This window comes from Moraxella sp. CTOTU47618 (assembly GCF_032017425.1).
GTDB lineage: Bacteria > Pseudomonadota > Gammaproteobacteria > Pseudomonadales > Moraxellaceae > Faucicola > Faucicola tetraodonis.
This window is the reverse complement of record NZ_DALZPW010000007.1, coordinates 47,418-105,088: the sequence shown is the minus strand read 5'-3', so window position 1 is coordinate 105,088 and position 57,671 is coordinate 47,418. Positions and strand designations below refer to the sequence as shown.

Annotated in this window: 52 protein-coding genes and 1 pseudogene (1 of these 53 only partly in view); 33 read left to right on the top strand and 20 right to left on the bottom strand. The window is 44.4% G+C overall.

All coding sequences use genetic code 11. The features are described from left to right. The 3 genes from RTS09_RS07245 to RTS09_RS07235 form a co-directional block, all read right to left on the bottom strand. Positions 1 to 1,409, bottom strand: the 5' portion of a protein-coding gene (locus tag RTS09_RS07245; protein ID WP_312535602.1) for an efflux transporter outer membrane subunit. Its footprint begins 184 nt before the window's first position; only the first 1,409 of its 1,593 coding nucleotides appear in the window; its start codon is at positions 1,407 to 1,409; the stop codon falls past the left edge of the window. 76 nt (positions 1,410 to 1,485) lie between these two features. Beyond that, positions 1,486 to 4,758: an efflux RND transporter permease subunit gene (locus RTS09_RS07240; RefSeq protein WP_312535600.1), complete on the bottom strand. Its 3,273-nt coding sequence runs from the start codon at positions 4,756 to 4,758 to the stop codon at positions 1,486 to 1,488. Positions 4,759 to 4,772: 14 nt separating this feature from the next. Next, positions 4,773 to 6,155, bottom strand: a complete 1,383-nt coding sequence (locus RTS09_RS07235; RefSeq protein ID WP_312535598.1) for an efflux RND transporter periplasmic adaptor subunit — start codon at positions 6,153 to 6,155, stop codon at positions 4,773 to 4,775. A gap of 288 nt (positions 6,156 to 6,443) precedes the next feature. Between RTS09_RS07235 and RTS09_RS07230 the strand changes: the two genes are divergently transcribed. Further along, complete coding sequence (locus RTS09_RS07230) at positions 6,444 to 7,022, top strand: TetR/AcrR family transcriptional regulator (RefSeq protein WP_312535595.1); 579 nt, start codon at positions 6,444 to 6,446, stop codon at positions 7,020 to 7,022. Between the two features lie 14 nt (positions 7,023 to 7,036). Here RTS09_RS07230 and RTS09_RS07225 read toward each other — a convergent pair whose 3' ends face one another. Both RTS09_RS07225 and RTS09_RS07220 read right to left on the bottom strand, forming a co-directional pair. Beyond that, positions 7,037 to 7,969, bottom strand: coding sequence for an alpha/beta fold hydrolase (locus tag RTS09_RS07225; protein ID WP_312535593.1), 933 nt, complete (start codon positions 7,967 to 7,969; stop codon positions 7,037 to 7,039). A 105-nt stretch (positions 7,970 to 8,074) separates the two neighbouring features. Further along, on the bottom strand, positions 8,075 to 8,995 hold the full coding sequence (locus RTS09_RS07220) for a polyprenyl synthetase family protein (RefSeq protein WP_312535701.1): 921 nt from the start codon (positions 8,993 to 8,995) through the stop codon (positions 8,075 to 8,077). A 440-nt stretch (positions 8,996 to 9,435) separates the two neighbouring features. On the opposite strand from RTS09_RS07220, the gene rplU reads away from it, so the two are divergent. The 17 genes from rplU (at position 9,436) to RTS09_RS07135 (ending at position 28,436) form a co-directional block, all read left to right on the top strand. Continuing rightward, complete coding sequence (gene rplU / locus RTS09_RS07215) at positions 9,436 to 9,747, top strand: 50S ribosomal protein L21 (RefSeq protein WP_065252357.1); 312 nt, start codon at positions 9,436 to 9,438, stop codon at positions 9,745 to 9,747. Between the two features lie 40 nt (positions 9,748 to 9,787). Continuing rightward, complete coding sequence (rpmA, locus tag RTS09_RS07210; protein ID WP_036591251.1) at positions 9,788 to 10,051, top strand: 50S ribosomal protein L27; 264 nt, start codon at positions 9,788 to 9,790, stop codon at positions 10,049 to 10,051. 374 nt (positions 10,052 to 10,425) lie between these two features. Then, complete coding sequence (lolA, locus tag RTS09_RS07205; RefSeq protein ID WP_312535590.1) at positions 10,426 to 11,115, top strand: outer membrane lipoprotein periplasmic chaperone LolA; 690 nt, start codon at positions 10,426 to 10,428, stop codon at positions 11,113 to 11,115. 528 nt (positions 11,116 to 11,643) lie between these two features. Continuing rightward, complete coding sequence (gene ndhC / locus RTS09_RS07200) at positions 11,644 to 12,177, top strand: NADH-quinone oxidoreductase subunit A (RefSeq protein WP_257619564.1); 534 nt, start codon at positions 11,644 to 11,646, stop codon at positions 12,175 to 12,177. A 93-nt stretch (positions 12,178 to 12,270) separates the two neighbouring features. Beyond that, complete coding sequence (locus tag RTS09_RS07195; RefSeq protein WP_312535588.1) at positions 12,271 to 12,933, top strand: NuoB/complex I 20 kDa subunit family protein; 663 nt, start codon at positions 12,271 to 12,273, stop codon at positions 12,931 to 12,933. A 162-nt stretch (positions 12,934 to 13,095) separates the two neighbouring features. Further along, positions 13,096 to 14,880, top strand: a complete 1,785-nt coding sequence (nuoC, locus tag RTS09_RS07190; RefSeq protein WP_219330943.1) for an NADH-quinone oxidoreductase subunit C/D — start codon at positions 13,096 to 13,098, stop codon at positions 14,878 to 14,880. Positions 14,881 to 14,893: 13 nt separating this feature from the next. Then, a complete protein-coding gene (nuoE, locus tag RTS09_RS07185; RefSeq protein WP_138019186.1) occupies positions 14,894 to 15,403 on the top strand; it encodes an NADH-quinone oxidoreductase subunit NuoE in 510 nt (169 codons plus the stop codon). After that, complete coding sequence (nuoF, locus tag RTS09_RS07180) at positions 15,400 to 16,872, top strand: NADH-quinone oxidoreductase subunit NuoF (RefSeq protein ID WP_138019187.1); 1,473 nt, start codon at positions 15,400 to 15,402, stop codon at positions 16,870 to 16,872. The genes nuoE and nuoF overlap by 4 nt, the downstream gene beginning before the upstream one ends. Positions 16,873 to 16,881: 9 nt before the next feature. Beyond that, complete coding sequence (nuoG, locus tag RTS09_RS07175; RefSeq protein ID WP_312535576.1) at positions 16,882 to 19,878, top strand: NADH-quinone oxidoreductase subunit NuoG; 2,997 nt, start codon at positions 16,882 to 16,884, stop codon at positions 19,876 to 19,878. Further along, on the top strand, positions 19,878 to 20,933 hold the full coding sequence (nuoH, locus tag RTS09_RS07170; RefSeq protein ID WP_007115473.1) for an NADH-quinone oxidoreductase subunit NuoH: 1,056 nt from the start codon (positions 19,878 to 19,880) through the stop codon (positions 20,931 to 20,933). Before nuoG ends, nuoH begins: the two co-directional genes overlap by 1 nt. Positions 20,934 to 20,948: 15 nt before the next feature. Next, positions 20,949 to 21,500: an NADH-quinone oxidoreductase subunit NuoI gene (nuoI, locus tag RTS09_RS07165; protein WP_007115474.1), complete on the top strand. Its 552-nt coding sequence runs from the start codon at positions 20,949 to 20,951 to the stop codon at positions 21,498 to 21,500. Then, positions 21,497 to 22,141 carry an NADH-quinone oxidoreductase subunit J gene (gene nuoJ / locus RTS09_RS07160; RefSeq protein ID WP_309575643.1) on the top strand — a complete coding sequence of 215 codons (645 nt, stop codon included), beginning with the start codon at positions 21,497 to 21,499 and terminating at the stop codon, positions 22,139 to 22,141. Before nuoI ends, nuoJ begins: the two co-directional genes overlap by 4 nt. Then, positions 22,141 to 22,464, top strand: coding sequence for an NADH-quinone oxidoreductase subunit NuoK (nuoK, locus tag RTS09_RS07155; protein WP_007115476.1), 324 nt, complete (start codon positions 22,141 to 22,143; stop codon positions 22,462 to 22,464). Before nuoJ ends, nuoK begins: the two co-directional genes overlap by 1 nt. 7 nt (positions 22,465 to 22,471) lie before the next feature. Further along, positions 22,472 to 24,373 (top strand): NADH-quinone oxidoreductase subunit L, encoded by a 1,902-nt coding sequence (nuoL, locus tag RTS09_RS07150; RefSeq protein ID WP_312535573.1) that lies wholly within the window; start codon positions 22,472 to 22,474, stop codon positions 24,371 to 24,373. 5 nt (positions 24,374 to 24,378) lie between these two features. Then, positions 24,379 to 25,965, top strand: coding sequence for an NADH-quinone oxidoreductase subunit M (gene nuoM, locus RTS09_RS07145; protein WP_007115478.1), 1,587 nt, complete (start codon positions 24,379 to 24,381; stop codon positions 25,963 to 25,965). Beyond that, on the top strand, positions 25,966 to 27,486 hold the full coding sequence (locus RTS09_RS07140; protein WP_312535570.1) for an NADH-quinone oxidoreductase subunit N: 1,521 nt from the start codon (positions 25,966 to 25,968) through the stop codon (positions 27,484 to 27,486). Positions 27,487 to 27,581: 95 nt separating this feature from the next. After that, a complete protein-coding gene (locus tag RTS09_RS07135; RefSeq protein WP_312535567.1) occupies positions 27,582 to 28,436 on the top strand; it encodes a ferredoxin--NADP reductase in 855 nt (284 codons plus the stop codon). Positions 28,437 to 28,524: 88 nt separating this feature from the next. Here RTS09_RS07135 and RTS09_RS07130 read toward each other — a convergent pair whose 3' ends face one another. Next, entirely contained in the window at positions 28,525 to 29,241 is a 717-nt protein-coding gene (locus RTS09_RS07130) for a hypothetical protein (protein WP_007115481.1), read from the bottom strand. A gap of 345 nt (positions 29,242 to 29,586) precedes the next feature. Here RTS09_RS07130 and RTS09_RS07125 point away from each other — a divergent pair, with 345 nt between their 5' ends. From RTS09_RS07125 to RTS09_RS07110, 4 genes are all read left to right on the top strand, one after another. After that, positions 29,587 to 30,456 (top strand): energy transducer TonB, encoded by an 870-nt coding sequence (locus tag RTS09_RS07125; protein ID WP_312535565.1) that lies wholly within the window; start codon positions 29,587 to 29,589, stop codon positions 30,454 to 30,456. 30 nt (positions 30,457 to 30,486) lie between these two features. After that, the gene (locus RTS09_RS07120) at positions 30,487 to 31,191 is read left to right on the top strand and encodes an HAD family hydrolase (RefSeq protein WP_219333719.1); all 705 of its coding nucleotides are present in this window, start codon (positions 30,487 to 30,489) and stop codon (positions 31,189 to 31,191) included. A gap of 101 nt (positions 31,192 to 31,292) precedes the next feature. Continuing rightward, positions 31,293 to 32,388, top strand: a protein-coding gene (gene prfB, locus RTS09_RS07115; protein ID WP_312535560.1) for a peptide chain release factor 2 whose coding sequence is annotated in 2 segments (ribosomal slippage) — positions 31,293 to 31,364 and positions 31,366 to 32,388 — 1,095 coding nt in all. Because the reading frame shifts where the segments join, the coding sequence is not laid out codon by codon here. Positions 32,389 to 32,494: 106 nt separating this feature from the next. Then, a complete protein-coding gene (locus RTS09_RS07110) occupies positions 32,495 to 33,031 on the top strand; it encodes a gamma carbonic anhydrase family protein (RefSeq protein ID WP_312535558.1) in 537 nt (178 codons plus the stop codon). 96 nt (positions 33,032 to 33,127) lie between these two features. On the opposite strand, the gene RTS09_RS07105 is transcribed toward RTS09_RS07110, so the two are convergent. From RTS09_RS07105 to asd, 3 genes are all read right to left on the bottom strand, one after another. Then, on the bottom strand, positions 33,128 to 34,657 hold the full coding sequence (locus RTS09_RS07105; RefSeq protein WP_312535556.1) for a hypothetical protein: 1,530 nt from the start codon (positions 34,655 to 34,657) through the stop codon (positions 33,128 to 33,130). Between the two features lie 157 nt (positions 34,658 to 34,814). Continuing rightward, positions 34,815 to 36,293 (bottom strand): type IV pilus assembly protein FimV, encoded by a 1,479-nt coding sequence (locus RTS09_RS07100; RefSeq protein ID WP_312535554.1) that lies wholly within the window; start codon positions 36,291 to 36,293, stop codon positions 34,815 to 34,817. A gap of 441 nt (positions 36,294 to 36,734) precedes the next feature. After that, positions 36,735 to 37,877, bottom strand: coding sequence for an aspartate-semialdehyde dehydrogenase (gene asd / locus RTS09_RS07095; protein WP_312535552.1), 1,143 nt, complete (start codon positions 37,875 to 37,877; stop codon positions 36,735 to 36,737). 331 nt (positions 37,878 to 38,208) lie between these two features. Between asd and RTS09_RS07090 the strand changes: the two genes are divergently transcribed. The 5 genes from RTS09_RS07090 (at position 38,209) to RTS09_RS07070 (ending at position 42,272) form a co-directional block, all read left to right on the top strand. Beyond that, positions 38,209 to 39,339: an endonuclease/exonuclease/phosphatase family protein gene (locus RTS09_RS07090; protein WP_312535549.1), complete on the top strand. Its 1,131-nt coding sequence runs from the start codon at positions 38,209 to 38,211 to the stop codon at positions 39,337 to 39,339. A 498-nt stretch (positions 39,340 to 39,837) separates the two neighbouring features. Then, on the top strand, positions 39,838 to 40,590 hold the full coding sequence (gene rpe, locus RTS09_RS07085) for a ribulose-phosphate 3-epimerase (RefSeq protein ID WP_198510511.1): 753 nt from the start codon (positions 39,838 to 39,840) through the stop codon (positions 40,588 to 40,590). 35 nt (positions 40,591 to 40,625) lie between these two features. Then, the gene (locus RTS09_RS07080) at positions 40,626 to 40,934 is read left to right on the top strand and encodes a hypothetical protein (protein ID WP_099807756.1); all 309 of its coding nucleotides are present in this window, start codon (positions 40,626 to 40,628) and stop codon (positions 40,932 to 40,934) included. Between the two features lie 109 nt (positions 40,935 to 41,043). Next, complete coding sequence (locus RTS09_RS07075) at positions 41,044 to 41,364, top strand: hypothetical protein (protein WP_007115494.1); 321 nt, start codon at positions 41,044 to 41,046, stop codon at positions 41,362 to 41,364. 185 nt (positions 41,365 to 41,549) lie between these two features. After that, positions 41,550 to 42,272, top strand: a complete 723-nt coding sequence (locus tag RTS09_RS07070) for a hypothetical protein (protein WP_312535543.1) — start codon at positions 41,550 to 41,552, stop codon at positions 42,270 to 42,272. Positions 42,273 to 42,368: 96 nt separating this feature from the next. On the opposite strand, the gene rluB is transcribed toward RTS09_RS07070, so the two are convergent. Continuing rightward, the gene (gene rluB / locus RTS09_RS07065; protein WP_036591148.1) at positions 42,369 to 43,232 is read right to left on the bottom strand and encodes a 23S rRNA pseudouridine(2605) synthase RluB; all 864 of its coding nucleotides are present in this window, start codon (positions 43,230 to 43,232) and stop codon (positions 42,369 to 42,371) included. A gap of 234 nt (positions 43,233 to 43,466) precedes the next feature. On the opposite strand from rluB, the gene RTS09_RS07060 reads away from it, so the two are divergent. Genes RTS09_RS07060 through RTS09_RS07055 form a run of 3 tightly spaced genes read left to right on the top strand, consistent with a single transcriptional unit; the run spans position 43,467 to position 44,942 of the window. Continuing rightward, positions 43,467 to 43,703, top strand: coding sequence for a hypothetical protein (locus RTS09_RS07060; RefSeq protein ID WP_286172988.1), 237 nt, complete (start codon positions 43,467 to 43,469; stop codon positions 43,701 to 43,703). Then, positions 43,663 to 43,785 (top strand): DUF805 domain-containing protein, encoded by a 123-nt coding sequence (locus RTS09_RS10550; RefSeq protein WP_242047221.1) that lies wholly within the window; start codon positions 43,663 to 43,665, stop codon positions 43,783 to 43,785. Before RTS09_RS07060 ends, RTS09_RS10550 begins: the two co-directional genes overlap by 41 nt. A 50-nt stretch (positions 43,786 to 43,835) precedes the next feature. Next, positions 43,836 to 44,942 (top strand): RNA-guided endonuclease InsQ/TnpB family protein, encoded by a 1,107-nt coding sequence (locus RTS09_RS07055; RefSeq protein ID WP_312535539.1) that lies wholly within the window; start codon positions 43,836 to 43,838, stop codon positions 44,940 to 44,942. Between the two features lie 13 nt (positions 44,943 to 44,955). Here the strand turns inward: RTS09_RS07055 and scpB are convergent, their stop codons facing one another. The 6 genes from scpB to RTS09_RS07025 all read right to left on the bottom strand — a co-directional run bounded on the left by scpB (position 44,956) and on the right by RTS09_RS07025 (position 49,750). Beyond that, on the bottom strand, positions 44,956 to 45,501 hold the full coding sequence (gene scpB, locus RTS09_RS07050; RefSeq protein ID WP_312535537.1) for an SMC-Scp complex subunit ScpB: 546 nt from the start codon (positions 45,499 to 45,501) through the stop codon (positions 44,956 to 44,958). Next, complete coding sequence (locus RTS09_RS07045) at positions 45,498 to 46,286, bottom strand: segregation and condensation protein A (RefSeq protein WP_312535535.1); 789 nt, start codon at positions 46,284 to 46,286, stop codon at positions 45,498 to 45,500. Before RTS09_RS07045 ends, scpB begins: the two co-directional genes overlap by 4 nt. Further along, the gene (locus RTS09_RS07040) at positions 46,283 to 46,909 is read right to left on the bottom strand and encodes a nuclease-related domain-containing protein (protein WP_312535533.1); all 627 of its coding nucleotides are present in this window, start codon (positions 46,907 to 46,909) and stop codon (positions 46,283 to 46,285) included. The genes RTS09_RS07045 and RTS09_RS07040 overlap by 4 nt, the downstream gene beginning before the upstream one ends. Positions 46,910 to 46,916: 7 nt before the next feature. After that, a complete protein-coding gene (locus RTS09_RS07035; RefSeq protein WP_312535530.1) occupies positions 46,917 to 47,531 on the bottom strand; it encodes an O-methyltransferase in 615 nt (204 codons plus the stop codon). A 10-nt stretch (positions 47,532 to 47,541) separates the two neighbouring features. Continuing rightward, positions 47,542 to 48,633, bottom strand: coding sequence for a tryptophan--tRNA ligase (gene trpS, locus RTS09_RS07030; RefSeq protein ID WP_095355729.1), 1,092 nt, complete (start codon positions 48,631 to 48,633; stop codon positions 47,542 to 47,544). Positions 48,634 to 48,760: 127 nt separating this feature from the next. Continuing rightward, positions 48,761 to 49,750: an LpxL/LpxP family acyltransferase gene (locus RTS09_RS07025; RefSeq protein WP_312535693.1), complete on the bottom strand. Its 990-nt coding sequence runs from the start codon at positions 49,748 to 49,750 to the stop codon at positions 48,761 to 48,763. Positions 49,751 to 50,257: 507 nt separating this feature from the next. On the opposite strand from RTS09_RS07025, the gene RTS09_RS07020 reads away from it, so the two are divergent. The 3 genes and pseudogenes from RTS09_RS07020 to RTS09_RS07010 all read left to right on the top strand — a co-directional run. Beyond that, positions 50,258 to 52,348, top strand: a complete 2,091-nt coding sequence (locus tag RTS09_RS07020) for a carbon starvation CstA family protein (protein WP_409418381.1) — start codon at positions 50,258 to 50,260, stop codon at positions 52,346 to 52,348. An 86-nt stretch (positions 52,349 to 52,434) separates the two neighbouring features. After that, a complete protein-coding gene (locus RTS09_RS07015; protein WP_007115971.1) occupies positions 52,435 to 52,719 on the top strand; it encodes a YbdD/YjiX family protein in 285 nt (94 codons plus the stop codon). Positions 52,720 to 52,807: 88 nt separating this feature from the next. Continuing rightward, positions 52,808 to 52,894: pseudogene (locus tag RTS09_RS07010) on the top strand (hypothetical protein); the annotation flags it as partial. A gap of 124 nt (positions 52,895 to 53,018) precedes the next feature. Here RTS09_RS07010 and RTS09_RS07005 read toward each other — a convergent pair. From RTS09_RS07005 to RTS09_RS06990, 4 genes are all read right to left on the bottom strand, one after another. Continuing rightward, a complete protein-coding gene (locus RTS09_RS07005; protein WP_095355714.1) occupies positions 53,019 to 53,546 on the bottom strand; it encodes an O-acetyl-ADP-ribose deacetylase in 528 nt (175 codons plus the stop codon). Positions 53,547 to 53,608: 62 nt separating this feature from the next. Continuing rightward, positions 53,609 to 55,477, bottom strand: coding sequence for a monovalent cation:proton antiporter-2 (CPA2) family protein (locus tag RTS09_RS07000; RefSeq protein ID WP_312535524.1), 1,869 nt, complete (start codon positions 55,475 to 55,477; stop codon positions 53,609 to 53,611). 18 nt (positions 55,478 to 55,495) lie between these two features. Next, the gene (locus RTS09_RS06995) at positions 55,496 to 56,251 is read right to left on the bottom strand and encodes a hypothetical protein (protein ID WP_144917340.1); all 756 of its coding nucleotides are present in this window, start codon (positions 56,249 to 56,251) and stop codon (positions 55,496 to 55,498) included. A gap of 291 nt (positions 56,252 to 56,542) precedes the next feature. Next, positions 56,543 to 57,671: cation diffusion facilitator family transporter (locus tag RTS09_RS06990; RefSeq protein WP_312535522.1), on the bottom strand; the 1,129-nt coding region annotated here is incomplete at its 5' end.

The window sequence follows — 57,671 nt, the reverse complement described above, 5'->3', positions numbered from 1 at the left end:
CCTAAAACTTGGTATAGCTGAATTTGACTGAGCAATTGCGACTGCTTGGTATTTAGAATACTTTGTTGGCTGCTATAAATCGAACGCTGTGCATCTAATACGCCCAAATAATTGTCTAAACCTGCTTTGAAGCGCGCTTGAACAATTTGATAGTATTTTTGGTTGGCAGCAAGCGACTGGTTGTACGCGGTCAACTGCTGATTTAACGTTGCGCGATTGGCAAATACGTCATTGACTTCTTTAAAAGCGGTTTGAATCGCTTTTTCATAAGTATTTAGCGCTTGTTGTTGCTCGATTTCACTCACTTGGTAATTGGCTTTACGTAGACCTGCATCAAAAATCGGCAAGCTCACACTCGGTCCAAAACCCCAGCTAAATGCGCCTGTTTTAAACAAATCGCCTAAGCTTGAACTGGCCGCACCCACATTGCCCGATAGGCTAATCGTTGGATAAAACGCAGCGCGCGCGGCGTTAATATTTGCGCCCGCAGCTTTTAAGTTATATTCCGCTTGACGCAAATCAGGACGATACAATAATAAATCACTGGGTAAGCCCGTGCCAAAAATACGATTATTGGTGATGCTACTAATGCCCGCTGCGGGTAGTAGGCTATTATCCACAGGGGCGCCTACTAGATAGCGCAGGGCATTTTGGTTGGTCAACAAATTGGTTTGTGCTTGGGCGATAGACACTTTGGCGGCTTCAACCGCCGCTTGGGCTTGTACGCTAGTTAGCTGTGAATCAAGACCTGCTTTAAAACGCAGCTGGTTAATGCGAAGTGAATCTTGGCGCGTGGCTAAGGTTTGTTTGGCAAGTTGCAGTTGTGCCAGATTATAGCTGTATGCCACATAGCTTTGCGCAATGTTACTAATCAAGCTAATTTGCGCGGCATCTTTGGCAGCAGTGGTGGCAAGATAATTTTGTAAAGCGGCATCTTTGAGGCTCGCAATACGTCCCCAAAAGTCAAACTCGTAACTTGACATTGCCAGACCGACATTGTAAGTACTACTAGGATTCGCATCTCTTGAATTTGTTGCACCGTAAGAATATGAGCCAGAACTATTGATAGTAGGCACATCGGCGATGTCTTGAATTTGATACTGCGCGCGGGCTTTTTGAATCGCCAAAATCGTGGCACTGATGTCTTTGTTGTTGTCTAACCCCAATTGAATCAGTTGTTTTAGCTTGGCATCGCTATAAAAATCCTGCCAACGCTGAGCCGCGATACTCGGCTGACTGGTGCCGCTGACGGTCTGACTGTCATAGGTTTCATAAGGCTGATTAATTGCGATATGCGGCTGCGCCACGACAGGCTCAGTTTTGGCTTTTGGAATGGTTTGACAAGCGCTGAGCGATAGTAGGGTGGCTACTATAGCGGTCAGGGGTACTAGGCGAAAGGTAGAATCCATATAACTTACCTGTATCAACATAATGTGTTTGTTATTGTAAAAGATTAAATGGGTAAAATGTTTACCCATTTATGTCTTATTGATGGTTTGATGGTGAACCGCCATCAGGCTTATAGAGGCTCACCTGTGTTGGCTGAGTGACAGCGACAGGTTCAGCGGCATTAGGTGAGTAAGGTGATACGGGCTGTAAGTCACCAACGTTGCCGTCATTGCCATCATTGGGGTGGTGCGGTTTGTTACCTTTAATCAGTGAGCGTACCCACACATAGAATATTGGGATAAAGAACACCCCTAGGATAGTTGCACTGACCACGCCGCCTAACACACTTGTACCAATCGCATTTTGGCTACCTGAGCCTGCGCCTGTTGCCAAGAATAAGGGTACCACGCCAATACCAAACGCCAATGATGTCATGATAATCGGACGTAAGCGTTGGCGAGCAGCGACCGTAACCGAGTCATATAGATTATGTCCCAAATCTTGTCGTTCTTTGGCAAATTCAATAATCAAAATCGCATTTTTGGCTGATAAACCCACAACGGTCAGCAGACCCACTTGCAAATAAATATCGTTTGAAAGCCCACGTAAACCCGTAAATAGCACAGCACCTAATACCCCAAGTGGCACAACAAGTAGCACTGCAAAGGGAATGGACCAGCTTTCATACAGTGCAGCTAAACATAAGAACACCACGAAAATCGAAATGGCGTACAGCATGGGTGCTTGGGCGCCAGATTTTTTCTCTTCTAAGGATAAACCTGTCCATTCGTAACTGATGCCTTTTGGCAGTTTGGCAATCATTTGCTCCATTGCTGCCATCGCTTGACCGGTACTCAGTCCTGGCGCTGCGTTACCTTGCAAGTTCATTGATGACAAACTGTTGTAACGCGTAAGGGTCGGCGAGCCATACTGCCATTCACCGGTGGCAAATGAGCTAAACGGAACCATCTGATTGTCACTGTTACGTACATACCATTTGTTGATGTCCTCTGGGGTGGTACGGCTCTCAGCTTCACCTTGCATATAGACTTTTTTGATACGACCACGATCCATAAAGTCATTGACGTAGCTACTACCCCAAGCGGTACTAAGAACACTATTAACCAGGCTCGGTGCGACACCCATAGCCGCAGCAGCATCATAATTGACGTTGACTTTATATTGGGGCGAATCTTCTTGTCCATTTGGACGCACGCCACTGACTTGTTTATTTTGCGCCGCCATGCCTAGTAGCATGTTACGGGCTTGCAGCAAGCCTTCATGACCTAAGTTGCCGGAGTCTTGTAGCTGCAGATCAAAACCCGTTGCCGTACCCAAACCTTGAATAGCAGGCGGTGAAATGGCATATACTTGGGCTTCATTGACTTGGGTCATAAAATAACCCATGGCACGTTTGGCAATCGATTGCGCGGTATTTTCTTTACCAGGGCGCTCATCCCAATCTTTTAAGCGCACAAATGCCAATCCCATGTTTTGCCCTTGACCGGCAAAACTAAAGCCATTGACCATAAATACAGACTGCACAAGGTCTTTTTCTTGGGTTTTATAATAGGCGTTGACCTTTTCCATAACCGCTTGCGTTTGATTTTGGGTACTACCGGCAGGCAGTTGCACCAATGTAAACAGCACACCTTGGTCTTCTTCGGGAATAAATGAACTTGGAATACGGGTAAATAAGAACACCAATGCCACAATCACCAACGCATAAGGAATCATATACAGCCAGCGCATTTTGATACTGCGACCCACAAATTTTTCATAGCCTTCACTAAGACGCATAAACATACGGTTAAATGCGCCAAAGAAACCGGTCTGATGCCCGCCGTGTTTGTCATGGGCTTTAGTGCGTTTGAGGATAGTGGCACATAGGGCAGGGGTGAAAATCAACGCAACTAAGGCGGATAGTACCATACTGCTGATGAGTGTCACGGAGAACTGGCGATAAATCACCCCAGTTGAGCCGCCAAAGAATGCCATCGGTAAAAATACCGCCGACAAAATCAAGGCAATACCAATGACCACTTTACTGATTTCGCGCATGGATTCACGGGTGGCTTCCAGTGGCGTCATGTCTGGATTTTCCTCCAGCAAACGCTCAACGTTTTCGACCACGACAATCGCGTCATCGACTAACAGACCGATTGATAATACCATGGCAAACAGCGTCAACACATTGATGCTATAGCCAAATGCGTACAAAATACCAAACGTACCCAGTATTACCACAGGTACTGCCAACGTAGGAATAATAGTGGCGCGCCAGCTTTGTAAAAACAAGAACATCACTAAGAATACCAGTGCAATCGCTTCAGCAAGTGTTCTGACTACTTCCTCAATCGACAAACGTACAAATGGCGTGGTGTCATAGGCAACTGAGGCTTTTAAGCCCGCAGGAAAATTAGGTTCAAGCTCTTTGAGTTTGGCTTCTACGGCATCACGTGTGCTTAAAGCATTGGCGCCAGATGACAGTGAGATACCGATACCTGCCGCATCTTTGCCATTGTAGCGGGCAATCTCGCTGTAGCTTTCACTACCAATTTCCACTTTGGCGACATCACCCAAGCGAATTTGCGCACCATCTGTATTACTTTTAAGCAAAATATTACGAAATTGCTCTGGGGTTTGTAAGTAACTTTGCACAGTCACTGTGGCATTAATGGTTTGACGGGCTTCGTCAGTGGGTGTTTGTCCTAGCTGACCGGCTGATACTTGCGCGTTTTGCGCTTGAATTGCGCTGGTGATATCCGAGGGTATTAAACCATAGGTACGCAGTTTTTCAGGGTCTAACCAAATACGCATGGCATACGCAGAGCCAAACACGTTGACGTTACCCACACCCTCGACACGGCTGATCTGGTCAACCACGTTGGAGTTGAGATAATCGGCAATATCGGCACGATCCATACTGCCATCTTCAGATGTCATCGCCAGTACCATAAAGAAGCCACTCGTGGACTTATTGACGTTGACCCCCATGCGCTGCACCATCTCTGGCAGCGAACTCATGGCAGATTGCAGTTTGTTTTGGACTTGGACTTGTGCCGTATCGGGATCTGTCCCGTTCTCAAAGGTCAAGGTAATTTGCGCAGCGCCACTTGATGATGAACTTGAGGACATATACATCAATCCATCAAGCCCTTTCATTTTTTGCTCAATCACCTGAGTGACGGAGTCTTCAATGGTTTGGGCAGCGGCACCTGGATAAGTTGCTGAGATACTAATGGTAGGTGGGGCAATACGTGGATACTGCTCAATCGGTAATTTAAAAATTGCTAAGATACCCATCAGCATGATGAGCATGGCAATCACCCAAGCAAAGATGGGTCTATCAATAAAAAAGCGTGACATGATATCTCCCGTGCTTATGGTTGCGCAGTTTTGGCGGTAGTTGAGCTATTTGTTACGGTCGTTTTGGTCGTCGTCGTGGTAGAAGCATTGGTCGGTACCGCGGTTGAGGCTGATGTAGACGCCACATAAGGCATGGCTTTGACTTGCTGATCTGGTTTGACTTTGGCGCCGCCAACCATCACCACTTGCTCACCTTGTTTTAGACCGCTAGTGACAATCCATTGACCTTGGTGGGTACCTTGAACCGTAACTGGGCGTAATTGGATTTTATTATTGGCGTCAACCACATATACGGTTGATTCACCTTTGGCTGTACGATTAATGGCACTTTGTGGTAATAATACGGCATTATTGATAATACCTTGAATCAACTGGGCATTCACCATCATCCCTGGCAACAGCACAAAGTTATCATTGCTAAATACCGCACGCAGATTGACCGTGCCTGTGGTACTATCCACTTTAGCTTCTTCAAAGCGAAGTTGCCCCACCATCGGGTAGGTTGAGCCATCGGCGAGCTTTAACTGAACCTGTGCGGTACGCGGTGTGCTAAGTTTACCAGCCGCAAATTGCTGACGAAGCGCCAATAACTCGGCGGCTGACTGACTGATATCGACATAAATTGGATTAAGTTGCGAGACGGTTACCATCTGCGTCGTGCCCGCGGTGGCAAGCGCACCGACATTGACATTTGAGCGACTGGTGATACCACTAATAGGCGCTTTAACCACAGTACGGCTCATGGTGAGCTGATTGCTATTCACTGATTGCTGTGCGCCGCGAGCCGCTGCTTGGGCGGCATCAATATTGGCTTGTGCCACCCCGACTTGCGCCTGCGCATTTTTAACCGCTGCTTGAGCAGTACGCACGGCGGTTGCCCCTTGGTCATATTCTTGACTTGAGATAGCCTCAGTACCACGTAGCTGTTTTAGACGGTTTAAATTGGTTTGAGCCAGCGCAAGTTCGGCTTGGCGGGTTTCTAGCACCGCTAAGGCATTATTATAGTTGGCTTTTGCGGTATTGACACTGGCAAGGCTTTGGTCAAGGCTTGCGCGACTACCGGCAAGTACACTGGTGTAGCTATCGGTATTGATTTGATATAACGGCTGATTTTGTTTGACAAAAGTGCCTTCGCGAAACAACTGGCGGTCAATAATACCTGACACTTGCGGCGTAACGGTGGCTTCTTGATAGGCGACAACTTTACCTGATAACTCTTTGGTAAGTGGAATCGTCTGGAATGTTACAGGCTGTACATTGACTATTGTGGGTGGCATTTGCGCCTGTGCTCCTGCACCGCCGCCACTTTGTTGCTGGGCTGCTGTGTCTGACTTATTACACCCGATTAATAAGCTACAACTCGCTAATGACACCATGAACAACACTGGGTATCTCATACCAACCTCATAAAAAATAGGGAATCTTTGAAAAAATATTATAAAATAAATGCGACATTGTTGTCGCAATATTTACGATAAGACACAAAACTTTACGATAACTAAAGGATAGCTAAATTACTACCTAGTGATCGGCAGCGGTTATTTTAAAAAAAAATCTCCAATTGGGAAACCAACAATATTAAACAAATTAAGTGTTTAAGCAACAATTTTTAGCTATTTGTATACATAAAAATTTTAAAATTTCAAAGCCATTGATAGATTTTTTTAATAAGGAAACATTTCCCCATGACTTTAAGTCGTAACAAGTCACCTGATTTACGTGTTGTCAAAACCCATAAAGCCATCCGTGAAGCCTTTATTATATTGTTGTCCGAGCAGGATTACAACGATATTGCTATCCAAGCAATTTTGGAGCGCGCCAAAGTCAATCGTGCTACTTTTTATAAATATTACAGTGGTAAGGGTGATTTGGCTGGGCAGATGATTGATGATTTCAAGCAGGAAGTCAGCCAGCTATTTCAGGACAGGCTCAATGCCGATAGTCAAATGCTACAAATGATTATGGAAAATCATTCACAAAAGCTGTTTGAACGCCGCCAACAGATGCTTGCCCTGTGGAAAATCCGCACCCAACACCACAATCTTTATCATGATATGTTTTTGATGGGTAAACAAAACTTTATTGAACTGGCTAAAAAACAAAAGGCGACAGATTATTTAACGGCGGAGGCGATTGATTACCAAGCCACCATGATGGCAACTATCTTTATGGCAAGTTTTAAATACTATTTTGAAAAAGATTTGCCAATCCCAGCCGATTTAAAGGTTGGCTGGGAGCAAATGCTTATCATCACAATGAGTTAATTTTCGCATCACAATCAATTGATTGGCGCATTGTAACTAAAATGCGCGATAAACTGGCTTGCCAGTTGTTCTGTCAGGGCAAGTGGCATATCGTGACCGAGCTCATCAATGAGTATCAATTGACTGTGCGCAATGTGCTTGGCAAGCGAATAGGCATGACTAAATGGAATGAGTTTGTCTTGTTTGCCATGGATGATGAGGGTGGGCTGGTGGATTTGTTTGTCAAGATCGACCAGTGACCCCGTCGCCAAAATCGCCAGTAACTGCCGCTGCGTACCTTTTGGGTAAAAACGCCGTTTAAACAGTTTTTTAGCTTTGCTCAGCGCCGCTTGTTCATCAAAGTAATCGGGGCTGGCGATGGTCTTGATGGTTTGCACGAACTGCTGGGTCAATGCGTCAGCATCTTGGCTTTTGGGTAGTGGCTGGGTAAAGGCCTTGATGGCTTCAATGGCGGGTGGGCGCGAAAAGGGTCGATTGTTACTGGTGGATAATAGTCCCAATTTTTCTACTTGGTGTGGATAACGCACTGCCATGATTTGCGCAATCATACCGCCCATCGATTGACCAATCACAAAGTATTTTTTGATGCCCAACATTTTGAGCAGTTGATAGGCATCTTCTGCCATGTCGTACAAATCATACGGTGTTTGCAGGTTTTTAAGCGGTAAACCCAGTCCGAATCTGCCTAGCAATTTGGCTTTATAAATGGGCGAATCATGAGCGGGAGTCAGTTTTTTGTGCTTCAGCTTGCTGGATTTGCCAATGTCGCGATTGTCAAATCGTACGACCCGAAATCCAGCATTGATTAATGCATAGCAAAATTCATTGGGCCATACCAGGCTTTGCGCGCCTAGCCCCATAATCAGTACGATGGTAGGGTGGGTAGGGTCACCACCGACTTCAACGTAGAATTTATACTTTGGGGTATGCACCTTGGCGGCTTGCATAAAATCCGCGTGTTTGGAAGGCTTAAATTTAATTGGGTGGTCAGTCATGGCAAATTTGGGATTTTTCGCCTCAATTTAGCAAAGGTTTATGAATGATTAATGACGTTAATATAACCTTTGGCTGGCAAGCGTCATCAAATCGAGTAAACCTTGGCGGTATTGTGAATCAGGTAAGGTCAGTACGGCTTGTCTAGCAATTTCGCTTTCTTGCATCGCTTTGTCACGGCAGTACGCCAGTGCGCCGCTGTTTTTGACAATCTCAATAATTTCACCCGTGTCTTGCACTTCCCCTGTCTGAATAGCAATCCGCAATTTTTCATGCGTATCACCCGTGGTCATTTCAAGCGCTTTAATCAGCGGCAAGGTGGGCTTGCCTTCAGCAATGTCATCACCCACGTTTTTGCCGAGCACCTCACTATCACCGACAAAATCGAGCACGTCATCAATGATTTGGAAGGCATTACCAAAATGCTGACCAAATATCGCGAAGGCATCATTGTATTCGGGGCGATTTTCCAAAATAGCCACGCCTTGACTTGCCATCATAAATAGCCGAGAGGTTTTACCGTCAATGATTTTCATATAATCGGCTTCGGTGGCTTTGGGGTCATGCTGATGTTGTAGCTGCAATACTTCCCCTTCAGCGATATCACAAGTGCCATCTGAGAATAACTGCAATAACGGCAACGAGCCAAAACCCACCAAAAGATTAAATGAACGGGCAATCAGATAGTCACCGACCAATACAGCCGTTGCATTATCCCACGTTGCATTCGCGGTCGGCTTACCACGGCGCATACCTGACGCATCAATCACATCATCATGTACTAACGTTGCGGTATGCAGCATTTCAGTGATTGCGCCCAAATGCATGGCAGCTTGTGAGGGCTGATCGTTACAAATACGTGAGCAAAGTAGCGAAATCAGTGGGCGCATACGCTTGCCACCTGCGTTGATGACATGCTGACTCACCGACATGACCAGTTTGACTTTTGAGCTTAGACTGCCATACACCTGCTTATCCATAATCTCGAAATCGTCAGCGATAATAGATTGAATCTGCTGATAGGTGACAGGCGTGCTGTTACTGTCTTTGGTAACCGCATTGATAGCAGTGGATGTAGGATTTAATTGTTGATTGTCTAGCATAGGTTGGCTCAAAGCTTGGAGTGAAAATTCGTGAAATTTGGCTTGGGGTGAAGGTCGGCAAAATCATACCATACTGCCGTTTTTTGTGTAAGTTATTGCTGTGTATTTTTATTGGCGACTTGTATTACTCAGCATCCATTGTGTTGAGAAATGCGCAATAATTTATCAGCCAAAATCGACCCCGCATCTGTGAAGTTTTACTTGATTTTAACCACTAGAAACGTTAAAATCGCGACCTTATATTTCCCTGTGTATCCGTCGTAGAAGTGTTATCGCCCTTGGTAGCCACGGTGTACGGGTTTATTGGAGCAACCAAGATGTATGCAGTAATCAAAAGTGGTGGTAAACAACATCGCGTCGTTCAAGATGAATTTTTAAAAGTTGAATTGCTAAAAGCTGAAAAAGGCGATACCATCAAAATTGAAGACGTTTTAATGGTCGTTGATGGCAGCGATATCAAAATTGGTCAACCTGTGGTTGCCGGTGCAGTGGTCGAAGCTGAAGTAGTAGAACATGGTCGTGGCGAAAAAGTACGTATTGTAAAACACAGACGTCGTAAACACTACCATAAAGAACAAGGTCACCGTCAATGGTATACTTTGTTAAAAATCAAAGCAATCACTGCTTAATTGACTATTTCAAACACATTAATCTCTAGGAGACATCGACATGGCACATAAAAAAGCCGCAGGTTCTACCCGTAACGGTCGTGATTCAAACCCAAAAATGCTTGGCGTAAAAATCTTTGGCGGTCAACAAGTTGTTGCTGGTAACATCATTGTACGTCAACGTGGTACAGAATTTCACGCAGGTGAAGGTGTAGGTATGGGTCGTGACCATACATTATTTGCTTTAACTGACGGCGTGGTAAAATTTGCTGTTAAAGGTAAATTCAATCGTCGCTACGTATTTGTTGAAGGCGCAGCTGAATAATCACTCAGCTTGTTGTTAAACAAATCAACCCAATAAGTTGCACTTATTGGGTTTTTTATTGCTTATAGCCAAGCGTCTTAACGGGTTTTGGATAGTCTTGAATGGCTTGGCACTGGTTAGTTATTATCTAGTCAAAACTTTCTTTCTTATCACTCAGCTATTGTTACATTTGTTACAACTTAAACAACAATCATTGCATGGGGCGTCTAGTTGGGTAAGAAAAATTTAGCGACAATATCTGTCAGCGAATTTAGCTTAACTTGTTAATTTTTAATTGGTTAATTTTTAATTGATTGATTAGCCTGTTGGGCTGATATTATTTTTGAATACTTTTTCTAAACTTTTAACAATTTTTATTGAATGAGGAACCTACCATGACAACATCTACTAATAAAATTATCAATAAATTAGCCACCGGTACATTATCAGCACTATTGATTACTAGCATGCCGATGACAGTCGCCATGCAATCAGCCAATGCCGCTGTCGCCAACTCAGCAAGCGCGGCAACAAACTTAAATAACTTACTTAAAAATGTCAAAAGCATGACCGCCAATTTTAGTCAAACCACCTCTGGCACAGGCGGCAAGGGCTTAAGTAAAGCATCAAGAAATTTCTCAGGTACTATGGCGGTGCAACGCCCAAACCAGTTTCGTTGGCAGATTGATGGTACGGCATCGCAACTGATTGTTGCCAATGGCAATACGCTTTGGGTGTACGATAAAGACTTAAATCAAGCGACCAAGCAAAGCGTGAGCAATCAAGTAGGGGATACCCCAGCACTGATTTTGTCAGGTGATCCCAGCAAAATCGCCAATAGTTTTAATGTGACCCAGCCGATTGCCTCAAAAAACTATTATGTGCTGTATCCAAAAAGTGGCAATGCCAACTTTAAAAGTTTAGGTATCGCTTTTAACAGCGGTAATCCTGTTATGATGGTATTAAATGATAATTTGGGACAAACCACCAGTATTCGATTCTCAGATGTGAAACGCAATACGTCAATTGCCAGTAATCAATTTAGCTTCACGCCACCTAAAGGCGTGGATGTGATTAACCAATAAGTATTTAACTATTTCATTCAATGAATTATTTAAATGATTTTTGGCTGATAAACCCTGCTTATGGCAGGGTTTTTTTGCTAAAGTGTTGCTATTTAATTAACGGTTAATTAACGGAAGATTGAACCCTGCTACTAGCATTTTTTACATAAAATGAGTAAACTATCCGTGTTTTAGCCAGTTAACAGCAATATATAGTTACTTTTGTTAAAATACGCATTTTTATAAAGTGATGTAATGCTACTTTATATTAGGTTTTCATCGTGGTTTTAGCAATATATTTGACTAGCCTGTTTAGTAACTAGCCAATCACTCACCGATTACAATAATGGTCAATGGATGTGCAGCGGGGCAGCTTGTTAGCTGGTACGAGGTAATCTTAAGGAAAATAGTTCTTAAGAAGTTATCTGCCATCGTCTTTGTGATATTGCGCTTGAGCCAGACGGGCTTGGTGGAAGTATCAAAAATATCGTCCCAACTTGAATTGCTTAACCCACGTAACGGTTAGTCGTATTGCCCAGGAGTATCCTCATGATTCCAGTCATTGATTGGTCTGCAATTGTATTTATTTTGGCAGCCATAGGACTTTGTATTTTCATGCTTGTTGTACCAAGATTGTTAGGTGGTACTTCTAAAGGCTTTCAAAAGCAAGAGAATTTCGAGTCGGGTGTGGTCAGTGTTGGTTCTGCCAGAATCCGTTTATCTGCAAAATTCTATATCGTCGCTATTTTCTTTGTTATCTTTGACTTAGAAGCATTATACCTATATACCTATGCGGTATCGGTCAAAGAAGCAGGTTGGTTAGGATTTTGGACCGTTGTGCTGTTTGTGGTAGAGCTGTTAATCGGTCTATATTATCTGCTCAAACTAGGGGCACTTAACTGGTCACCTGCAGACAAAAAGCCAAAACCAAAGCGTTTGGCTGCTGCGCCTGCGGGCTTTAATCTGGCGGATATTACCCGCTTTAATGGTGTTGAAGAGTTAGAAATTGACCCTACTGGTAAAATCCCTGCCCAGTTGTCTGGCGCAATGAACCAAAACCCAAACAATAACGCGGTAAAATAATAACCCGACTTTGCAATCTATGTTGCAAGGTCTTTTGCATTTGTAGTGACATAGAGCGAAATCCTGCTTTAAGAATCAAGGTGATCGAGCATTATGAAATATACATTAACCAAAGCCAATCCAGATGCCGACAGATTTCCAGACCAAACTCGTCAAATTATTGACGAAGAGGAAGTCAATAAAAACGTCGTCATGACGCGATTAGAAGATTTGACCCATAGCCTTGCAAACTGGGGTCGTAAGCATTCATTGTGGCCATTTAACTTTGGCACCTCGTGCTGCTATGTGGAGTACGCAACGACATTGACAGGCGTGCATGACTTGTCGCGCTTTGGCGCTGAGGTTATTCGTGCGTCACCGCGCCAAGCTGACGTGATGATTGTGGCAGGTACTTGCTTTATGAAAATGGCGCCTGTTATTCAGCGTCTCTACGAGCAAATGCTTGAGCCTAAATGGGTCATTTCAATGGGTGCCTGTGCTAACTCAGGCGGCATGTACGATGTGTATTCAGTGGTGCAAGGCGTTGATAAAATCATTCCTGTCGATGTGTATATCCCTGGTTGCCCACCCCGTCCAGAAGCTTTGATTCAAGCCATCATGCTGCTGCAAGAATCGATTACTAAAGAACGTCGTCCACTCGGTATTCATGTCAATGACCAAGGTATCTACCAACCTGTCATGCAGCCAGAACGTGACCGTAAACAAGCCGAGCGCATCGCGGTCAAAAATCTACGCAGCCCAGATAACATTGATTAATGATAGAGATTGATTAATGCTAGAGATTGATTAATGCTAGAGTAAGTCTCTGGATGGATTTAGGATGAATTTTCGCTAAGTAAAAGCTTATCGAATTGCGTTCAAAACAAAAAAGGTATTCCACTACCTTCTTAATAATTGTGAATGAGGAAAGTGCCACTCATGGTAACGGTAACTGATAATCAAGCACAAACTGATGTCCCAGCAGTGATTGCAGAATTAAATCGCAAGTTTGAGGGGCAGTTTGTTGTACAAAAAACCTTTGACGCTTTTCCCACTATTTGGGTCAGCCGTGAACAGGTCATCGAAGTACTCCTGTACCTTCGCACCTTGCCACAGCCTTACGTGATGTTACTGGATATTTCAGCGATTGATGAGCGCTTACGCCAACATCGTAAAGACAGGGATGGCAATGCCTTACCTGACAGTGATTTCACTGTGTTCTATCATCTAATGTCATTAGAACGCAACACGGATATCCGTATCAAAGTGGCGCTCAAAGAAGCTGATTTACAAATCCCTACGGCAACCCGTATTTGGCCGAATGCCAACTGGTATGAGCGCGAAGCGTGGGATATGTTTGGTATTACCTTTGATGGTCACCCACATTTAACCCGTATTTTATTGCCAAAATACTGGGAAGGTCATCCACTGCGTAAAGAATACGCCTCTCGTGCGACTGAAGTGCCGCCTTATTATCTCGATAAAGGCAAGCAGATGTTTGAGCAGGAGAACTTACGATTTGTTCCAGAAGAGTGGGGCATGAAACGTAGTGGCCGTGACGAAGACTTTATGTTCCTAAACTTGGGTCCTAACCACCCTTCTGCGCACGGTGCATTTCGCGTTGTGCTTCAGCTAGATGGCGAGGAAGTCATTGACTGTATCCCAGACATTGGTTATCACCATCGCGGCGCTGAAAAAATCGCTGAACGCCAAACGTGGCATTCATTTATTCCTTACACTGACCGTATCGATTATCTTGGCGGGGTGATGAATGAATTACCGTACCTCATGTCAGTGGAAAAATTGGCAGGTATTACGGTACCAGATCGCGCGAATACCATTCGTATCATGATGAGTGAGTTCTTCCGTATCACCAATAATTTGCTGTACTGGGGCACCTTCATTCAGGATGCAGGCGGTATGACGCCAGTATTTTATATGTTCGCCGACCGTCAAAAAGCGTATGATGTGATTGAAGCGGTAACCGGCTATCGTATGCACCCAGCATGGTTTCGTATCGGCGGTACCGCGATGGACTTGCCAAATGGCTGGCACAAACTGGTTCGTGAATTCTTAGATTGGATGCCAAAACGTATCGATGAATACGTCAAAGCCACCATGAAAAACAAGGTACTACAACTGCGTACCCAAAACGTTGCCCAATATGATGCTAAATCTGCCCTTGCTTGGGGCGTATCAGGTCATGGACTTCGTGCCACGGGTATCCCTTACGATGTGCGTAAAGCGCGTCCTTATCTTGGCTATGAAAATTTTGATTTTGAAGTGCCAATTGAGTTTAATGGCGATGCGTATGACCGCTGTTTGGTCAAAATTGAAGAGATTCGTCAGTCACTGCGTATCATTGAGCAATGTCTCAACAACATGCCAATGGGCGCATACAAAGCCGATCACCCACTGGCTGTCCCACCACCCAAAGACCGCACCTTAAATGACATTGAAACTTTGATTAACCACTTTATCTCAGTATCGTGGGGTCCTGTTATGCCAGAAGGCGAGTCCTCCTTTATGGTGGAAGCGGTGAAAGGCATTACCAACTATTATATTACGTCTGATCGCTCAACCATGAGTTACCGTACCCGTATTCGTACACCGACCTTTGCGCACTTACAGCAAATGCCGTCAGTCATTAATGGTAGCTTGGTTTCTGACTTAATTATTTATCTAGCGTCAATTGACGTTGTTATGGCAGACGTTGACCGTTAGGAGAAAACCACCGATGAAGATTGTAACTGATAAAACCCCAAAGGTGGATGTCGCAAGCATTCTAACCGAAGCAGAAATTCACGACATTCATGAATTTATGCATCACTACCCACAAAGCCGCGCGGCATCACTTGATGCGCTAAAAATTGTCCAACGCCGTAATGGCTGGGTGGATGATGCACAAGTCAACGCGATTGCTAATATCTTAAAAATCCCAGTCACCGATGTGGAAGGGGTTGCAACATTTTATAACCGTATCTACCGTTCACCAGTTGGTCGTCATGTGATTTTGGTCTGTGACTCAATTGGTTGTTATCTGGTAGGTGCAGAGAGTTTAGGTCAAGCTTTTGAGCGCACTTTAGGTATTAGTTTTGGTCAAACCACCCCAGACAATCGTTTTACCTTGTTACCTATTTGTTGTTTAGGCAACTGTGATAAAGGTCCAGCGGTTTTGATTGATGAAGATACCTACGGTCCTGTCCAAATTGAAGAGATTGCTGAATTGCTGGAGCAATACGCATGAATATAACCCGTCAAATTAATAATCGAAAAATTGGCAAATCACCCAGTCAATTGGGCGAGCAAAGCATTCCTATTTATGGTGATAAAGCAACAGCCACCAGTGAAACCAAGCCCCTGACTTGGCGTTTGGCGCATTATGACTCAGTGCTAGATTTGGCAACCTATGAAAGCCTAAAAGGGTTTGAAGGTCTAAAAAATGCCTTGGCTAAATCTGCCAAAGAAGTGGGCAACATGATTAAAGATGCCAACGTGCGTGGACGTGGTGGTGCAGGCTTTAATGCAGGTCTTAAATGGACCTTTATGACGCCACCCGATGGCGGACCCCGTTACTTGATTTGTAACGCAGATGAGATGGAGCCAGGCACGTTTAAAGACCGTCTATTGATGGAGCGCCTACCATTTCAGCTGATTGAAGGGATGATTATCTCAGGCTATGCCATTGGCGCAACCGCAGGGTATATTTTTATCCGTGGTGAGTACATTGAAGCCGCTAAACGTCTAAATAATGCATTGGATGAATGCCGTGCCAAAGGGTATTTAGGTGATAACATCTTAGGTTCAGGCTATAGCTTTGATATACATGTGCATACCGGTGCAGGTCGTTATATCTGTGGCGAAGAAACTGCGCTTATTAACTCGCTTGAAGGTCGCCGTGCCAATCCACGTACTAAGCCACCCTTCCCACAAGTATCAGGGGCATGGGGTCGTCCCACTGTGGTCAATAACGTCGAGTCTTTAAACAACATGCCGGGCATCATGCTGCATGGCGTAGAATGGTATAAAGGCCTTGCACAAGGCAAATCAGAAAACCCCGGCACCAAAATCATGGGTTGTTCAGGTCTAGTCAATGAGCCCGGTCTATGGGAACTGCCATTTGGTACTACCGCTCGCGAAATTATTTTTGATTATGCCAAAGGCATGAAAGACGGCCGTAAACTAAAAGCTTGGTTGCCAGGCGGTGCGTCAACTGACTTCTTAACCGCCAGTGATGAGCATTTAGACCTGCCAATGGACTTTGAACCCATCATGAAAGCGGGTAGCCGTTTAGGTACCTGCTTGATTATGGTCGTAGATGAAGCGCAAGATATGGTGTCACTATCGCTCAATTTGCAAAAATTCTTTGCCCGTGAATCCTGCGGTTGGTGTACGCCTTGCCGTGACGGGTTGCCATGGGGAGTCAAAACCTTGCATGCCATCGATACAGGCAATGGTCAACCTGTCGATATTGACGTATTGCGCCAATTGACCAAAGATTTGTGGTTAGGTAAAACCTTTTGCGCCCACGCACCGGGTGCGGTTGAGCCATTACAAAGTGCGTTAAAATACTTTTTACCAGAATTTGAAGCTAAAATTGGTAACAATGTGGTGCCTGAAGAACAATTGTCCCCAACGGGCGTGCCTTCATTCGCAAACAGCGAAAAAGTTGAAGTGTATCAACCGGTTAAGGCCACCAATGGGCAATCAGTGTAAGGAATTAGCATGGCAATTATTCATATAGACGGTCAAGACGTCGAAGTTGATGGTGCCGATAACTTGCTACAAGCTTGTTTATCGCTTGGCATCGATATCCCTTATTTTTGTTATCATCCAGCATTGGGCTCGGTGGGTTCTTGCCGCCAATGTGCCGTCAAGCAATATAATAACAAAGAAGATTATGAAGCCGGTCGTGGTCGTTTGGTCATGTCATGTATGGTCAATCCGACACCAGACATGTGGATCTCAGTGACGGATGCAGAAGTGAAAAACTTCCGTAAAAGCTTGGTTGAGTTCTTAATGACTAACCACCCCCATGACTGTCCAACCTGTGAAGAGGGCGGTCATTGTCACTTGCAAGATATGACCTACATGTCAGGTCACAATCATCGTAAATACCGCTTTACTAAACGTACCCACCAAAACCAAGACTTGGGTCCATTTATCAATCATGAGATGAACCGCTGTATCGCGTGTTATCGCTGTGTGCGTTATTACAAAGACTATGCAGGTGGTGAAGATTTAGGGGTTTACGCATCAGCAAGCCGTGTGTACTTTGGTCGTGATAAAGACGGTCAGTTTGAAAGTGAATTTTCAGGCAACCTTACCGAAGTTTGTCCAACTGGGGTATTCACCGACAAAACTCACTCAGAGCGCTACAATCGTAAATGGGACATGCAATATGCCCCAAGCATTTGTCATGGCTGTTCGGCAGGTTGTAATATCTCAGCGGGTGAGCGCTATGGTGAATTGCGCCGTATCGAAAACCGTTTTAACGGTGAAGTCAACGCTTACTTCCTGTGTGACCGTGGTCGTTTCGGCTATGGCTATGTCAACCGCCAAGACCGCCCAATTCAAGCGATTGAAACACTAAGCGGTAAACAAACCAATTTGAGCATTGACCATACTATCGATGCCATCAAAAACCGGTTGCAAGGTAAAAAAGCCATCGGTATTGGTTCACCCGTTGCCAGCCTTGAATCAAACTATGCCCTAAAACGCTTAGTCGGTGCCGAAAATTTTAGCATTGGTATTACCAATCAAGAAAAAACTGTGGTACAAAAATGTATCGATGTATTGACCACAGAAAATATCCATAATCCAAGTATGCGTGAGATTGAGGATTATGATGCGGTATTGATTTTGGGTGAAGATATTACCCAAACCAGTCCACGTATTGCACTGGCAGTACGCCAAGCGGCAAAAAATCGCGCCAAACAAATGGCAGATGCGCTAAAAACGCCAGATTTCTTGGCAGAGCCTGTGGCTCGTATCGGTCAAAAAGACTACAGCCCAATCTTTATTGTGGATGTCAAAGATACACGCCTTGATGATATCGCCAAAGTAAGCTGCGTAGCCACCCCAAGCGATATCGCTGAATTAGGCTTTAGCATCGCTGAGCAAATGAAAACGTTGGCCACCTCGCAACTACCAAAAGATTTGGTCATCGATGAAGGCGATAATGCTGATATGCAGGCATTTGCTAAACATATCGCGCAGACGCTACTTAAAGCAACCAAACCCCTTATCATCTCAGGCTCATCACTGTACCACACTGCTATCATAGAAGCGGCGGCACAAATTGCCAATATCGCTGAGCAAAAACGCGGTGAAGTGGTAGTATATGAAAAAGGCGTGGTTGACACCCACAATGTGCAAGTGGATGCAGAGATTGCCAAAATCGATGCAGAGCAAGCCAAGCTCAAACAAGAGATGGATGAAGCGGCATTTGCTGAACAAGCCAAGCAAGTTAAACGCCCAAGCCGTATGAACCCAACCAAAGGCTACCAAGAAAAAGCGGGTCTGTACTTGTCAGTACCTGCTGCCAATAGCATAGGTGTCAACTTACTCGGTGGTAAAGCGATTGATGAATTAGATGATGATGCCGATGTGGTGATTGTCATGGAAAATGACATCAGCCGCCGCCTAACCGCGGAGCAAATGAACCAACTGGTAGCCAACAAATCACTGATTGTACTCGACCATGAAGCTTATCAATGGCATAACCAGGCTGATGTGATGGTACCTGTAGCAACCTTTGCAGAAGCGGACGGTACACTAATCTCAGCAGAAGGTCGTGCACAGCGTTTCTTCCAAGTTTATGATCCTGTTTACTATCGCCCGCAAAGCATGGTAAAAGAAAGCTGGCGTTGGTTGCATGCGGTAGAGTCTGAGCTCAATGGCCGTGCGATTGACTGGACGCAGCTTGATGATGTGATTACTGCGGTCGCAGACACCAATCCACAACTAGCGGCAATCAGACAAGCAGCGCCATCAGCCGATTACCGTATTACCGGTCTAAAAGTCGCGCGTGAGCCACGCCGTTATTCCGGTCGTACAGCGATGCGTGCGCCGATTTCTGTGCATGAGCCAGAGCAGCCAAAAGATATCGATACGGGCTTGACCTTCTCACAAGAAGGTTATGTGGGCACCCAAACGGATTCATCAATGATTCCATTTGCTTGGTCAGCAGGTTGGAACTCACCGCAAGCTTGGAATAAATACCAAGATAAAGTGGGTGGTCATCTAAAACATGGCGATCCAGGGGTGCGTATTTTTGATGCGTTAACACCATTGCCAAAACGTGAGTATATTGCGCCTGCGGCAGCTAGCCAACAAGGTTCTACCCAGCTAGTGCCGGTATATAATATTTTTGCTAGTGATGAACTCACTGCCCGTAGTGACGTGGTTGCCTCACAATTGCTGCCAGCTGCTTTTAGTGTATCAACGGATGATGCGGACAAATGGCAGTTGCAATCAGGTGATATGTTAACCGTCACAGTGAAGGGTATAGCCACCACATTACCTGTGCAGCTTGTCGATTACTTAGCCGAAAGCTGTGTGGGGTATCCTGTGGGTCAGGCGGGTGCATTAGAAGCCTTGCTGGCGCAGCCTTATACGGACATCAGTATAGTAAAATCAGCAACTACCAACACTGTCGTACCCCCAGCAGCTAATAATGGTGGTGTGACAGCTCAAGTAACTCGAGGGGAGGGGGTATAATGGACTATTCTGTTAGACAGATGCCCGATTTACCTGCATGGCTGGCTGGGGTAATGTCCCCTGAAGCTTGGTCAATTGTATTTTTGGCAGTGCAATCAATTGTTATTTTCTTGGCGGTGGTGATTTTTGCTGCGTTGATGATTCCTTATGAACGTCGCATGTTGGCACTGTGGCAAGACCGTTATGGTCCAAACCGTGTGGGTTGGCAAGGTTCGCTACAAGTTGCCGCGGATATGCTAAAAATCTTCTTTAAAGAAGACTGGACACCCAAATTTGCCGATAAATTTATCTTTGTCTTGGCGCCTGCGATTTCATTGTTTACCGCTTTAGCCGCTTATATCATTGTGCCAGTTACGCCATCACTCGGTGGCGCAGACTGGAGTATCGGTATTTTGTTCTTTTTTGCGATGGCAGGGTTGGCAGTTTATGCCGTGATGTTTGGTGGCTGGGCATCAGCCAATAAATATGCCTTGCTTGGTGGTTTACGCTCTGCTGCCCAAACCATTAGTTATGAAGTCTTTCTAGGATTATCGCTAATGGGTGTGGTGGCGTTGGCAGGGTCATTTAACTTACGCGATATCGTATACTCACAAGCCGGTGGTTTTTGGCACTGGAATGTGTTTGGTCAAATTTTAGGGTTTTTAACCTTTATGGTCGCAGGTGTGGCAGTCACCCACCGTTTCCCATTTGACCAGCCAGAAGCAGAGCAAGAATTGGCAGAAGGTTACCATGTTGAATACTCAGGTATGAAATTTGGTATGTTCTTTGTCGGTGAGTATGTGAATATCGTGTTGGTATCGTCGCTGATTACTATTTTATTCTTTGGTGGTTGGTTGCCATTATTTGATGGACTGAGTTTTATCCCGCCGATTATTTGGTTTATGTTAAAAACGCTATTTTTCATGACCATGTTTGTATTGGCGCGTGGGGCGTTGATGCGTCCACGTTATGACCAAGTAATGAACTTTGGCTGGAAAATTTGTCTACCCATTACCTTGATTAATTTACTCGCGACGGCGGCCTATGTATTATGGCGCACCCATGGTGTAGGGTAAGGTGGAGATTAACGTATGTATTTGACTATGGTAAAAAACACGATTACGGGTTTTGGCTCAATTCTGCGCACCCTAATCATGGTCGCAAGTCATGCGACCCGTAAACGTGATACGATTTTATACCCAGAACAACCTGTCCCTGTACCGCCGCGTTTTCGGGGGCGTATTGTACTGACACGCGACCCGGATGGGGATGAGCGCTGTGTGGCCTGTAATTTATGTGCTGTCGCTTGCCCGGTGGGTTGTATTTCACTGCAAAAAGCGGAACGTGAAGACGGACGCTGGTATCCAGAGTTTTTCCGTATTAATTTTTCGCGTTGTATCTTTTGTGGTATGTGTGAAGAAGCGTGCCCGACAACTGCTATTCAGATGACGCCAGATTTTGAGCTCGGTGAGTACAACCGTCAAAACTTGGTGTATGAAAAAGAGCATTTGTTAATTTCAGGCCCGGGTAAATTTCCTGACTACAATTATTACCGTGTGACTGGGATGGCGACCAAAGATAAACCTAAAGGGGCACACCAAAATGAGTCTGCGCCGATTGATTTACGGAGTTTATTGCCATGATAACCGGAGCAACGATAGGGTTTTATTTATTAGCGATTGTCGCTATTTTGGCTAGTTTGCGCGTGATTACTCGTACCAATCCTGTACATGCGTTACTAAACATGATTGTCACGCTGCTGGCGTTATCAGGTATTTTCTTTGCCTTAGGTGCGCCATTTGCCGGTGCGCTTGAAATCATCGTTTATGCAGGCGCGATTATGGTATTGTTCGTCTTTGTGGTGATGATGCTGAACTTAGGCACCCAAAGTACCTTAGAAGAAGAAAGCTGGTTATCATCCTCAGCTTGGGCAGTGCCGGCAGGACTTGCATTTATTGTGGGTTTGACCTTGTTTAGTTTGATTGGCATGAAACATGGTTTTGAAGGAATGATGCCAGCGTTTATTGGGGTGGAGCCAGTCACGGCAAAAATGATCGGTGCCAAATTATTTACCGAATATTTATTGTTGGTCGAAATTGCAGGGTTTTTATTACTAGCGGGTTTGGTGGCGGCTTATCATTTGGCAAAATCTGCCTTGGATGATGAAAACGAAAGTCATAACAGTGAGCTTGGTAATACCATACAACCTGCCTTAACGAATTTTATTGATAAAGAGCCCAGCCAACCGGCTGTGTTACGCGAAGTTCAGGAGGAGAAGGCATAATGGGACACTTTCCATTAGAGCATGTGCCATTAGAGCACGGTCTAATCTTGTCAGCGATTTTGTTTGCCATTGGTTTTTGTGGTGTGATGGTACGACGTAATTTTTTGTTTATGTTGATGAGTCTTGAGATTATGATGAATGCTGCTGCCTTAGCATTTGTAGTGGCAGGTAGTCGCTGGGTCAGTCCTGACGGACAAATTATGTTTATCTTGGTGCTAACTTTGGCAGCCGCTGAAGTCGCAATTGGGTTGGCTATTCTTTTACAGTTTTATCATAAGCGTGGTCATTTAGATGTCGATACGGCAAATGAGATGAAAGGGTGAAATCAAAATGAGTATGTTACCTTTAACCTTTATGCTGCCGCTGATTGGCTTTCTGATTCTAGCGACCATGCGTGACCGCTTGAGCGAAAACGCAGCCGCAGTGGTCGGCGTCGGTAGTATGGGTTTGGCTGCTTTGTGTGCCTTGATGGCAGGCAGTGATTTTTTAATGAACCACCCACAAGGCGCTGTCATTAATCAGCCATTGTGGACGTGGATGCAAGTCGGTAATTTTGCCCCAAAATTTGGTCTCATGCTGGATGGTTTGGGCGTGACCATGATGGGCGTGATTACCGGTGTCGGTTTTTTAATTCATATTTTTGCGTCATGGTATATGCGCGGTGAAACAGGCTACGCAAGATTTTTTAGCTATATGAACCTGTTCGTCGCAAGTATGTTGTTACTTGTGCTTGCTGACAATTTAGTGCTGTTGTACTTAGGTTGGGAAGGCGTGGGTATCTGTTCTTACTTATTGATTGGTTTTTATTATCATGAGCGCGCCAATGGCCGTGCCGCGATGAAAGCCTTTACTGTAACCCGTGTGGGTGATGTGTTTTTAGCGTTTGGCTTATTCTTGTTGTTCCGTGAATTGGGTACGTTAAATATCTCAGATATCAATGCCAATGTATCGCAAATGCTAACGTCGGCAGGGTCAACGGTGACGATTTTTGGTCATAGCTATCCTACCATCAAAGTTGCGGCTGTGATGCTAGTGCTTGGTGCGATGGGTAAATCTGCACAAATCCCGCTGCATTCTTGGCTTGCCGATGCGATGGCAGGTCCTACGCCTGTTTCAGCCTTGATTCATGCGGCAACGATGGTGACCGCAGGTGTGTATTTAATTGCCCGTTTACATCCAGTGTTCTTATTGACCCCTGATGTATTGGCAAGTTGGGTAGGTATCGTTGGGGCAACAACATTGTTGGTTGCTGGTTTCTGTGCGCTTGCACAAACCGATATCAAACGTATCTTAGCTTATTCGACCATGAGTCAAATCGGTTATATGTTCTTGGCATTAGGGGTAGGCGCTTGGCAAGTTGCGATTTTCCACTTGATGACCCATGCATTCTTCAAAGCTTTGTTATTCCTAGGGTCGGGCGCTGTTATCTTGGCATACCATCATGAGCAAAACATCTTTAAAATGGGTGGCTTGTTCTATAAAAATAAATTCCTATTTGCGGTGTTTGCGATTGGTGGTGGGGCACTTGCTGCGATTCCTTGGATTACGGTGGGTTATTACTCAAAAGATGAAATCATTTGGGAAGCCTTCGCATCAGGTCATATGAATTTATTTTGGATGGCAGTGGTGGGTGCGTTTTTAACCTCGATTTATACGTTTCGTATGATTTGGATTGTGTTCTTTGGGGAAGAAAAAACGCCTATTCACGATCTTAAAGGTTGGACATACTGGCTGCCGCTCGCGGTATTGCTAGTGTTATCAACTGCAGTGGGGGCGATGATTCATCCACCATTAGCAGGCGTATTGCCACAGAGTTTTAGCGTGATTCATCCTGAGGTAGAACATGGTAAGCACACAGCAGAAATGATTGTGATGGCTGCGATGTTGGCGGGTTTGATTGTGGGTGCTTTCTTGTTTGCCCTAGATAAAGGTCGCATTGTGAGTAAGTTTAACCAAACAGGTTTGGGCCGTGCGCTTAATTACTGGTGCTATCATGGTTTAGGTTTTGATGCTTTGTATGACATTGTATTTGTTAAACCATTCTTATTGATTGGTAAGTTGATTAAAATTGACCCGATTGACCGCACTTGGAATATTTTACCAGCACTATCGTTGGCAGGTAACCGAGTGGCGACATGGTTCCAATCTGGCTCGATTCGTGGGTATGCTGCTAGCTTCGGTCTTGGCATGGCAGTATTGTTGGTGTTGGTAATGATGATGATAGGGAAGTAACAGTTATGCAAAATAATCTCTTATTACCCGCCTTGATATTTATTCCAATCATTGCAGGTTTTCTGTGCTGGTTGGTTGAAAAAGTTGATGAACGTTTACCTCGGTGGATTGCGTTTCTTGGCATGCTATTAACGTTTTTGATTACGGTAGCTATTTGGCAAAACGGTAACTTTATTGGTTCAGCACAAACCATTGCTGAGGTGACTGCTAAACCGACTTGGTTGGCAGAGTTTCAATTACCTTGGATGCCCTCATTGGGGGTCAGTTTCCATCTAGCCATTGATGGGTTATCGCTGTTGATGGTGAGCCTAACAGCCTTCTTAGGTATGATGGCGGTGGCGTGTTCATGGGGTGAGATTACTCGCCGTGTGGGCTTCTTCCATCTTAATCTACTTTGGAGCTTGGGCGGTGTTATTGGTGTTTTCCTAGCAATCGATATGTTCTTGTTCTTCTTCTTTTGGGAGATGATGTTAGTTCCTATTTATTTCTTGATTGCAATCTGGGGACACAATGCGATTGGCGGTAAAACCAAAGAATATGCCGCAACCAAATTCTTTATTTATACCCAAGCATCGGGTCTGATTATGTTGATTGGTATTTTGATTTTGGTGATGATTCATGCATCAACCACAGGTCAAATAACTTTTAACTATATGGACTTGCTAGGTACAGATCTTGGCAAATGGCAATATCCAATCATGCTGATGTTCTTTATTGGCTTTGCGGTTAAATTACCAATTTTCCCACTGCATGGCTGGTTACCCGATGCGCACGCACAAGCACCGACTGCAGGCTCGGTGGATTTGGCCGGTATTTTGATTAAAACCGCGGCGTATGGTTTATTGCGATTTGTTCTGCCATTATTCCCAGAAGCCAGTGCTCAGTTTGCACCGATTGCGATTACCTTGGGCGGTATTGGTATTTTTTATGGGGCTTGGCTTGCGTTTATGCAGCAAGATATCAAGCGGTTACTGGCTTATACCAGTATTTCACACATGGGTTTTGTGGTACTTGCGTTGTATGCCGGTACGTTAATTAGTTTCCAAGGCTTGATGATTCAAATGTTGGCACATGGTCTTAGCTCAGCGGCATTATTTATCATGAGTGGTCAGCTTTATGAGCGTCTACATACCCGTGATTTGAGCCAAATGGGGGGTATGTGGGGTCAAATGCGTTATTACCCACCGTTACTTATGTTCTTTGCCGCGGCATTATTAGGTATTCCAGGTACCGGTAACTTTATTGGGGAGTTCTTAATTCTGTTAGGTTCTTTCGCCTCGCATCCTGTGGCAGTGGTGTTTGCTACCTTTAGCTTAGTCGTTGCCGGTTTATACGCATTAATTATGATTTATAAAGCATTATTTGGTACGCCAACAGCGACGATTGAGAAAATGTCACCGATGCGTGATATCAATGCGCGTGAAGCGGCAATCTTGTTGGTGCTTGGGTTTGGTTTATTATGGTTAGGTCTATATCCCCAATCATTCTTAGATACCTCTGATCACAGTATGCACTGGATTAGTCAAGCATATCATGTCCAGCAAGTTGCACCTACTGCTCAAGAGCCATTTGCTCATATGGAGGTAAAATAGATGAATCCTATTATTCCATTTGCTAGCAATGTGCTCATGCCATTGTTTCCAATGATTTTAATTTCAATCACCACGGTGGTGGTGATGATTGCCATCGCCATGAAGCGTTCAAATTTTGTGGCAGGTACCATCAGTGTGATTGGCCTTAATGCCGCCTTGTTTGTTGTCCTTATACAATTATTGGGTGGCAATCCTGATAGCATGTTGCATGGTCTGTATGAATTATTTACACCATCGCAAGGCTTGATTGCTCCCTTATTTGTAGTGGATAGCTTTGCCCAGTTCAATATGGTGATTATTTTAATCAGCTCGCTTGCGTGCTTTACCTTGGCGTATGGTTACATTGGAGGCTATCGCGATAATAAAGAAGAGTTGTATTTGCTACTGCTTATCTCAACATTGGGCGCGCTGTTTATGGTATGCGCTGATAACTTAGCTTCTTTCTTTGTCAGCTTAGAGTTATTGTCGGTACCGCTATATGGTATGTTGGCTTATACTTATGCGCGTGGTAAATCGTTAGAAGCGGGTTTTAAATACCTCATTTTATCGGCGACAGCCTCTGCTACCATGTTGATGGGTATGGCATTAATCTACTCAAACACAGGTACTTTGTCCTTCCGTCAAATTGGTATGGCAATCGTACCCATGTTTCAAAATGGTATCGTTATGCCGATTTTGGTGGTGGGGACTGCATTAATGTTATTTGGTATTGCCTTTAAACTCTCAGCAGTACCATTCCATACTTGGACGCCAGACGTTTACCAAGGTGCGCCTGCGCCTGTGGCGACTTTCTTAGGCAGTGTATCCAAGGTAGCTATGATGGCGCTAGGATTACGTTTCTTATTGTCTACGGCGACCTTAGCTTTGCCAGCAATCAATACCTTGATTGTGGTGATTGCCAGTTTATCGATGATTATCGGTAACGTACTGGCGCTTCGTCAGCACAATATAAAACGTCTGTTAGCCTATTCATCTATTGCGCATATCGGCTATGTGTTAGCGATTATCAGCGCCGTAAAAGTTGAATCAGCAGGTTTTGTCAGCCTTTACATGGCAGTGTATGCGTTTACCACCATTGGAGCGTTTGGTGTTGTGACTATCATGTCAAGCCCGTATAAACGTCAAGGCGAGGCGGAATTGGTTGACAACTTCCAAGGTATTTTTTGGCAACGTCCTGTACTGACCGCTGTATTAACTGTAATGCTCTTATCATTGGCAGGTATTCCATTGACCGCAGGCTTTATCAGCAAATTCTTTGCGATTTTTGCTACGGTTTCAGCGCAAAGTTGGTGGCTCACTGCCATGATTATCGTGGGTAGTGCAATTAGCTTGTATTACTATCTAAATCTTATGGTCACCTTGTTTAGACGCCCCCAAGAAGTACAGCCGCACGATGCAGTCAATCATTGGGGCGTTCAAGCAGGCGGCATTATGGTATTGTTGGTGACGTTAGCGGTATTGTACTTCGGTATTTTTCCCGAAACGTTATCAAAAATTATCACGCTAGTTCGTCTGTATTAATCCAACTTTAGTACTGCGACATAAAAAAGCGTATCTTAGCTCATTAAGGTACGCTTTTTTGTTTATAATGATGCAAAAAAAATGGTCAAGATAACATGTCAGATGATAAAAGTATTCGCGTTAAAGTGATTGAAATAACCCGTTGGGCACCCACTTTGCTAAGTTTTAAAGTCACGCGTCCCGATGGCTTTAAATTTACCGCAGGGCAATTTGTTAGGCTCGGTATTCATGGCAAAGATTTGCAATATTTTGCACAAAACCATGAGACCAAATTAATAACTTCTGAGACACAAGATTATGAGACGAAAGGTCAGCACGTTGACCTTGATGGCTATGTGTTTCGCGCGTATTCCGTCGCATCTTCGCCCTATGATGAATTTATTGAATTTTTCTCGGTGGTCATTCCTCACGGGGAATTCACCAGTAAGGTTAATCATATCCAAGTGGGCGATAGTTTATTGCTTAATACCACGCCATTTGGCTACTTGACCTTAGCCCGCTACCAGTTACCCCTACCCAATGATTTATGGTTGCTGGCAACAGGCACAGGTTTAGCCCCATTTTTATCGATTTTAAAGACCATTGATGTATGGCAGCAATATCAGCGCATTATTTTGGTGTACAGCGCACGCACCTCGCAAGAGCTTGCTTATCAAGCGGAGATTGACGCGATTAAGTCAATCTATGGCGACAATGGAGCAGCGTTTGTATTTTTGCCCATTGTCACGCGAGAAGCGGATTATGCGGGGGAAAAAGCGCGGATTCCCAATCTGATATTGTCGGGCAAGTTAACCGAGTTGGTAGGGCAGAAACTGGATAAAGAGCGCAGTCACGTGATGCTATGTGGTAACCCGCAAATGGTCGAAGATACCAAAGAAGCCTTAAAATCGATTGGATTGACCATGAATCGGCGCGGTGAAGGTAATATCGCCGTTGAAAACTATTGGTAAGCGCCTTGTTAATTGGCAAAGCACAATCGGTAAAAAATCAGTAGAGCAAAAGCGGTAAAGGATGAGGTTTGATACCGATGAAAAAATTCTAAGCCGCTTTAGTTGCGTTTGCTGTTATTGCAGGATTATCCGCTTCAGTAATTAATTGGTCACTACTACCTATATTGAGAATTTCACCGACGTTGGCATTAGCTCTCAGCAGTAGTTGCTGTTCAGCAAGATAACCGTGATTAACTTGCACCTTGCGCAGCGTCGCCATGATTTTTTCGTTTTTCTTCAGCCAGCGACCAATATCGAGATACAAGATATCATCTTTTTGGTGCACCAAATTGATTTTCTCCAAAATCATGCCGAGGGGGTCTTTCTTTAACACCCGTTTAAAAAACCAAAGCGCTACATGAATCGCTTTTGATTTCACATAGGAATCTGAATACAAGCCAATGACATCAGTGTCAGTCAATTGCTGAAATACCAAGCGTTGGCGATAACGGTCAAATTGGGCATGTACCACACCTAAGTTGACAGCCAGGTCAGCGTAGATGCCTTTATAGTTAACCGTTGCATACAGTCGAAGCCAGCCTTCATGAATCTCTAGATGCATGGCCAATATCGCTTTGACTTTTGCCACCACAAATTTTTGAATGGCATCGTTTAGCTGCTTTTCGGTGGCGGGCACGATAAACTCTTGACCGGCAAAATCTTCGATTTTTTCATACCACGTTTGTGATTTTTGTATCAGCGCACGTGCGATTTCTTCAGAATGGGTGGCAAAAAATTCATCCAGTTGCGTTTTGCTTGTTATCACTATCGTTTCTCAGTTTTTATATTTATATTGAATGCTATTATTGTAGTCAGTTTTTGGGCATTGTAAAGTTGCTAATCATAAAGTCACTGACCCGTCTACAAAAAATCTTGTACCATTAATTGGTAAGCACTGATTGCTACTTATTGATTACTAACCACTCATTGCTAATGGTGTATGAATTTAGCTTCAGCCAAGGTTTGATTTAATCTATACTATCTGCGCGTTATAATACATGAGTGATTTGTATTTTTTTTAGTAAGGTTGTGGAGATAGCGTCGTCATCGCTCAAAGGGTTATATTTTGGTGTATAGCAAAGACAGCCACCGTGATGTTTTTCAAAAGTTAATGCCACATACTACGGCTTGCAAAGACAGCGTCATGCTATTTGCTATCATTACGGCGGTGACAATTCATGCGGCTGTTATTTTTGGTATCCAATTTGAAGATAAAAGCTCACCAACTGCAGCGGTGCAAGAAGTCACCACGGTGTTGACCGAAAATCTGCAAAAGAATGAAAAGGCCGATTTTATCGCCAATGCCGGCCAGCAAGGTGGCGGTGAGTCCAACGAAAAGCTACGGCTTGAAAACAATACCATGAGTCCCTTAGAAGACCAAGCAATCAATGAAACCGATGATATCGTGAGTCAAGAACGCCAAACGCGTCAACAAGCGTTTCAAGAAAGTTATTTACGTACCACGTTAAGCTTTGAAAAAATCCGCAGAGAAAATAATAATAAAAAACAAGACGATAGCGAAAATCTAGCCGCGCAGGAACAACGGGTACAGGCACAAATTGCCACCCTTGAAACCAAAATCAGCAGTAACCGCCAATTACTAGCCAAAAAATCTGCGGTCAAAACTATCAGCAGTAACTCCACCACCACGGGTGAAGCCGCGCGCTATATCGAGAATTTTCGCCAACAAGCCTATCATATTGGCAACCAGCAATATCCCCAAGAAGCCCGCGCCAAAGGCATCAAAGGCGATGTCATGCTGATGGTGATTATCGAGCCTAACGGGCAAGTCAAATCTATCAAAGTGTTACAGTCATCAGGCGCTACCATCTTGGATGAAGCAGCAAAAAATTCGGTGCGTAAAGCCGCGCCATTTGGTAAATTCTCAAAGGAAATGCAAGATTATTTGGAGCTGCGTATTATCCGTACCTGGCGATTTGGTGATACCTTAACCGTTGATGACCAAAACCCCGCAATTTAACTTTTCACTAACTATGCTAAAGGCTGTCTTATGTCAACCGTACTACACAAAGAATTGGCGCTATTTGACCTCGATAACACCCTCATTGATACCGATAGTGACTATATGTGGGGTGAGTTTTTGGTCAAACATCATTTGGTAGAAGAATCGCTGTATCGTGCTAAAAATCGGGAGTTCTATGAGCACTATATCGCAGGGACGCTCGATGCGGTCGTCTATAATGAATTTGTGGCAGGCTTTTTAAAACAGCATACTTTAGCCCAGTTACATGAATGGCGTGAACAATATTTGCAAGATGAAATCGCACCAAAAGTGCGTCCAAAAGCGGTTAACGCTATCCAATCACATTTACAAGCAGGGCACGATGTGGTAGTGATTTCTGCCACCAATGCCTTTGTGGTCAAAGCCATTGCTAACAAATTATTTTTGGTAGAGGAAGATAATATTTTAGCCACTGAGCTTGAAGTCACCGAGCAGGGGTACACGGGTAAGGTCGCAGGACAGCCAAACTTTAAAGAAGGCAAAATCATTCATTTAAAAAATTGGATTGCTCAAAAAAACGCACAAGGTATTACTTATACCAAAACTTATGCCTATTCGGATTCAAAAAATGATTTGCCGCTATTAGAATGGGCAGATGTGGCGATTGCGGTATGCCCCGATGATACTCTACACGCGCATGCCTTAGCGCATCATTGGGCAGTGGAAGATTGGTCGATAAAAGCACAGGTGTAGTGGGCAACAGCCAAGATGAATGGCGACAGCTAAGATGAATCCAGTAACAGATTCAGGTATAATGGCGCATTTTTCATAGTAACACGTTAAGGTAACCTCACATGGAAATCAACCCGTATTTAGAGCATATCAAAGACTTAACTGACCGTGGCAACCAGCTTCGGGGGTATCTTTGACATCGAAGCCAAGCAAGAGCGTTTGGAAGAAGTCAATTTAGAGCTTGAAAACCCAGAACTGTGGAACGACCCAGAGCGTGCCACCAAAATCAGTAAAGAAAAATCGCAGCTTGATAATGTCATTGGCGTGATTACCGCTTTAGATGACAAGTTAGAAGACGCCAAAGCCATGATTGACTTAGCGGTGGAAGCCGATGATGCGACCTTATTGTCAGACGTACAAGCGGAACTCGATGAGGCCGAAGCTAAAGTCGCAGATTTAGAGTTTAAACGTATGTTTAGCGGTGAGATGGATGGCAACAATTGCTATGTTGATATCCAGTCAGGCTCAGGCGGTACCGAAGCCCAAGACTGGGCAGAGATGCTGCTGCGGATGTATTTGCGCTGGTGTGAATCACATGGCTTTAAAGCCGAAATCATGGAACTATCAGCAGGTGGTGTCGCAGGGATTAAAAGCGCATCGATTCATGTCAAAGGTGACTATGCGTTTGGCTGGTTACGTACCGAAATCGGCGTGCATCGTTTGGTGAGAAAATCACCGTTTGATAGCAACAACGGTCGCCACACGTCGTTTGCGGCGGTGTTTGTATCGCCTGAGATTGATGATAATATTGAGATTGATATCAACCCTGCCGATTTACGCATCGATACTTATCGCTCAAGCGGTGCAGGCGGTCAGCACGTTAATACCACCGACTCTGCGGTACGTATCACCCACCAACCGACAGGCATTGTGGTGGCGTGTCAAAATGAACGTAGCCAACATGCCAACAAAGACACGGCAATGAAAATGCTACGCGCCAAACTGTACGAGCGTGAAATGATGCAGCGTATGGAAAAGCAACAAGCGCTAGAAGAAACCAAATCGGATATCGGTTGGGGTAGTCAAATTCGCTCGTATGTGCTCGATGACTCGCGGATTAAGGACTTACGAACAGGGGTGGAAACTTCCAATACCCAAGCGGTGCTAGATGGCGACCTTGATAAATTTATCGAAGCGAGCCTAAAAGCAGGGCTTTGATTTAACTGCGCTGCCTACAATAACCCATTGCTAATTTATCCGCACTTGCTAAAATTAGAGGGTCAATTTTTTAGTTGACACTCTTTTTTTTTCATAAGGATTTGATATGCTGTACCAATGGCAAGACAAAAAACCCACTTATCAGGCACCCTTCACAGGCTGGGTCGCAGACTCCGCTGAAGTCATAGGCGATGTGCATTTAGCTGATAACGTCAGTGTGTGGTTTGGCGCGGTGATACGCGCGGACAATGCGCCGATTTATTTGGGCAAAAATAGTAATGTGCAAGAAAACAGTGTGATACACACCGATGAAGGTATCGCCGTCACCATTGGCGAAGGCGTGACGATTGGGCATTTGGCGATGCTACACGGCTGCACTGTTGGTGATAATAGCTTGATTGGTATCGGTGCGATTGTGCTCAATAATGCCCAAATCGGCAAAAATTGCATCATCGGTGCCAATGCGCTTGTCACCGAAAATATGCAAATCCCAGATAATTCCATCGTGATGGGAAGCCCAGCTAAAGTTGTCAAAACCTTGCCGCAGGGGCGCGAAGTGATGCTTCAACAATCAGCTTTACATTATGTTGAAAAAGCAAATGCCTTTAAAACGGGACTTAAACCCATAGCCATTGAGTATTAAGTTTTTTGCGTATTAAGTTGTTATAAAGTAATTCAAAAAAAATTTGACTAAAAAAAGGATAGTCAGTTTACTATCCTTTTTTTATGCAATACATGATTAAGCAATACGTTGTCTTAACGCTGCCGCACGCTCTAGCAATGCCGGGTTATCGCTATCTTTGATTTCATCAAGCAAGCGTTTGGCACTGTCATATTCCCCTAAATTCACATACTGTTCTGCCAAATCTACGTTTAGCGTATCCGTGTCGATATCCTTAATGACATCGAGTATCTCTGATAAATCTTCAACAACTGGCGCAGTTGTTAGGCTTCCCTCATCTGCAATCGATGTCGTTTCAGGACTAGCGATTGGGGTCGTAGTTGTTTGTGTATTTGCTGGAGTAGCTGCCTGAGTAGTTGAGTCATCAAAAGACAAATCAAACATGTCATCTGAGATGAGTAGCGAATCAGATGGGTTAGGGGCGTTGACTTCTGCCAAGTCAACGACCGATGGGGTAGCAGGCTTGGCTAGTGAAGCCGCTTCTGCTTGGCGTAGTAATTCATCATCCAAAGCAAACGATGCAATATCTGTGGCTTCATCACTGGCAACCGGTACAGAAGTCACCGCATCAGAAGTTAGATTGCTAGATGCTTTAATATCTGACGTGTCAAAGCTTAAGGCTGCTTCTGTAGTAGCGTCATTGGTTGGAGTAACCGCTGGCTCAGCGTTCAAATCAAAGTCGAAATCAAACTCATCTGCGCTTTCGTGAGTGCTCGGTGCAGCCGTTGGGGTCGTTATCATTGGTTCTAAAGCAGTAGCAGTAGGTGTTGATTGCGTCTCTGGTAAACTAAAGTCAAAATCAAAATCAAAATCGCTGTCGCTAATAGCATTGTTATTGTTATTGACGTTACTTGCCGAAGTGGTGGTTACAGGTTCCTCTGTCACTGGGGCAACAATTTCGGTAGGTGATTCTAAGACAGGGGCAGCGACAGTCTCAGCGGTCGCGGGCTGTTTGCTAGGTAGATCAAAATCAAAATCGTCAAAAGTTAACTCATTTGATTGTGATTGCGCCGCTGTGGTTTCAGTAGTAGGGTCAGTTTCAGGCGGGACAGGTGTAACAGGGGCGATTTTGGTTTCAGGTACATCGAGTGCAAAGTCAAAATCTAATTCATTATCGGCATTGCTGTTAGCACCATTAGCTAGGGTTGCTGGCTGTGCCGCTTCAGTGACGCTCGGCATGGCAACCTGTGAGGTGCTGTTGATGGCTGGCTTATCACTGTCTTGTTTAAAACCTGGCAAATCAAAATCAAGTCCATCTGATTCAACGGCTTCAGCGGTATGGGTCATCGCTGCGCTGCGTGCATTTATCGATTGTTCTTCATCTACCAGCGTTTTTAGGTTATTGGCTTGGGCGTTGAGATTGAGGGTTTGAGCAGCCTGCAAAGTCGATTGCGGCAGGTTAGGCGCAGCATAGGGGCTTGGTTGCTGTGATTGACGTTGCAGTTCTAGTTCGCGTTGCTGTTCAGCCAAGGTTTTTGGACGTTTGACTTGGGTCTGAGTATCAACCGTTGTCTGGCTCTTACCTTTTTTCATCAAGAAAACGCCAGCAATAACTACCAAAATCACCACTGCTGCGATACCTATCATTATCGGATCCATCTTTCACCTCATCGTTACGTTAGATAGTTATCATTAGGGCATAGCAAGATATAAACTACCGCTTTATGCGACTAATGAATCACCACAAATTTGTTGTACGTTATGAAATGACACAGCACGCAGGCAATATCATCCACGCGCTGTATTATTTTTTGTTTAACTCTTTTAAGCGTTTTTCTAATTGGGCAAGCTTGGTGTTTTGTATTTTCAAGCGATTTTCCGCGCCTACTAAGTCTTGATTGAGTTTGTTAACTTTAGTGGCTTGCTGGGCGGTGGCTTGGCGTTTTTGCTGCACTTGCGCCGCTACTTGGGATGGCATTGCTTTGCCTATCTTGTTGTTGGTGCTCTGACCTTGTACTGAACCACTGGTATGATTAGGCGCGATGATGGTCATTTCAGATTTTTTAGTCGCTGCGTATGGCCGCGGTGTTTTTTGTGCTTTAAGTGTCTTTTTTGTAGTTGTTAGGGTGGCTGGTTGCTTGGCAGCAGATTTTGGTGCGATGACAGATTTTTTGCTTGCGACACGTTTTTTGTTTTGACGATATCGTTGTCGCGCTTTATTGGCCGATTTTATCCCAATTTGTGAAGGGACTACTTTATATTTTGGGATTTGCAATTGGGTATTGGCGACAAGTTTGGTTGGGTCATTATCGGGGAACGCGGTCGGGTTGGCTGCCATGATATCTGCCATCACTTGATCGACATCTTTGCGGTTTGCCGCTGCGATGTTATTGGCGATGGTCCAAAGGTTGTCATTGCGCTGTAGTGTATAAGTGGTTGTCTCACCAATGATTTGCGGGTTCTTGGCGCTATACTTAGATTTAGATTTGGATTTGGATTTGTCTAAAGGTTGGTTGCCATAAATAGCTGCTGGGCTTGGCAATTGATTATCTGCGGTGTTTGTTTGGATGGGGTTTTGCGTTTGTGGCACAGCTGGATTATAGACAGTGCCATTTGGCCGAATAGCTCGAACCGTTCGCGTCTCTTGGATACGCAGGTAGTCACTGTTTTCGCTAGACAGCGTCATTGGGGTAGCGCCAACTGGCATACCAGTCGTAGGTAAATTAGGCGTAGTCAAATTAGGCAGCTGGTTGATGGTGGTTGATGGCAATGTTATCGGCTGCAGGGGCATAGGGTCGGGCGACATAACAGGCAACTGCACAGGATTAGCCGAACCTATGATGATGTTTTGCGCAGGTGATTGCAAAGCCGTGGTATTGGCTTGCGTGGTGATTTTTTGTGCGCTGTCAATGGGCATCAACAAGGTTTTTGGCAGCGTTTTGGTCACGCCATTTTCCGTGATATTGAGCACCACATCGGTAAATGGGGCATTAATCGCACGTTTGGTGGTCAGTACAATCTGACCGCCATTGCTACTGGTTGGGACAAATTTGATTTGAATATCGGCATCTTTTGACAAACCTAGCTGGCGATACACATCAGCTTGGGCGACTGTGACAGAAAAAGTTCTTGGATTGATATCACTGACATTAATACTGGCGTTTAAAGGTTGGTTTTGTTGGGTTTGTACATATGTATCGCCAATATTGACGGCATAAGCGACAATCGGAAGCGATAAGGGAAAACCCAATACCAAGTGTACAGAGTATTTTTGCCAAGACATAAAAAATCCTTGCTGAAGGTATCATAGCCTAGTTAGGGGTGTTAAAAAATGCCTACTTGTGTGGTCGCATGGTAGTCAATATACCGACAGGCAATATTCAAACATCGAATTAATCGATAGTCCAACAACTTGACAAAAGTTTCAGTCAAATTATCTGCTCAACTTTACACTTTTTGTCCAAAACTCTCAATAGCCTGACTCGCTTATTATTGGCACAAAGCTTGGGATAAAGCCCGCTGTTGATATCACTTTATGGGTAGATTGATGCTTGGATAATGACACTGTACTATCAATACCCTGACAATACCCTAATAATGGCAATCCCTGTCTACTGGTCATGGCGTTTTTTAGGGGTAAATAACGCATTAACACTATAAGGTTTATCTACTCAGGCATAAAAAAACACGCCCTAATCAGCGTGTTTTTTATAAATCCTTGGGTTTATAATTGATTGCGGATAATCGCAAGTGTGCGGCGTAGTGGCTCTGCCGCGCCCCATAACAACTGATCACCCACGGTAAAGGCAGATAAATACTCGCCACCTAGATTCATCTTGCGAAGACGACCTACGGCAACTTTAAGGGTGCCAGTGACCGCGACTGGGGTTAAACGCTCAACCGATGCAGATTTGTCATTTTCTACTACATCTAGCCACTCATTACCACTGTTACGAAGCGCAGCTTCAATTTCTTCTAGAGGGATGTCTTTTTTTAGTTTGATGGTCAAGCCTTGTGAGTGACAACGCATGGCACCGATACGCACGCAGATACCATCAATCGGCACAATGTTGGCATTCGTCTTGTCTGCATCATTGCCTAAGATTTTATTAGTTTCAACACAGCCTTTCCATTCTTCTTTTGATTGACCGTTTTCTAGTTGTACATCAATGTATGGAATTAAGCTACCAGCAAGCGGTGCACCAAAGTATTGTTTTGGGAAGTCGCTGCTACGTTGTAATTCGGCTACTTTACGGTCAATCTCTAAAATTGCGCCTGCCGGGTTATTGAGTTCGTCTGCAACGCCATCATGAATGTAGCCCATGCCCTTGATAAGCTCACGCATGTTGTTGGCGCCCGCCCCACTTGCCGCTTGGTAAGTCATCGCAGATACCCATTCAACCCAATCACGTTTGAACAACTCGCCAATCGCCATCAACATCAAAGATACTGTACAGTTACCACCGATAAAGTCTTTTTGACCATTTTTGATAGCGTCATCAATGACATTGCGGTTGACTGGGTCTAGGACGATGACGCTATTGTCCGCCATACGCAGGGTGCTTGCTGCATCAATCCAGTAACCTGTCCAGCCTTTATCACGTAGCGGTTGATGGACTTCTTTAGTATAGTCACCGCCTTGACAGGTAATAATGGCATCACAAGCCGCTAAAGCCGCTAAGTCATGCGCATCTTCAAGCTTGCTAGGGGCAATGCCATTTGGGGTAGGGGCATCACCACCGGCATTACTGGTAGAGAAAAACACTGGGGTAATCCCTTCAAAGTCGTTTTCATCCATCATACGTTGCATTAATACCGAACCGACCATTCCACGCCATCCGACCAAACCTACGCGTAGCTGACTCATGATAACCCTTCCTTACTGTAAACAAAATAAAATAAATAGTGCAGAAAATCCACATTGATTTTTCAATTAGTAACCTGTTACCTTGCCTGTATTTGTAATGTTTTGCAAGTGAATTTTTTTTTACATGGGGCATCTATTTAGCTATAGATGGTAGGCTGATAGCGATGTCAGGGTGAAAAATAGCGTTTGGCAACACAACTGCAATTTATCAGCCATATTTTTGTGGCTACTATATCGCCATGCTATTGATAACTAGCTAATGATAAGAAGCTGATGATAAAAAGCTAATATTGACCAATGTGAACCGCAATATAACATGAAAGGATAGACAATGACGCTGTTGTTACAGTTGCTAGCAGGTTTTGTGGTTTTTGCAACTTTTTGGGCAACCATCCCTAGGTTTGAATGGTGGTTTAGGATTGCTGATTTTCCCAGAAATCAATTGATTTTTTTGGGGGTAGTGGCGCTCATTGGCTTACTTTGGCTGGGCGCTTTTGACAGTCGTTGGCAGATGGGATTGATTTTACTGCTCATTATTGCACTGGCTATGCAAGCGTACATGGTGTTGCCTTATACGTTTTTGTGGAAGAAACAAGTGCAAACGGCACAGCCAAAATCACGCGATTATCAAGTGAAATTGTTGGTTGCCAATGTGTTGACGACCAATCCAAATAAACAAGCTTTGATTGACCTTATCCATACCCATCAACCCGATATTGTATTGACGCTCGAAACTGACCAAGCGTGGCAAGACGCTTTAAGCCCAATCGAAGCTAACTATCCATTTAACGTCAAAGTGCCACTCGATAACTTATATGGTATGCATTTGTACTCAAAGCTTGAGCTTATCAATCCCCAAGTAAAATATCTGGTGGTTGATGATATCCCATCGATTCATACCCAAGTTCGCCTAGCCATGGGAAAAGTTGTTTGGCTATACTGCTTGCACCCCATGCCACCGAGTCCAACCGAAGCGGATAAATCGGTGACACGGGATGCTGAGCTGTTAATGGTAGGCAAGCACATCAACGCCAACGATTTGACGGTGATTGTTGCAGGTGATCTGAACGATGTGGCGTGGTCGCATACCACACGCATGTTCCAGCGTATCTCAGGGCTACTAGATCCCCGCATTGGGCGCAAATTCATCAATACCTTTCATGCCAGTTACCCATTTTTACGCTGGGCGCTTGACCATGTTTTTCACAGCAATCACTTCACGCTGGTATCGATGGCGCGTATGCCGAACATTGGCTCTGACCATTTTCCCGTGCTCACTACTTTACAATATGAACCTGAAGTCATGGATGAGCAGCCTGAACCTTTGCCAAGCATCGCCGATCACCAAGAGGCGAAAGAAACCATCAAAGAGGGCGCTAAAGAAGGCGAAAAGCTATCGGAAGCTCAGACTGATAGCGCTAATGATGCTAGCAAATTATTGACAGGCGCATGCGAAAGTTAGCAGCGGGCAAGCTAAAACTCCATGTAAGCATTTGCTTACAACAGATTCCGCCTTTTGCGGCTAGTAACCAACGGTGCAACAACCTACAATGAACTCATCAACACAAGGATGATACCAAGGAATGGTAGTGTTGAGACGCTCAGGATGAGTAATATCATGGAAAGCCAATAATAATAACATAGTTGACATGAAGTGCCCTAAAACCCAAGTCTATTGCCCTAAGACTTGGGTTTTATCTTTTTTGGTACTTATCAATCATAATCTAGCCTAATTTAGCATAGTCTAGCTACCTTGTTTTTTGCTTGTTTTGACTACTTAAATGCAAATTCTGCAAGGCTTATGGCAGATTTATTTTCACGGACAGCAAATAATCGCTGTCAATAGTTATAGTCACCAAATAATAGCTACCAAATAATAGTCACCAAATAGTCGAAGTTTTTTAAAATAATCTTTGCTAAAATATCCGCACTTTTTAATCAAAGCTGACGGACAATGACGATGAACCAGTCTGAAATTCTTGAAGACTCACCTAAACAAGCCCCTAATAAATTTGCCCATCCAAATAATGATAGCCAATTTTTGATTGCCCCTTCGATTTTGTCGGCAGATTTTGCCCGTCTGGGCGAGGAGGTCGAGAAGGTTATTGCCGCAGGTGCGGATGTGGTGCATTTTGACGTGATGGACAATCATTATGTCCCAAATTTGACCTTTGGTAGCATGATTTGTCAGGCGCTGCGTGATTATGGGGTAACTGCGCCGATAGATGTGCATTTGATGGTGTCACCAGTTGATAGTATGATTGAGCAGTTCTTAAAAGCGGGCGCTAGCATCATTACCTTTCATCCAGAAGCCACGCAACATGTCGATCGCTCGTTACAACTCATCAAAGATGGCGGCGCTGACTGTGGACTGGTGCTGAATCCTGCCACGCCGCTACACTATCTAGACTATGTGATGGATAAAGTTGACCAGATTTTATTGATGAGTGTTAACCCAGGGTTTGGTGGGCAAGCATTTATTGATGGTACCCTCAAAAAAATAGAAGCGGTGCGCGAAATGATTAGGCTATCGGGTCGCAATATTCGCCTTGAAGTCGATGGCGGTATCAAAGCCAGTAATATTCGTGCAGTTGCCGAAGCAGGGGCTGATATGTTTGTCGCAGGTTCAGCGATATTTAACCAACCTGATTATCGCCAAGCGATTGACGCGATGCGTGCCGAACTGGCTTTGGTCGGTCGCTTGCCAGCGTAAATGCTACACAAGCCATGATACACAAGGAAATTGGTATGGACGTTCAATCCCCGTCTTTAGTACCCAAAGGTCTGACAATTGGACTGGCAATATTTGCTGTGTTGCTAGGGTTGGCAGGTTTTGGGTTTAGGTTGATGTTTGGCGATAGTTTATCATCAATGCTGCCCTCACTGGTGAGTACCATTGCGATTTTTTGGTTGGGTATCCCACTGGCTTTTGTCGTGGGTTCACAGGTGTTAAATCGCTACTCAGGGCGTGCACCGATTCAAAATCGCAATGCATTAACCTTGGGTTTGTTATTTAGCTGTGTGGCGATGCTATGGATGATGGCGGCATATTCGTAACGGTTCGCTCGGTGAGTCGGTACCCCAAGACATTAACGCCACAAATTGATGCTAGACATTGACGCTATACATAACACCAATCCTCAGTAATTATTTAGGAATTTATTGAATGGCATTGCCACATTATACTAAGCAAGAATTATCGATTTATCCCAGCAATCTTCCAAAAGGCTTAATCAACACACTGATAGTTGCCTGCTTGTTGTTAGGGTTGGCGGCTTTACGCAGTAGCAAGGGAATGCAAGGCTGGCTCAATGTCATCGAAAATTGGGTGTTTATGCTATTGTGGATTCCGCTTGCCGTCACCCTTTGCGCATTACCTTTTAAGTTACGGGATGACAGTTTTGAGCTTAAATTGGCGTATTATCTCGGCATGTTTGTGGCATTCTTATTTGAAATCAATAAACTTCGCTATTGGCATACCATGTAAACATCACGATTTAGGGTAACAGTTAACAGCTAACAGTTTTGTGCAATACTTTTTTTGACCGATGAATTTTTAGGCTTAGCCAACGCTAACATGCTTGAATTTCTAAACAGTTGCAATCATAGTAGTGCTATATTTGCTTTTTATAGGCAGGCTGTTATTGATAGACAAGCTGTTAGGGCGTATAGATGAATATTTTGCTCGGTATATTGTTGACTGTATTGATAAGCTTTTTGGTGTATCGATGGATAAGGCTGGCTTGGTATAAACTGCATGATATGGCGGGTATTGAGGTCGGTATGTCTCAATATTCCGTGCCGCCCACCGCATCGCCGGCAAAACCGAAAACCATGCGATTGGCGTACCAATCAACCCTGCCAATTCCCAATACTTTCGGTAGTGATAGCCGTTTTAACTTAATGCCACGTGCTAGCAAAAATGCAAGCAATAAAAAATGGTTTAAAGCAAAAAATCAACAACCGCGATTATCTTCACCTTCGATTTTGGGTATTGATGGCGCGTCAATTGAACGTATGCCAACAGCTGCCGTAATGCTGCTTGATACCATCCATGACAAACTCATTCGTTATCAGGAGTGGCAACGCGACCAAAGTCAGTCAGTCAACCAACCAGACCACCCGCAAAACCAATGGTTGACTGAAAATAAGTTTGTGGTCAATCGCTTAATTGAGCAGACGATTCCTGAAGCAGTACACCAGTATGACCAAATTGCCAAATATCATCCCAGTCAGCTCAATCAAAAAATTCAGGGGGATATGACCGCAGGCGAGATGCTCATTGAGGTATTGGCTCGGGTCAATCGGCAATTAGATGAATTGCTCAATGAGATGTTTAATGAAGTCAGCCAGCAATTTGCGTCAACTTACCGCTATGTCAAAAATCGCACGTAGTTGATGGTAGATTAACATTGGTATATTAAAATGAAAAAAGCGTATCAATTTGATACGCTTTTTTTATAACTTTCTTTTTTGTGAGTTTTATAGCGGTTAGCTGCTTCTTTTTTCTTTATCGCGGCGTAAGTGATGACCCCCACGGCGCGCTTTTAGCGGTTTTTTCTCAAAGCGTTCTTGGCGGCGTTTGGCAATGCCGTAAAGCCCTGTGCCTTGGCGCGGGCGAATGTTGACAAGTCCTGCTAAGGTGTCAATCTCACGGCGATCTAGTTCAAGATAACGACCCGTGCGAAGCTCCCTTGGGAGACTGACAGAGCCGTAACGGATACGCAATAATCGGCTTACTTTTAAGCCTTGCGATTCAAATAAGCGGCGTACTTCACGATTGCGACCTTCTTTGAGTTTGACTTGGTACCATTTATTGATACCTTCACCGCCTTTTTCAACGATGTCATCAAACTGTGCCATACCATCTTCTAGCATGACGCCTCGTTTGAGATTTAAGATAATCTCAGGGGTGACTTCGCCCATCACACGCACCGCATATTCGCGCTCTATTTCATTTGATGGGTGCATCAGACGGTGAGCCAGTTCACCATCATTGGTAAATAGCAATAAACCTGTTGAGTTGATGTCCAACCGACCCACCATTACCCAGCGGTCATGATTTAGGGGTGGCAGGCGCTCAAACACCGTGGGACGACCTTCTGGGTCATGGGCTGAGCAAATTTCGCCTTCTGGCTTGTAATACATCAAGATACGGCGGCGTTTTTCATTTTCTGCGGTATAGCGTAGCAAACGTCCATCGACTCGGATTTCATCGCCCTGTCCGACACGGTCACCAATGGTAGCCACAGTGCCGTTAACACTGACGCGACCTTCGCGAATCACATCTTCCATTTGGCGGCGCGAACCTAAGCCTAGACGGGCGAGGGCTTTTTGCAGTTTTTCGTCTTTCATTCAATAATCCTTTAATAGGTAGCAACATTTCACAATGTTGTGCTAGCATGAAACTTTATGCCTGTGCCTATTGTAGGACAAGCGATGGTTGAATGCTAGTATAAAGTCATGTGGCTAAATTTTAACCAGTATTTTAACCAAAAATTTAACATAAATAATGTCACATTGTAAAAATTATTTTACGTTATAATTATCGACATAAGTAAATCAATAACAACACAAGGAATAATAACAATGAAAGGGCAAATAGCCAATTTCTCGCCGCAACATGGGCAAGGTATCATCATGGGGGATGACGGAAAAAATTACCCATTTATTAGCCAACAATGGCAACAAGCCACGGCACCGATGGCAGGACAACAAGTAGAATTTAGTGTCGATGCGCAGGGTTATGCAGTGGCAGTTGTCGGGGCTTATTTCTTTGGCGTTGATGATTCCCAATATCGCAGTCGGTGTTCGCTGTTTGCATGATGTTAATAAATCAGGTTGGTGGATGCTGATTGTCTTTATCATCCGTTGCCGTAAAACCACCGACTTTAGGCGGTGGATATAAGGCAACTCATACACTATAACGCTTGCATAAATTTTGCTAAAATAATTTGCATGAAAACACTCAAGCTACGCATACGAGACAAACATACTGATAAACTCAACCGCCTAAGCGGTTCGGTCAATTTCGTATGGAACTACGTCAATGACTTGAGTTACAAGCACCTACAAAAAACTGGCAAATTCCTTTCAGCCTACGACCTAAACGAATACACCAAAGGTAGCGGTGAATTACTGGGGTTACACTCGCAAACCATTCAAGCCATCAACGAAACCCACGCCAAAGCTAGAAAACAATTCAAAAAAGCTAAGTTATCATGGCGAACCAACAACCCAACATCAAAGCGTAAAAGCTTGGGTTGGCTACCGTTTAAACAATCGGCCATCAAACACATCGCCACACACCAAACAGGCAAAAAGGGCTTAAAATCCACCTTACAGCTTAGTTTAGCCAAAGGACAAAAACTAGTCATTGACCTATGGGACAGCTACAACCTTAGCCTATATCAAATTAACACACTAGAAATCGTCCAAGACAGCCGTAACCGTTGGTATGCCTGTATCACTGTCAAAGACTACCCTAAAACACAATGCGGAACGGGTAGCGTAGGCATTGACTTAGGCTTAAAAGACAGTGCTACCACCTCAAATGGCAATAAATTACAAATCAAACAAACGCTCAACTATGCCAAAGATTTAGCCATTGCTCAACGAGCTAAAAACAAACAACGTGTCAAAGCAATCCATGCCAAAATCAAGCATACACGCCAAGACCTCATCCATAAATTCACCACCCAATTAGTTAAAGATAATGCGCTAATCGTGGTCGGTGATATTCAGAGTAATCAATTTAATAGTAAAAAAGGCAAACTCGCCAAATCGGTTTACGATGCAGGCTGGTTTGAACTGAAACGACAACTGACCTACAAATGCGAGAACGCAGGTTGCCGTTTTGAAATCGTGAATGAGAAATACACGACCCAGCGATGTTCGTGTTGCGGTGAAATCACCGCCAATAGTCCGAAAGGTAGAAAATCGCTTGGAATAAGAGAATGGATATGTGCTTCGTGTGGCACATGGCATGATAGAGATATCAATGCCAGTAAGAACATTCTTGCGGTCGGGCTTGATCGTCTTGTAGAAGGAATCCCCTTGCTTTAGCAAGGGGAGGAAGTCAAATCTCAAGCTGTTGCACATCAGGTAGGTCAGGTAAATCTTGCAAGCTTTTAAGCCCAAAGGCGGCTAAAAACGCTGGCGTGGTATGCAGTAGTGCAGGCCGTCCCAGCGTATCGCGAAATCCTTGCTCAATAATCCAGCCTTTATCAAATAGTTGCCGTAAAATATTGCTCGATACAGTCACGCCACGAATTTGCTCAATATCGCCACGCGTCACCGGTTGTTTGTAAGCAATCACACTTAACGTTTCTAATAGCGCTTGGCTTAAGGTTTCTTGACGCTGGGGAAAAACTTGCTGAATAAGCGGGCTAAAGTCATTGGCGATTTGTAATCGGTAGCCGCTCGCGGTATCCGCTAAGGTTAACGCGCCTTGTGATAGACGCTGCTGCAAGACCGTGAGCGCCATGCTCAGTTGGTTTGGATTAATCGATAGCCAGTGACATAGCTGTTTGGCAGTAATCGGGGTTTCTGAGGCATGTAAAATCGCTTCGATAGATTTGCTATGCTGCTGGGCAAGCTGATGTTGTTGGTTAAAATCGGTCATGACGATGCCCATATCAAGGTTAGTTCGCTTACATCGGAAGATTCGTCATTTTGTTGTGCGACAAACTTTAGCATCCGTTGTTTTGCTAATTCCAAAATGGCGACAAAACTCACCACCACACCCAGTTTGCCTTGTGATTTATCTAATATATCGTGGAAAGTGCCTTGACCACGACTTGCCAACATACGGCTAATACTTGCCATACGCTCTGCCAAAGGCACGATATCGGCTTTGACATGGTGCATTTGGTAATCGGGTTTTAGCTGCATTTTGATTAAGCTATCGGCAAGCATGGTGGCAGGATAGGGCGCAATCTCTTTGGCTAATATATCAGGGCTTGGCAAACTGGCATATGCCAAAAACACATCGCGCTCAAGCCGCATTAACGCATCGATACGCTGACTGGCGTGTTTGATTTGGGCGTATTGTTCAAGTCTGTCAATCAGCTGCTTGGTGGGGTTTTTTTCATCCTCTGGCTGTTGCGGGCTTGGTAGTAACAATTCGCTTTTGATAGCAATTAAGGTACTTGCCATCAGCAAATAATCGCCTGCCAACTCAAAATGATTGTCATCCAACTCATCAATATAAGTCAGGTACTGCTCGGTAATCGGCAAAATCGCTGTGGTGGTGATATCAAAGTTATTTTTTTTGACTAAGTACAACAAAAAATCCAGCGGACCTTCAAACTGCTCTAGCCAAATGGCAAAGGCTTCGGGCGGAATATAAAGGTCTTCGGGCAGACTTTGAACAGGCGTCTCAAAAATTCGAATGGCTAAATTGGTCATTTGTGATGTTGTTTTTTTAGGTTTTGAATATGCTGATGGCGAGTTTTAAGCGTATTATCAAGACGATTTTTAGCCAATAATTGGCAGATTTGCTGAACTTGTATGTCGCTGAGTTTTTGTTGGTCAAATGACAAAATATAATCTGTAAAGTTTCCCAAGCGGCAAATATTGGCTGGAAAATTACTTTTTAATTCACATTCACCTGTAAATACAATAACTGAATGAAAAACGTCATTCGGTAAATCTAATAAATTCTCTAATGTTTTGATATGTTTATAATTTTGTCGTAACGGATTTTGGAAAAGATGTTTTTTGCCATAAATATTTTGCGTCCATTTGGCATCTTTGACTTTACCATAAATCCACCCTTTATAGTTTTTAGTTTCAACCACGAAAATACCAAAACGCGACACATAAATATGGTCAATTTGCGTAGAACCCTCATCAGTTGCTAAAGTGACGTTTTGAAAATCATGGTATCTATCATGTGGCAGCTTGCGATTAGCAGCTTTTTCAACCATTTTTTCGCCAAACCAACCCTTAAAAGTAGGCGATTTTAATAAACTAATGATAAGGAAAAGAGGAATTAACCACCAAATTTGTTTTAATAATTCCCATAGCATTTTGTTATTAATCCTTTGATTGTTTAACTGCTAAAAACAATCCTGCCCCAATTGATAGGGTAGAGCACAGATAGTTGCTGTCTTGTTCAAAGTCTGACAAAAACGCTGCTACTTCATCGGCATGAGAAATCACATTATCGACAATCAGCATATCGCCAAAGGTCAGCAATCGCTTAAAGTCAGCCACATAGTCGCCATAAAACCTGCGCTCTGCATCCAAGAAAATCACATCAAAATGAGCGGTTGACTGACGTAAAAAATCCTTCGCATCGACTTGTTGTAGCGTGATATTGTGGTCAAACTGCAAGGTGCGCAGGTGATTGCGCGCGGTTAGTAATCGCCACTCATCGATATCAATCGATGTCAACGTGGCAGTATCCGCGGTATTGGCACGATTGATTTGGGCTAACGCATAGCCTAGCCATAGCGTAGAGTAGCCCGTTGATGTGCCGATTTCTAACATATTTTTAGCCCGCTTACTGATAACCAGACTGGCAAGAAACTCGGCTGAATCAGGCTCAAGGTGGCGATGTCGGTTGAGACGGTTGGGCTGCGCATCGTCGAAGGCTTTATCGATTTGATAAAGCCTATCGGTGTAGGCTTTAAAGTGGGCAAATGACATGAGTGACTCGTTATTTTTTGAGTTTAGCAAGGGGTTTGATACCAATGGCTTTTCGTACTTTTTCAAGGCGTTTGCGCGCATCACGGCGGGCTTTTTCTGCGCCCATTTGTAGGATTTCTTCCAATTCTTTTGGATTCGCCATCAATTCATTGTAACGAGCACGGAAAGGGGCAATTTCGCTGTTAATTTTTTCAAACAACACTTCTTTGGCATCCCCCCAACCGATACCTTGCTCAAAACGTTGACGCAGTAGTTGTTGTTCTTCCGCGCTAGCGAATGCACGATAAATCTCAAAAATCGTGGATTCATCGGGATTTTTGGGTTCTTCTGGCAGCTGTGAATTAGTAACAATACGCATGATGGCTTTTCGCAGTGCTTTTTCACCGTCTACTTGCGACTGATTTGATGAAGGGTCGCCAAATAACGGGATGGTATTGCCATAGCTTTTTGACATTTTACGACCATCAAGCCCCGTCAGTAGCGGCGTGTCATCATCTACCATGGCTTCGGGCAATACAAAAATCGGTTTTTCCGGGTCACAATAGCGAAAATTAAAGGTACCTGCTATATCACGTGCCATCTCGATATGTTGGATTTGGTCTTTCCCCACAGGCACATGGGTGGCATTGAACATCAAAATATCCGCAGCCATTAGCACAGGATAACTAAATAACCCCATCGAAATGCCATAATCAGGGTCAGTGTCTGGCGTTTCACGGTTGGCATCTACGGCGGCTTTGTAGGCGTGTGCACGGTTCATCAACCCTTTAGCACAGTTACAGTTGAGCACCCAAGTTAGTTCTGGAATTTCGATAATGTCCGATTGGCGGTAAAATACCACGCGCTCAGGGTCGAGACCACACGCAAGCCACGTAGCGGCAATTGCCTTGGTCGATGCATGAATCGCCTCAGGGTCGTGGCATTTGATGAGTGCGTGCAAATCTGCCAAGAAAAAATAAGCATCGCTTTCTCCCGTACTGGCGCCTTGTATCGCCGATTGTATGGCTGGACGAATGGCACCGACATAGTTGCCAAGATGGGGAATACCACTGGTGGTGATACCGGTTAAAATGCGGCGCGGCGCGGCTGTTTTATCATTCATATTCAAAATTCCAAACAAAAGCAAAAAAAGTACAGAATAGGCAAAAAAATTGTCCGCTAGTATAGCGGTTTTTGACTACAAATTCATGCCAAAAATTGGCTGAGCCCCATGAGCCAAATGAGTAATATTAGCGGTAATAACGGATACCAGTAGGCTGAGTTTTATAGCGCCGATGAAACCACATGTATTGGGTCGGGTCGATACGGATATAATTTTCTAATAGCTGATTGATGCGTTTGGCATCCGCTAATTCATCTTCGGTTGGGTAGTTGTCAATGATAGGCGAGAAGATGATGTGATAATGCGGTTTGCGACCTTTTGGCATCTCATCCGGGGTTTCCCGATAAAAATGCAATATCATCACGGCAGGTGGATTGGCTTTATTGCCCAGTTTTGCCATACGACGTGGTGCGGTCAAGGTGGCAGCGGGCACCCCAAAAAAGTCTGCCATCACGCCTTGTTTAAGCCCAAAATCTTGGTCGGGGGTAATCCATACCACATGGTTGTCTTTAAGATTTTTGGCAAAATGGCGCATATCGCGATGACTGATTTGGTCACTATAAACCTTTGAGCGAGCGTTGAAAATAAACCAATCAAGCAGCGCATTGTTTTGCGGTCGATACACCACATCCAGCGGGGTAAACATGGTGGTCAGCCGTCCACCCAAATCGAGCAAAGTCGAATGGATGCCAAGTAAAATCACCGCTTTACCTTGCGATTGGGCGTTTTTGACATGGTGCAGCCCTGATACAGTGACACAGCGGGTAAATACATCAGGTCGATACCACGCACACAGACTTTCAAACACACCCACACCGGCATTGATAAAAATCTTCTCTGCCATCTCTAAACGCTGATCTTCGCTGAGTTCTGGAAACGCCAATGACAGATTGGTCAAAGTATCGGCTCGGCGGCTTTTAATCAGTCCAAATAACAATTTTCCCAAAAAATGACCGATTTTAAATTGATAGCGTAACGGCAAATAAATCAATGGCAAAATTAGCGCAACCCCAAGCCAAATCCCCCAATATTGCGGCAACAAAAACTGCCACTGAAAAGGCTTGCGCGCTGTACGGGTCGCTGATTGCAGTTTTTGCAACTCGCTCACCTTTGGCATGCCTTCAAGTGTTACAGTTGACTGATGTAGCAGATTGGCATCGGCATTACTGGCAGTATCAACCGGAGTCATTTTGGCTGCTGGGTCAAACATTTGAGGCTTATGATTTTGGGTTGGTTTCATAGGGTATGTTTCATTAAAAAAAGCATAAAAATACATAAAAAATGCAAAAATAAATGCTGTAGCAGCGACTTGGCCGATTAAGTTTGTAAAACTGGTCAAAAAATATAGGCTAAAATGTACAGGCTTTTAAGCTGATTGGGTCATTATACCAAACAACGACGCAGGCTAAAGCCAGTAAATTTAGTATATATTGAGTAACAGTGATACATTGAATGACGAATGACCACCAATCCATGTTACAATTTGCAAAATATTACAAAAAAGAAGCAATAATGCTTTAACGTAATTACATGTTAATTTAGTTCAGTTGAAGATAATTGCTTTTATCTCTATCCTAGGATGATCTTCATATAAAAAGGAGTTGACATGCAGACAAATTCCGCAATGACAAGTAACTCCCCCATGCTATCAAAGATAGTGTGGTTACTTGTTGCAATTATTGGCGCAGTGGCGTTAGGGACAATCGCCCTGCACCGCAGCGAAAGTATCAATGCGGTGTGGCTCGTCGCCGCTGCCGTGTGTTCGTATAGCATTGCTTATCGCTACTATAGCTTATTTATCGCCAAAAAAGTCTTTGAACTCAATCCCCGCCGCGTGACACCGGCTCACCGCCTAAAAGATGGTTTAGATTATGTTCCTACCAATAAATACGTCTTATTTGGCCACCACTTTGCTGCGATTGCTGGAGCAGGTCCATTAGTCGGTCCTATCTTAGCGGCACAAATGGGTTATTTGCCAGGTACGCTATGGCTTATCATTGGGGTGGTATTTGCAGGTGCGGTACAAGATTTTACTGTGCTATTTATCTCGACCCGCCGTGATGGCAAATCACTGGGTGAAATGGCAAAAGACGAGCTGGGTACTTTTACGGGTATTACGGTGATGCTCGGCGCACTCGGCGTGATGGTCATTATTCTTGCCGTACTGGCACTGGTGGTGGTGAAGGCGCTAGCGCACAGTCCTTGGGGGCTATTTACCATCGCGGCAACGATTCCAATCGCGCTACTGATGGGCATCTATATGCGCTATCTACGCCCAGGTAAAATCATGGAAGTGTCTATCATCGGCTTTGTGTTGATGATGGCGGCGATTGTATTTGGTGGCGATATTGCCAAAGACCCTGCGATGGCTGAATTGTTTACCTTGACAGGTACCCAGCTGACTTGGGCATTGATGATTTATGGTGTGGTAGCGTCGGTATTGCCTGTGTGGCTGCTGCTTGCACCGCGTGATTATTTATCTACTTTTTTAAAAATAGGGGTGATTGCAGGTTTGGCACTGGCGATTATCTTTACCATGCCAGAGTTAAAAATGCCCGCGGTTACCAAATTTATCGATGGCACGGGACCAGTATTTAAAGGCGGGTTATTTCCGTTCTTGTTTATTACCATTGCTTGTGGTGCTATCTCTGGTTTTCACGCGTTGGTATCGAGTGGTACGACCCCAAAACTTGTGGATAATGAAGTGGATACTCGCGCCATTGGTTATGGTGGTATGCTCATGGAGTCGATGGTTGGTATCATGGCAATGATCTGTGCCACCATTCTTGACCCTGGTATGTATTTTGCGATTAATGCCCCAGCAGCGCTTTTAGGTACAACCCCAGAGACAGCGGCAGCCGCTATCCAAAAATTGGGGTTTGTAATTACCCCCGATGCGCTTACGACACTAGCGCAGCAAGTGGGTGAGAGCTCTATTATCTCACGGACAGGCGGTGCACCGACCTTTGCAATTGGGATGGCACATATCCTATCGTCTATCTTTGGTAGTACCGCAATGATGGGGTTTTGGTATCATTTTGCGATTTTATTCGAAGCCTTGTTTATTTTGACTGCAGTCGATGCAGGGACGCGTGCTTGTCGTTTTATGGTACAAGACACAATTGGCATCGTGGTGCCATCGGTACGTGGCTCAACCAATCTCGGCGTGCATTTGCTTGCAACTTTGATTGCAGTCGCCGCTTGGGGCTTCTTTGTCTACCAAGGCGTCATTGATCCGCTTGGGGGCATTAACTCATTGTGGCCGCTATTTGGCATCGGTAACCAAATCTTGGCAGCCATGGCATTAACCCTAGGTACCGCAGTTTTATTTAAAATGAAAAAACAAAAGTACGCTTGGGTCACTGTGGCACCCACGGTTTTCTTATTGATTACCTGTCTGACGGCAGGTTGGCAAAAAATCTTCCATGAAAACCCAGCGATTGGTTTCTTAGCGCAAGCGCACAAATACAGCGCCGCGATTGCCAAAGGTGAAGTGTTAAAACCTGCCAAAACCTTGGATGAGATGCAAACCATCGTATTCTCAAACTATGTGGATGCCGTGCTTTGTGGCTTCTTTATGATTGTGATGATTGTAATGATTTTCGGTACGATTCGCGCATTAACAAAAGCCTTGGCAAGTGATAAACCTACTGTGGTTGAAGGTGAGGCGATTTATGAAGATCCAAAACCCTTGAATATTTCTGCACCGCATTAGTGAAAAATTAACAGCGATTGCACTTATATTTGTGCAATTGCTTGGATTTCACCAAAACCATGCTAGGCAGATAGAAGGAGAGTCACATGAGTAATAACGCGTTAATCGCTAACTTGATTAAAATGACCTTAAAGGCGCAAAAGGAGGTAATTTTTAGCCCAAAAAATATGACCCGCCTAATCACGCTGGTCAAACGGATGCAACAAAGCTTTCGTTTGATGGTCGGTGTCCCTGATTATGCGACCTACGTCAGCCATATGCAGGAGCAGCATCCTGATCTAGAGCCGATGGATGAAAAGACCTTTTTTCGCTACTGCGTCGATGCGCGCTACCCGAGTAATGGCGGTGGCATGAAGCGATGCCCTTGTTAATCAAAAAACATTAAAAAAACAGTCTAAAATTAGGCTGTTTTTTTTATCAAAATTGAATTGTTAATTTTTGTAAATATGGCCAATGATTGTCGGCAAAAATGACCCAAGATTTATACACAATCGCCCGTTGGCAGGTCTGGTGGCAGTGTGTGTAGGCTCTCATATCATGCACCCTTAAGGCGGTTTATTGTTTCATTTTTCATGATTGCAAGTTGGCAGTCGCCCATGGATTTGGACATTGCGTTCAGATACTGCTTTGCGATAGTTAAAGCTTCGCCATCATGTAAAATTTGCATATTTTAATTTTCGGGTTGGACTAAATTTAGATAAAGCTGATAATTTTCTGCATCAAAACAGACAAAGATAATGTCTTCAAATTCATGATTTTCGTTTTGCTTGACGAAATCTTTTACGGTGTTTACCGCAATTTGTGCGGCTTGTTGTTTTGGAAAACGATACACACCCGTTGAAATATTGGGAAAAGCAATGGTTTTAACACCGTTTTGCTCAGCAAGTTTCAGCGATTCGGTGTAACAGCTTGCTAGTAGCGCTGACTCATTTGACTGTCCGCCATGCCAAACAGGTCCGACGGTGTGAATCACATATTTGGCGGGCAAATTCCCTGCAGGGGTAATCACGGCTTTGCCAGTAGGACAACCGCCTTGCTCATCATGAATCACTCGACAAGCCGCAAGTAGTGACGTGCCTGCTTTACGGTGAATAGCGCCATCAACCCCGCCACCACCGAGCAATGAATTGTTGGCAGCGTTGACAATCGCATCAACAGCTAGGGTCGTAATATCTTGTTGTACGACACGGATTTGCATGCTTGTACCCCTTATGATTTTTAACATTTTAAATGTTCGTTTCTATTGATGGTTTGTTTGGGTTATTTTTTGGTTTGCGAGTAGGATTCATCAGCCAATTTTTCAAACCGCTCTTTTTCTTTATTGAGTTCATGTTTCGCGGTGGTCATATCGCTATCAAATAAGCTTTCGAGTTCTTGAATCGCCGATTGTGCTGAGGCAATCATCTCGGCTTCATCTTCATAGATGGCGCGCTGCCGTTCAATCAATGCGTCATCATAATCGCGGAACATTTGCACGGTTTTTCGGGCAGTTTGTGGTGCCATGCCCAATACTTCCAAGGTTTCGCGTGACATATCCAGTGAAGATAGGTAGGTTTCTCGCCAAATATACTTAACCCCCGCATCGCGCAAACGATAATAATGCTCACGGTTTTTGGCACGTGCCAAGATGGTCAAATGCGGATAATTGCGTACCACATAATCGGCCACCGTTGCAGACAGCTCGATATCGCCAATGGCAATAATAAAAACTTTGGCTCGTTGAAGCCCTGCTGCGCGTAGGATTTCAGGATTTTGGGGATTGCCATAGTATACTTGGTTACCAAATTTGCGGACGAAATCGACTTGGTTGGCAGATTTTTCAATCGCGGTAAATTCAATATTGTGCATGCGTAGCACACGGCCGATGATTTGCCCGACACGTCCAAATCCTGCAATCACCACTGCGTGCTCATGGTTGGGTATTTTGTCGTATTCTTTACTGGGCTTAGCTTTGGCAAATATCGGATTACCAATTTTTTCCAGTAATAAAAATGCCAGTGGTGTCATTGCCATTGAGACAGTTACCACAAGGTTTAGGATATTTTGTTGTTCACGGGTTAACAGATGCTGGGCGGTCGCCACGCTAAACAGTACAAACGCAAATTCCCCGCCTTGCGCTAGCGTCACCCCAAGACGGATACTGCTTTCGTTTTTGTTGCCCATGAGCCGCGCAATGATTGTCAGCACCACAAACTTAATGAGCATCAGCAATACTGCCAAACCAATGATGAGAAAGGGCTTGGCGACAATTAATTTGACGTTGGTAAGCATGCCAACTGACATAAAAAACAGCCCAAGCAGCAACCCCTTAAATGGCTCAATACTTGCCTCTAACTCGTGGCGGTATTCGGAGTCAGCCAGTAGCACCCCGGTTAAAAATGCCCCAAGTGCCATTGACAAGCCTATATAATTCATCAATAGCGACACACCCAGTACGATAAACAACGCCGTGGCGGTGAGCAGCTCGGTGGCGTTACTAGAGGCCACGAACTTAAAGAAAGGACGTACCACAAACCGACTGACAAATATCATGCCAGCAAAAATACTGATGACTTTGGCAAAATAAATCCAATCGTAATTTTGCTCTTGCGCGCCCGACAAAAATGGCAATGCGGCAAGTAAAGGAATAACCGCGATATCTTGAAACAATAAAATAGTAAAGGCTTGTTGACCATGCGTGGTGGCAAGCTGCTTTTTTTCACCCAATAACTGCAACACAAACGCCGTTGATGACAGCGCCAAGCCAAAACCGATGACAAAGCTATTTGATAGCCGAATATCTAAAAAATACCACGATAGCAGCATCAGCACCACGCCCGTGACAATCACCTGCAGCCCGCCTAACACAAAAATCTGTTGCCTAAGTGCCCAAAGCCTAGAAGGCTGTAGCTCTAAACCAATAATAAATAATAGCAGCACGACCCCAAATTCAGAAAAATGCAGCAAGTCATCGGGGTTGCCCGCAACTTTTAAAAAACTCGGACCTAGTAGCAAACCGGTAAACAAATAACCCAATACCGTGGCGATACCAAAACGCTTTGCGAGCGGTATCAAAATCACTGCCGCACCCAAAAAGATAGTTGCGTCAAGCATCATAGAACTATCAGCACCGGCAGCAAGCACAAACATACAAAACCTCAATTATTTTTAATTTTTGACAAAAATTTTCCAAATCCCATTATCGGCAATCGCATTTTTATAGGCGTCATTGCGTTTTTTACGGGGAGTTTGCCGACTGTCCACCACTTTAAAGTCTGCTAATGTTTGAATAACCAAACCTGTGCGATAAAAACGAATCCGTTCAGGCTCTAGCAATTCGCCTTTGGGATTGCGACAAAACACATAAGCACGTAAATCAATAAATTCACGATGCGCCACCAGCCGCACGTCTTCGCCTTTGGCTAAGGCATTTTCCATCGCCATCAACTGGGCATCCTCATACGGACCGCATTTTTCAACCAGTGCACCCACCGAGCCAAAATTTTTGGATTCCTTGGCTTTGGTACGGGTCAAATGTAGTTTTTGCACATGATAAATAAACTGCGGTATCTCAAGGCTTGCGGGTAATGGCAGATAATCAGGCGGCAGTCCTGCCGAGGGATAAAACCCTTTGGCGCGATCAATCAAAGCTTGCCAGGTTTGCTCATAGCTTTGCACCTCTGCCAAATTGCCTGCATAAATAGGCAAATCTTGAATTTGGGTGAGATAGGGCGGCGGAAAAAAATTATCCCGAAACTGGGCAATATCGGCTTGCAAGGTCGAGAGCAATAACTTGACCTGTTTTTTATGCGCCTTTTCATCAACCAGCAATGCTGAGGGATTGCCATTATCTGAGTTGTCTGAGCCATCAGATTGGGTGAGATGCAAATTGGGTGCCACGAAAGGTGCAGAACGGTGTGTCATACGCGTTTACCTCCAGTAAGCTAGTAATTGTTATATAGATTTAATAGAAACTTAAATAGATATTAAATACAGATGTTTAATTGTTTGGCAAACGTTTAGCAAGCGTTTAGCAAACAACGCTTGCCACAGCATGGTGCTGATTCATCCTAACATATTTAGCCTAAGTAATGCGCACTATTACGCAATTAATCGTAAGAAAAGTTAAGCAAGCAACCAGCAAACACCACAAAAAAAACTAAAAAACGCTCAGCGGCAGCACCGATTTTTTGGCACCTTAGGCCAAAAAGTCGGTTAGTGCGCATGCGCATGGACAGGGGGTGTGCTGGTAATGTCACAATTAAACTGCGCGGAGTGCGCATGCAAATCACTCTCAAATTGAATGGTACTGTGCCCAATGCCTAAATGCTGTAACTCGTGCTGTAAGTCTGATAATAGCGCGTCAGTTTGCTGCAGGGTAAGCGAGCTTGGGACGATGATATGACAAGATAAACTATGTAAGCCGCTGGTAATCGTCCAGACGTGTAAATCATGAACCGATAAAACGTTTGGGTGGGCAGAGAGGGTTTTGATAATAGCGCTTTGGTCAATATCATTGGGCGCGCCTTCCATCAAGATATGGGCGGCATTTTTGACGACAGCATAACCACTGCGAACAATCAGTAGCGCCACCAAAATACTCACTGCCGCATCTGCCCACACCCAGCCAAACAGCATAATCACAATAGCAGCAATAATCGCAGCCACCGAGCCTAGCAAGTCACTTAATACATGTAAATAAGCGCTTTTCATATTGAGATTATCAGTATCACCACCGTGCATCAGCTTCGCCACCACCAAATTGACGATAAGCCCAATAGTACTGATAAACAGCATACCCGTGGTGGCGATTTGTGGCGGCTGCTGAAAACGCAGCACGGCTTCATAAATGATACCTGCACTGATAATCAGTAGCGTTACCCCATTGATGAGCGCAATCAAAATCTCAAAACGGCGATAACCAAAAGTTTTATGAGAGGTAGCGGATTTTTTACCGATGATAAACGCAAACAAAGTCATGGCAAGTGACACCGCATCACTAAACATATGACCTGCATCTGATAACAACGCCAAACTGCCGGTAATATAACCGCCGATGACTTCAACAATCATATAGCTTGCAATGATAGCAAACGCTATCGTGATGATACGCTGATTATCGGTATGGCTGTGACTGTGACTGTGACTGGGGCTGTGGTCAGCATCCTCATGGCGGTGATTGTTGCCATGACCATGCGCATTAGGGTGCACATCAGTAGGCTGCTTTGAATCTTGAAGCGGTTTTGGGGTCATTGTTATGTCCTTATGGTGATGATTGTTGCCATGACTATGCGCATTAGGGTGCACATCAGTAGGCTGCTTTGAATCTTGAAGCGGTTTTGGG

Bases quoted from the DNA above. Each gene is read 5' to 3' on its own strand.
- RTS09_RS07240 (WP_312535600.1), bottom strand. From the start codon at position 4,758: ATGTCACGCTTTTTTATTGATAGACCCATCTTTGCTTGGGTGATTGCC.
- RTS09_RS07235 (WP_312535598.1), bottom strand. From the start codon at position 6,155: ATGAGATACCCAGTGTTGTTCATGGTGTCATTAGCGAGTTGTAGCTTA.
- RTS09_RS07230 (WP_312535595.1), top strand. From the start codon at position 6,444: ATGACTTTAAGTCGTAACAAGTCACCTGATTTACGTGTTGTCAAAACC.
- RTS09_RS07225 (WP_312535593.1), bottom strand. From the start codon at position 7,969: ATGCAAGCCGCCAAGGTGCATACCCCAAAGTATAAATTCTACGTTGAA.
- RTS09_RS07220 (WP_312535701.1), bottom strand. From the start codon at position 8,995: ATGGATAAGCAGGTGTATGGCAGTCTAAGCTCAAAAGTCAAACTGGTC.
- rplU (WP_065252357.1), top strand. From the start codon at position 9,436: ATGTATGCAGTAATCAAAAGTGGTGGTAAACAACATCGCGTCGTTCAA.
- rpmA (WP_036591251.1), top strand. From the start codon at position 9,788: ATGGCACATAAAAAAGCCGCAGGTTCTACCCGTAACGGTCGTGATTCA.
- lolA (WP_312535590.1), top strand. From the start codon at position 10,426: ATGACAACATCTACTAATAAAATTATCAATAAATTAGCCACCGGTACA.
- ndhC (WP_257619564.1), top strand. From the start codon at position 11,644: ATGATTCCAGTCATTGATTGGTCTGCAATTGTATTTATTTTGGCAGCC.
- RTS09_RS07195 (WP_312535588.1), top strand. From the start codon at position 12,271: ATGAAATATACATTAACCAAAGCCAATCCAGATGCCGACAGATTTCCA.
- nuoC (WP_219330943.1), top strand. From the start codon at position 13,096: ATGGTAACGGTAACTGATAATCAAGCACAAACTGATGTCCCAGCAGTG.
- nuoE (WP_138019186.1), top strand. From the start codon at position 14,894: ATGAAGATTGTAACTGATAAAACCCCAAAGGTGGATGTCGCAAGCATT.
- nuoF (WP_138019187.1), top strand. From the start codon at position 15,400: ATGAATATAACCCGTCAAATTAATAATCGAAAAATTGGCAAATCACCC.
- nuoG (WP_312535576.1), top strand. From the start codon at position 16,882: ATGGCAATTATTCATATAGACGGTCAAGACGTCGAAGTTGATGGTGCC.
- nuoH (WP_007115473.1), top strand. From the start codon at position 19,878: ATGGACTATTCTGTTAGACAGATGCCCGATTTACCTGCATGGCTGGCT.
- nuoI (WP_007115474.1), top strand. From the start codon at position 20,949: ATGTATTTGACTATGGTAAAAAACACGATTACGGGTTTTGGCTCAATT.
- nuoJ (WP_309575643.1), top strand. From the start codon at position 21,497: ATGATAACCGGAGCAACGATAGGGTTTTATTTATTAGCGATTGTCGCT.
- nuoK (WP_007115476.1), top strand. From the start codon at position 22,141: ATGGGACACTTTCCATTAGAGCATGTGCCATTAGAGCACGGTCTAATC.
- nuoL (WP_312535573.1), top strand. From the start codon at position 22,472: ATGAGTATGTTACCTTTAACCTTTATGCTGCCGCTGATTGGCTTTCTG.
- nuoM (WP_007115478.1), top strand. From the start codon at position 24,379: ATGCAAAATAATCTCTTATTACCCGCCTTGATATTTATTCCAATCATT.
- RTS09_RS07140 (WP_312535570.1), top strand. From the start codon at position 25,966: ATGAATCCTATTATTCCATTTGCTAGCAATGTGCTCATGCCATTGTTT.
- RTS09_RS07135 (WP_312535567.1), top strand. From the start codon at position 27,582: ATGTCAGATGATAAAAGTATTCGCGTTAAAGTGATTGAAATAACCCGT.
- RTS09_RS07125 (WP_312535565.1), top strand. From the start codon at position 29,587: ATGCCACATACTACGGCTTGCAAAGACAGCGTCATGCTATTTGCTATC.
- RTS09_RS07120 (WP_219333719.1), top strand. From the start codon at position 30,487: ATGTCAACCGTACTACACAAAGAATTGGCGCTATTTGACCTCGATAAC.
- RTS09_RS07110 (WP_312535558.1), top strand. From the start codon at position 32,495: ATGCTGTACCAATGGCAAGACAAAAAACCCACTTATCAGGCACCCTTC.
- RTS09_RS07105 (WP_312535556.1), bottom strand. From the start codon at position 34,657: ATGATAGGTATCGCAGCAGTGGTGATTTTGGTAGTTATTGCTGGCGTT.
- RTS09_RS07100 (WP_312535554.1), bottom strand. From the start codon at position 36,293: ATGTCTTGGCAAAAATACTCTGTACACTTGGTATTGGGTTTTCCCTTA.
- asd (WP_312535552.1), bottom strand. From the start codon at position 37,877: ATGAGTCAGCTACGCGTAGGTTTGGTCGGATGGCGTGGAATGGTCGGT.
- RTS09_RS07090 (WP_312535549.1), top strand. From the start codon at position 38,209: ATGACGCTGTTGTTACAGTTGCTAGCAGGTTTTGTGGTTTTTGCAACT.
- rpe (WP_198510511.1), top strand. From the start codon at position 39,838: ATGAACCAGTCTGAAATTCTTGAAGACTCACCTAAACAAGCCCCTAAT.
- RTS09_RS07080 (WP_099807756.1), top strand. From the start codon at position 40,626: ATGGACGTTCAATCCCCGTCTTTAGTACCCAAAGGTCTGACAATTGGA.
- RTS09_RS07075 (WP_007115494.1), top strand. From the start codon at position 41,044: ATGGCATTGCCACATTATACTAAGCAAGAATTATCGATTTATCCCAGC.
- RTS09_RS07070 (WP_312535543.1), top strand. From the start codon at position 41,550: ATGAATATTTTGCTCGGTATATTGTTGACTGTATTGATAAGCTTTTTG.
- rluB (WP_036591148.1), bottom strand. From the start codon at position 43,232: ATGAAAGACGAAAAACTGCAAAAAGCCCTCGCCCGTCTAGGCTTAGGT.
- RTS09_RS07060 (WP_286172988.1), top strand. From the start codon at position 43,467: ATGAAAGGGCAAATAGCCAATTTCTCGCCGCAACATGGGCAAGGTATC.
- RTS09_RS10550 (WP_242047221.1), top strand. From the start codon at position 43,663: ATGATTCCCAATATCGCAGTCGGTGTTCGCTGTTTGCATGATGTTAAT.
- RTS09_RS07055 (WP_312535539.1), top strand. From the start codon at position 43,836: ATGAAAACACTCAAGCTACGCATACGAGACAAACATACTGATAAACTC.
- scpB (WP_312535537.1), bottom strand. From the start codon at position 45,501: ATGACCGATTTTAACCAACAACATCAGCTTGCCCAGCAGCATAGCAAA.
- RTS09_RS07045 (WP_312535535.1), bottom strand. From the start codon at position 46,286: ATGACCAATTTAGCCATTCGAATTTTTGAGACGCCTGTTCAAAGTCTG.
- RTS09_RS07040 (WP_312535533.1), bottom strand. From the start codon at position 46,909: ATGCTATGGGAATTATTAAAACAAATTTGGTGGTTAATTCCTCTTTTC.
- RTS09_RS07035 (WP_312535530.1), bottom strand. From the start codon at position 47,531: ATGTCATTTGCCCACTTTAAAGCCTACACCGATAGGCTTTATCAAATC.
- trpS (WP_095355729.1), bottom strand. From the start codon at position 48,633: ATGAATGATAAAACAGCCGCGCCGCGCCGCATTTTAACCGGTATCACC.
- RTS09_RS07025 (WP_312535693.1), bottom strand. From the start codon at position 49,750: ATGCCAAAGGTGAGCGAGTTGCAAAAACTGCAATCAGCGACCCGTACA.
- RTS09_RS07020 (WP_409418381.1), top strand. From the start codon at position 50,258: ATGACAAGTAACTCCCCCATGCTATCAAAGATAGTGTGGTTACTTGTT.
- RTS09_RS07015 (WP_007115971.1), top strand. From the start codon at position 52,435: ATGAGTAATAACGCGTTAATCGCTAACTTGATTAAAATGACCTTAAAG.
- RTS09_RS07005 (WP_095355714.1), bottom strand. From the start codon at position 53,546: ATGCAAATCCGTGTCGTACAACAAGATATTACGACCCTAGCTGTTGAT.
- RTS09_RS07000 (WP_312535524.1), bottom strand. From the start codon at position 55,477: ATGTTTGTGCTTGCTGCCGGTGCTGATAGTTCTATGATGCTTGACGCA.
- RTS09_RS06995 (WP_144917340.1), bottom strand. From the start codon at position 56,251: ATGACACACCGTTCTGCACCTTTCGTGGCACCCAATTTGCATCTCACC.